The following is a 57,671-nucleotide window of genomic DNA, read 5'->3' as shown; positions in this document are numbered from 1 at the left end:
CCTTGAAGCCCTGATTAAACAGTTCAAAACCTGATCTACAGAAAGGTGTGTTTTAATCAGCCTGTATGCCGGTTTAAAATCGGTACACAGGCTTTTTTATTGCTGAGAGGAGAACAGCTCAGCTCACACTCAATATATAACGCGCAAGGGAGGCTGATACCGGTATGAAAGGGCGCAATATGCAACGCTGGCGAGACCCTGCAAAAGATCCTCGGCGCGAAAAGAAAACGAACTTGATCACCCCGGAAGGCTATGAAGTCCTGCAGAATGAACGCAATTATCTCTGGAAAGTCCGTCATCCCGAGTTAGCCCAGAAAGCACAGGAAGCCGCCGCTCAGGGTGATCGTAGTGAGAATGCCGATTACACTTACAACAAGCAACTACTGAATAAAACTCTGGGCCGTATCCGTCACCTCGATAAGCGCCTGGATGCGTTAACGGTTGTGGATAAAAAACCTGATGACCTGGAACGCATCTTCTTCTCTGCCCGGATAGAGCTTGAAGATAATGAAGGCGAACTGATGCAGATCCGTATTGTCGGGCCGGACGAAGCCGATCTTAAAGAAGGCAAAATCAATATCGACTCGCCTATGGCTCGCTCTCTCCTGGGAAAAACATTAGATGACGAAATTCAGGTACAGGCACCCGGCGGCGAACAGGTTTATTACGTGCTATCCGTGGATTACGACTGACCCGTATCCGTCGCATGCTGGGTATTATGCCCACGCAAAAAAAAACCGCTCCGAATCTTCATTCGGAGCGGTTCTTTAGTTCAGAGTGGATTATCAAAAGCCAGCCCTGAGTAACCCCAACTCTGCTTTACTTAAACGCACAGCCAGTTTTAATGCCGATCATATTGAATATTTTTGCAGCCGGACAAAAACCAGTAAATGCAGACTGAATCAGATTGGCGCCGATAAAAACAGTTAACCAGACAAAATTAGCATGTACATACTGCGTCAGAACAACACTAAGCAGCACCATAGAGCCAGCAAAAACAAACACCAGACGATCAATATTCATAACACTCTCCGAGACTCATGCAGGCCAAAGAAACTGACCAATTAAGAGAGATAATATTAGAAAAACATTAACTAAAGAAATACCGCTTAATTCTAAATAGAATTTATATATAACTATTAAGAATAAGAGGCTGGTCGCGCCTATTTCTGCTATCAATAAGGGCGCTCTGCAATAATCACAGCGCGCTTAGGGGCAGGATAACCTTCTGCTGTTTTTGTCGGATCATTCGGGTCGAGAAAATCCTGCAGCGATTGATAAGTCATCCACTCGGTACTACGCTGCTCTTCCAGTGTGGTAACAGAGACATCAACGACACGCACATTAATAAAGCCGCACTTCTCCAGCCAAAGCACAAGAGCCTCAGGGCTAGGCAGATACCAGACGTTATTCATCATGGCATAGCGATCTTCCGGCATCAGCACGGTTTGTGCATCACCATCGACGACCAGCGTTTCCAGCACCAATTCACCGCCGGGACGCAAGGCTTCTTTCAGCTGAAAAAGATGATCAATCGGTGAACGACGATGATAGAGCACCCCCATGGAAAAGACTGTATCAAAGTAATCCAGATTCGCGGGGACATCCTCAATCCCAACCGGAAGATGGAAAACCCGATTACCATCTGCCAGTCCCATCAGGCGGCGCACCAGCTGAAACTGCATATGAAATCGGGGTGATGGGTCAATACCAACCACAAAGCGGGCACCCGCCCCTGCCATACGCCAACAGTGATAACCGCTACCACACCCCACATCCAACACGCTACGGTTATGTAAAGGAGCTATAAACTCAGCTAAACGGTCCCATTTCCAATCGGAGTGCCACTCGGTATCGATATAGGAGCCGTGCAGATCAAATGGGCCTTTACGCCACGGCATCAGTTTTTTCAGCAGGTTACGGTACTTAGCCTGCATCGGCTGTGGTAACTCAGGCTGAGTGCTGACTTTAACAACACTTTGCTCCAGCTGGATCTCAACCTGGTAGCCTTGTTCTCCCAAAGCTTCTGCCGTATCAAATTTATCCACAACCCTTTGCCAACCCGGCAGGTCGGAATAACGCTTAACATCCAGTGCGTCTTCCAGCTGCTCAGGTACTTTTGCCAGCCATCGGGTCAGGCCTTCTTCAGCAAATTTTTGATACAGAGGTGCATAATCCTGCATATTGAAGCTCGCTTAAATCGGGTTGGAATAAATTTCGGGAGTGAACAGGCCCGGCTTCTGTTATCGGGCTTTTATCGCCAGTAAGGAAGCAAAGTTCAGATATTGAAACCAAACCGTGCTTTGAGCAAAGCCGGCTTCTTTGAAGCGCTGATGATGGGTATCAAAGCTCTCAGCCTGGAGGAAATTCTCCAAGGCGGCCCGTTTCTGACTGATCTCCAGCTCGCTGTAGCCGTTAGCCCGTTTAAAATCCAAATGCAGGTCGAATAGGGTATCCTGCTGCTCGGCGGATTCGAAGCGCACTTTTTCAGACAGAACAATCACACCACCGGGTGCTAAGCCTTGATTGATTCGTTTTAACAGCGGCAGGCGCTGCTCCATCGGCAGAAACTGAAAGGTAAAGTTCAGGATCACAACAGAAGCATTGTCGATAGGTGCCTCGCAGATATCAGCACACTCTAGGTGTACACTATCACGCTGAGCTTCAGACACTTCCTGAGACAGAACCTCTCGGCAGCGTTCGATCATCGCATCAGAGTTATCCAGACCAACAATCTCAAGGCCCGGCTCCTGAATCTGGTGCAGCACCGATAACATACTGGCTCCCAGCGAACAGCCCAAATCATAGATACGGGTTCCTGGCTGCCAGTAACGACGGGCAATAACACCCGTCATACCGATCATATTACTGTAGCCCGGTACTGACCGTTTAATCATATCCGGAAACACCTGAACGACCTTGTCATCAAATGAGAAGGTAGCCACTTTATCCAGCGGATTGGCGAAAATCGCGTCTTTTTGCTCTTTTTTCACAGAAGGGTCTCTCTTGACTGACACGGAGTCTACTTTCTCTTGTGGGTCGGGCTTTAGCCCGTCAAGCCAACCAGCAACACCAAACCTATGACGCCCTAAAGGGTGACCTACACTGACCGGTTAAATCTTCGCCGACCATATGCAGAATTTACCGGTCTCGGCGATACGTTCACAGTGACCGAACGAAGCTTCAATAATATCCGGGTATTTCAGAAATCGGTTAGCGACAATACGCAGTTCACCACTGCGCTTCAGGTGTTTCTTCGCCTGGCGAATAAAACGATCAGCCAGCTCATAATCCGTTTTCTGGCCGGTATGAAACGGTGGGTTAGAGATAATCAGGTCAAAGCGATCTGTGATATCACTCCACATATCGGAAGCGTAAACCTGCCCCTGCATATCATTGGCGGTAAGACCGCGACGGGTCGCTTCCAGTGCCATAGCATTGACATCACAAAAGGTCACTTCCAGCTCCGGGTGCAGCTTTAACAGGCTCAAACCAATAACACCGGTTCCACAACCCATATCCAACACTCTACGGTTACGCACCTTTGATGGTTTAATACGCGGCATATTCTGCAGCATAAGCGCCGTGCCTTCATCTAAACGACCATGGCTGAATACGCCCGGCAGACTGATAAGCTTCAGGTCTGCCAGCTCCACCGGAAACTCTTTCTTTTCCGGTAGCTGCCAATGCAGTTCCCAGGGTTCAGCATCAAACGTCTCTGACTCTGGCAGCGAAAGCTCCTTATTGAGCTGCAGCTTCAGTAATGCACTTTTTTTCGCTTTGTCCGCCTTGCTTAAGTTCCAGGCACCCTCTGACCACTGGTCATCTGCCGCTGCTTTAAGCAATTTATCCGCAGACTTAATGCCACCATTGTTTTCACCCACCAGCCAGAAGCAGCCTCCGGCTTTTAGCAAAGGTAAAAACTGAGTAATCAGATAACGGGCCTGCTCTTTCGCTTTTGGCATAAACAGAAGAATGTGATCATAGGCAGTCAGCAAGCCACTATCGCTATCCTGTCCCAAATAAGCCTGAAATAACGGCATAAAACGCGATTCATACTGGCGATGTTGATCTAGCGACTGATAACTGCGCCAGTCATCGGTCAGCAGATGCAGGGCTTCAATCTGAGGCGTCAACAAGGGTTGAATCAGGTTCGTATAACCATCACCTACAGGTAAGTGCGCCATCAGAAGATCCCCTTTCAAGAAGGATTGATTACGCAATACCAGCTCTGCAGCAGGGGACAAAACACTCATAATTATTTACCAGAGTAAGAGAGGATCGAGGTATTTTCAGGCAATATTGCGCCTTGTCAGCAGCGGTACTTTGGCATCAGGGTTTCTTAGCCAGAACATGAATATAGCGCCCCATCCGCCAATAGGGTTCCTGGTGACAATAACGCCACTCAAGCTCTAACAGCTTTTCCAGATCTTCATCCGAAGGCGTTTTATCCCGAAGGTAGTCGGTAAAAACCCGAACACCTGCAACAGAAACAATCTCCAACCCTAGGTCTTTTAAGCCATCAACCACTAACATTGGCTTTTGCGGGCTAATGGGCGTTAAACGCAAACGTTGCCCCGTGCCATCAAGAGTGTCTCTAAGTGCTTTATCGTAGTTACCCTTCACAATATTACTGAAACGCAGGCCATCTTCATTAAAAAACATCAGGGATAACCAACCACCAGATTGCATCTGGCTCACAATAACAGGCAAGGCGTCCAGCGGTTGATGCAACCATTCCAGCACCGCATGGCACAACACCAGCTGAGCCGGTGGCACCTGATCACTCAGCTCCTGCAAACGGTAGGGGTGGCAGACTACAGGCTTATCATAGGTCGCTGATTGTTCCTGAAACAACTGATCAGCCTCAGCCCGCATATCATCGGCAGGCTCAGTAAAGATAACCTGATGGCCTTGTTTAGCAAACCAGTCAGCCATCTGCCCCAGGCCTCCGCCAATGTCCAGCACCAGCGCAGAGTCAACTGCAGCCACAAAGGGGATCTTCTGCAGATCACGGGCTAAGATTTCCTGACGCAACCAACCTTTGTTGGTGCCGTAGACGTTATTACGAAACTTCTCAGCCAAACCATTAAATATCTTATCGGTCTGGATTTTTGCACGCGGTGCAGCCAAAGCAGTGACCTCAAAAAGGACTTGCCGGAACAGCCGGCGGCAGGAATTAATAAAACAGCGGATAGTAAAGGATTTTTGCCGAGGTTTAAAGACCAATGCCAGACCTGAAAAGATCCTATAGGCTATATGCAGAGCATCGATAAGGCTCAGGCATGACTTGTGTATTAAAACAATATTGGCCGCTCAGGGAACGGCCAACGAGCTATCAATCAAAAGTCAGTTACTTATGACTCTTCAGATCCAGGCCCTTAACAATATATAAACGGTTACCGTCAACGGTTCCAGCATCCAGCATCTTCTGCTCTAGCTGACCACCAGTTGACCAGGTTGCAAAATCGTCATCATTTAACACACCCAAGCGTTCACCATCAATCAACCACAAGCCTTCCATCTTATCGTGAGGGTACTGAGCATCTGAGACCATATCCACTACCAAGGTTTTTTCAACCGGCAAAATACCAATCTCTGCCAATCCCTGCCAACCATGATCCAGCACGACCTGCTCAACAGTCTGCCCGTTCACAAGCAGGCCTAAACCCTCATCCTGAGAAAGCTTTCCTGTCTCACCCAAAGATTCCAGATCAGTACCAGAAGCTAAATCAACACGATAAACCGTTTTTTGTGCACCAGGAGAAGCTGCACCTGAACCTTTTGGCCCGCCAAACAGAAAGGCACCATCGCGCTCCAGCACTAAAAATTCAGTATCACTAATGGCAACAATTTCAGAGTTGGAGTTTTGACTCTTTTCCTGTTTATACAAATACTGTCCAATCGCGCCAGTATCCAAATTTATAGTTACAATGCGCGTTACATCTAAATTTTTCACCACTTTTGATGGGTTATAGATCGTTGACTGCATAATACCTACCAACGTCTTTTCATCTGGTGTAATCGCCAAACCTTCCATGCCACGGTTGGCGCGCCGGTTGACATACTCCCCAGGAAGCTTAGTTTTGACACGCTCATCGTTAGCAAAGGCATTAATCCGGTCTATCTCAATACCTTCGGCATTGTAATGAACAATATGAGGGCCATATTCATCGCTCACCCAAAAAGTCCCATCCGTCAATGCCACTAAACCTTCGCCATCCAGGCCATAGTCATCTAGTTTAATGGGGTTAGTCACTTCATCATAAGGCAGTCCAGGTGCCACCAGGACAGGAGAACCATCAGCGTTATATGGCGTCTCACCTGTTCCACCCAGTGAAGATGAGTTTGGCAAACCACTAATTAAGTGCCCATTACGATCCTTCAGAAGGATCGTTTTACGTAGTTCAACGGATCCATCACCCATTACTTCGAACAAACCAATTCTCGGAGTGTAATCAGGTGTAGGGAACTTCTTACCTTTACCATAGCCACCAGAAAAAGATGCATTCGGGCCCCTGTCAGTCAGTGCATAAAACTGCGCTGCCTTTTGCGGATGCGCTGTCATAGCTGAGCCATAACCACCATTACGTACTTCAAAAGCCTTCTGAGTTTTATTATCGATTAAATCATCTCTCAGCACGGTATAAGGTAGCAAAACACCTTCGGAAGAAACGGCATCCAGTACATGTGTTATGGTGGAGTTCTTATTGTCACCGGAATCATTGCTGCTATCATCACAACCGGCTAAACCAACAGATAATGCAACCACAGCAGTAGCAAAAAAAATCTCTAATTTCATCAAGCTCACCTTTATCTTCATTTTAAGCATACTGATAAAACCTCACTTGAGATAGATATCATCCAACAGCAACCAGATATCTCTAATTTCAGCTAAATAAAACCTAAAGGGGGCAACTCCATTCACTCCAATCAAGTCCCGTTTCTCTTCAATATACCCAATGCAAGTGTTCACAAATGCCATTACATCGCATAGCAACGAATAACAGCTATATTAAGTCTGTCAGATGACAGTGATATAACCTTAATGTGACAAAAATAATTACCTGATAATGCACTTGGCTCTTCAGTATTAAGAGGCAGAGTCACGAGATTGGTCTTTAGGTTTAGCGGAAAAAGAAAGGTGAAGCCAAGCAGACAAGCGAAAAAAAGAATAGAGTTTTACGGATAAGCAGGGAGAGAATATTTCCAGACATAAAAAAACCAGCCCGAAGGCTGGTTCTTTTTGTTCGGTATCTTAGCTAATCAATAGATTAGAATACCAGAACAGCACCCAGAGCTGTGCTCTTAGCATCGCTCAGGTCATCGTTATCGCCAGAAACAACTTCAGCGTAAACGTACATAGAATCTGCCAGGCTGTAGTTAGCACCTGCAGTTACACGGTTACCGTCGATGTCGCCAGTGTCAAACATAGATGCGATTGCGTAAACGCTACCCATGCCGTAGTTGAAAGCACCAGAAGCAGATACGATTGCATCTACGTCATCCTGAGTTTCAAAAGAAGCACCAGCAGACAGAGCACCCATGTCCAGAGTTGCAGCAACACCTGCAGCAGACTGGTAAGTATCAAAAGCAGCAGCAACAGAAACGCCTTCAGCAACAGCTACTTTAACACCAACCTGAACAGCATTGTCCAGATCGCTATCTACGTTTTTACCATTCAGGTTTACAGAAGCACGCGCCTCAACAGCACCGAACTCACCAGAGTACTGAACTTGTTGGATTTCGCGGTTAGCGCCATCTATGAAAGCAGAGAATTCGCCACCAACATACTCTTCACCAAAGATAGCGTCACCGATCAGATCGTCAGCAACAGTATCCATAGAACCTACACGAACTGTACCGAAGTTACCTTTAACACCCAGGTAAGCTTGGTCACCAGTGAAAGGAGAGTTGTCGCCTTTAGTACCAGCGGCATTCACGTCCATTTCAATTTTGTAGATACCGGTCAGACCGTTGTTCAGCGCTTCTTCACCTTTAATACCGATGGTAGAACCGTTGTCAGCAGCGGTGTTGTCATTTTCAACATCTACAACAACCTGAATGTTGCCGTATACAGTAGGAGCCGCTTGTGCAGCTACAGAGAAGCTCATAGCACCAGCAATAGCGGTAGCAATCAGAGTCTTTTTCATTTGATAATTTCCTTTCTCTACTCAATCGCTCTGCATAAATGCAGAAGTTTTATCGGTGTGCTGACTGGATATTCATACAATCCAGCCAATCAATAACCGTTATTGTTTCAATCGCAGGAGCTACTTTAAACATCCTGCGGCCGCATGGCAATAGTCAAATCCGTCCTTTTTTCAATGAATTTATACGGTTTTGATCTGTGTCCGTCAAAGATTTAATAATGTAGCTGCTTGGAGAACCAGAGCACCTTAAAGAATGTTTTTGACATATTCATGACATGAGAAGAGGTGTAATTAATCAATCTTTGTTACTTAACCGGCAGCAACGAAGCGACCACTGACATAGATACCCACTTTTATTTTGTAACAACTTCACTGAATAATTCAGATTTCTCTATATGCATACTCAATGATAAGCTGAATACTTCTTCTGCCACGAAACTCATTGATATCAAGCTGATAGGCAAGATTGACCTGATCACCTTCTTTAAAATCAATGACTTGCCCACCCGCCAGCGCCTTGAACCAGATCCCTTTGACAGATATTTTTTTAATCGGATCACTTAACAATAGCTGTAAATGGCTTTGGTCAGCACCTACAACTCTCAGCCCCTCAACCAAAAAAGTACTACTGAAACAGGGTACTTCAAACTCCCTACCAAAAGGTTGAAGCTGCTGCAGAGTTGCCCATTCTTTTTCTGTAATTGCTTCAATCTGTAAAACTGAGTCTATTTTCACTACAGGTTGTAACGTCAGATTATTCAGCTCAGCTTTCACAGCAGCATTAAAGGCCTCGGAAAACTCTTTGAGCTTTCTTTTATTCAGTGTCAGTCCAGCGGCCCCCCGGTGACCACCAAATTTCACCAGAAGCTCTTCGTCGCTTTCATGGATCTGCTGCAGGATATCTCTGATATGAATACCATCGACACTGCGGGCAGATCCGGATAAGTGATCAGGATTCAACGCAGGGCACATGACAATACTGGGTTTACCTGTTTTTTGAGTAATACGAGATGCCACAATTCCCTGAACCCCTGCATGTCCATTTTCCAGGAAAACCGACAACCCCTGATAGTTTTGTGTCAACTGACCTTCAACCATACGATAAGCATCCTGCGTCATCTCTTGCTCAATCGCTTTACGGTCTTCATTATCCTGATCAAGAATCGCCAGATAATGTTCCGCCTGATGGTCCGTTGGGGACAGCATATAGTGTAATGCAGCATAGGGATCATCTAACCGCCCCCGGGCGTTAATACGAGGCCCAAGCTGAAAACCCAGTGTACCTGCATCAAAAAACTCAGTGTCTTTACGTAATAATTTTCGGATAGCACGCCAACAGGGCAATTCAAAGCGGTTAATCAGACTCAGGCCAGTATGGACGACAGCCCGATTCACAGCACTTTCACCAAGAGAAACACAGTCTGCAACGGTACCCAGTGCCACATAACTGAGTAAGAAACCCAGCTTAGGTGTCTCCTTTCTTAATTTGCCCTGCTTAATTAACTGATCCCGCACCTGCGCCATAACCAGCCAACTCACCATACACCCTGCAATGGTAGCATCAGGGTAGTCACAATCATGTTGTGTCGGGTTCACCACGGCATAAGCCGATACCGGAGCGCCTTCCTCTGGCAGAGCGTGATGATCCGTGACAATCACATCAATACCCGCCTGCTTCAGCAAAACAAGCCGGGCCTCATCACTGGAACCACAGTCAGCAGTAATGATCACATCCGGTAAAACATCCTGCTCCAGAATCCGGGAAATCAGGCCAGCGCTAACGCCATAACCATCATTAATTCGATGACCAATCAGGCTATGGATATTATTAGGAGGGACGGCAAATAGCTCTGTCAGTGCGCGATACAGAACAACATGGGAGGTGATGCCATCCACATCATAATCGGTTAACACGCCAATACGCTCACCACGGCTTATAGCCTGAGCGATCCGTACCGCAGCCTTCTCACAATCTTTCAGCAAAGCCGGGGGAGGAATATGCTTCAGTGCGGGTGTAACAATACCATCAAGGTTAAAGGTATCACCCTCAATCCTACCGGCAATAATTGTGGCTAATAAAGGATCCAGCCCCATCTTTTCTGCCTGATCTAAAACGGAGGGGTTGAGGGTTCGGTGCTGAAAGACAGGGCGGCTCATGTTTATTCCACACAATGATAAAACAGAAGGCAAAAAAACAGGGAGCCTCAGCTCCCCTGTTTACTTGTACTGCTACAGTCAGCATTAATCTATCTGAGATTGCGCTAACTTAACGCTTGTTATCTACCACAAATGCCTGAATTGCTTCAGCATCGGCGGGCAGTACTGAGAAGCGCTCTTCCCGCTCCATAAGATCCGCCATATGCGCAGGTAAAGGCGCACCTTTAAAGCCCGCTTTTACAATAGCATCTTCAAACTTAGCCGGGTGTGCTGTAGCTAGAGTGATCATCGGCACAGACTTATCACGGTTACAGGTTTCTGCCGCGCGGTAGCCAGTGGCGGTGTGCGGATCAAGTAATTCACCGGTACGCTCAAAGGCCTCTTTGATCACCTCGATGGTGGTTTCGTCGTCCACGCTCAAGCTGTCAAACAGCTTACGGGCTTTGTCCCAGCGGGCCTGTTCAATCTGAACGGGTTCGTTGTTAAAGCGTTTCAGCAGATCTTCCACGGCAGCGCCATCATTGTCGTACAGATCAAACAGCAGCCGCTCAAAGTTGCTGGATACCACAATATCCATACTTGGCGACAAAGTGTGCAGCAGCGGCTGTTTGCTGAAGTCGTTCTTGCTGATTACGCGGTGCAGAATATCATTCGCATTAGTTGCAACAACAAACTGATTCACCGGCAAGCCCATCTTGTAAGCAATATAACCGGCAAACACATCACCAAAGTTAGCAGACGGTACACTGAAAGACACTTTACGGTGTGGCGCGCCTACCGCAACAGCAGAAACAAAGTAATACACCACCTGCGCCATAATTCGCGCCCAGTTGATGGAGTTCACCGCAACCAGACGGGTGTTACCACCCAAGAAACTCTGATTGTTGAAGCTCTCTTTCACGATAGCCTGACAGTCATCAAAGTTACCTTCAACAGCGATATTAAATACGTTATCCGCCAATACCGTGGTCATCTGACGGCGCTGAACTTCAGATACACGGTTGTATGGGTGCAGAATAAAGATATCCACATGATCACAAGGCTTACAACCTTCGATAGCAGCAGAACCGGTATCACCAGAGGTTGCCCCCATAATCACAGCGTGCTCGTTACGTTTACCCAGGAAGTGATCCAGCAAACGGCCCAGCATCTGTAACGCGACATCTTTAAAAGCTAGTGTCGGGCCATGAAACAGTTCCAGCAGGTAATGGTTGCTATCCAACTGTTTAAGCGGCGTAACAGCGTCATGTTTGAAGGTGCCGTAGGTATCTTCAATCATACCTTTCAGTGTATCTGTGGGAATTTCATCACCGATAAAAGCGTGCATCACCTTATAGGCGATATCGGTATAGGGCAGTCCTGCCCAGGAAGCGATCTCTTCAGCTGAAAACTGAGGAATAGTTTCCGGCACATACAGGCCACCATCACTGGCCAAACCGGTCAGAACAACATCTTCAAAGTTAAGGGCGGGCGCTTGGCCTCGGGTACTGATATAACGCACGGTGAGATTCTCGTATTCAGGTTTATAACGGCCCGATAGGGTACGGGACGATTACAATCCGGCACTAGGGTAAAGTGCCGGACTTTTTAATCAATTAACTATCCAGGTCTTCAACACGGATACGCACCACTTCACCACAGATATCCACCAAAGATTCGATCTCACGGATCGCCTCATTCATCTGCAGTTCCTGGCACTGATGTGTCATAAAGATGATAGGCACCATCTCGCTCTCTTTGTCTTCTTTCTGAATAATAGCTTCAATACTGATGCCTTTATCACTCAGGATGGTAGCAACCCGAGCGAGTACACCCGGCCTGTCAACCGCTTGCAGACGCACATAATAAGCAGTAGACACATCGTCCATGGATAGAATTGGCGCATTCTGGTCCAGGTTATCCTGAGTAAAGCCCAATGGTGGTACGCGATCCGAGTAATCCGTGTTCATACCGCGCGCCACATCCACAATATCGGCAATCACAGAGGATGCTGTTGGTTCTGCACCGGCACCAGGACCGTAATACATGGTAGGGCCTACGGCATCGCCCTGTACCATTACTGCATTTAACACGCCGTGTACATTAGCAATCAGGCGATCTTTAGGAATCAGAGTTGGGTGAACCCGCAACTCAACACCCTCTTTGGAGCGTCGTGCAATACCCAGGTGCTTAATCACATAACCCAGCTCATCGGCCTGTTCGATATCCAGAGGTGTGATCCTGCTGATACCTTCGGTGTAAGCTTTGTCAAACTGTAATGGAATACCAAAAGCTACAGAACCAAGAATCGTCAATTTGTGCGCAGCATCGATACCTTCAACATCAAATGTTGGATCCGCTTCGGCATACCCCAACGCCTGGGCCTCTGCCAGAACGTCAGCAAAATCACGGCCATAATCACGCATTTGGGTCATGATGTAGTTGCCCGTGCCATTAATAATGCCAGCCAGCCAGTTAATCTTGTTAGCAGCCAGGCCTTCACGAATCCCTTTAATCACCGGAATGCCACCGGCAACTGCCGATTCAAAGGCAACAATCACGCCTTTAGCTTTTGCAGCTTCAAAAATATCGTTACCGTGTACTGCAATCAGTGCTTTATTCGCTGTTACTACATGCTTGCCATTTTCAATGGCTGTCATTACCAGTTCACGGGCAACGTCATAACCACCGATCAACTCAACAACCACATCGATTTCTGGGTTGTTAGCCACATCAAAAATATCGCGGGTGACATCAATGCCTGTAGTATCGCAGTCAGGGTTATCGCGACGGGCACCAATCTGCTCAACAATAATAGGGCGACCAGTACGACGGGCAATCTCTTCAGCATTGCGGATCAAAACATTAACTGTGCCGCTACCCACAGTACCTAAGCCACATACACCCACTTTTACCGGTTTCAATACAATACCCTCTTACCTATTCCTGCATAAACGATTGGTATGCCTGTTTCAGCATATTCTTTTCTGGCAAATACTGTCAGATCTTTACAGAACCTGTCGTTAAATCACTCGCCATTTGAATTCCCATCTTATCGTTTTTTCAGCCTGATAAAAACCAAGTCAGTCTATAGAACGCAAATATTAGCTCTGTTGATCAACAATAATTGACAGATAAAAACCCATAGACAAAAACGCCCCGAAATAAGTATCAGGGCGTCCCTTTTAATAAAAACCGGAAAATCTATAATGCCAAGCCTAAAGCAGTGGCGAGGCGCTCAGCGGGCATATAACCCGGCAGAAGGCGGCCGTCATCCAGAAAAATAGCAGGGGTTCCCTGAACACCTAACTTCTGGCCAAGACGATACTGGTCAGCAATTGGATTCTCACACTGCTTCTCTTCAACAGATTCGCCTTGTTTAGCCTGAGTCATAGCATCTTGCTGGTTCTCTGCACACCAGACCGACACCATCGAGTAATAAGAACCAGAGCCTATTCCTGCCCGTGGGAAGCCAAGGTAGCGTACGGTGATACCCAAGTCGTTCAGCTCTGTCACCTCTTTGTGTAACTTGCGACAGTAGACACAATCAATATCCGTGAAGACCGTTATCTGCCCTTTCTGCTCGCCTTTAGCCGGAAAAACGACCATCTGGCTGGCATCAAGATTCTTGATTTCTGAAGCGCGGGCCGCCATACGACGCTCTTCAGTTATATTCTTGAACCCTTGGGGCGCAATCTGATACAGATCCCCTGTAAAGATATAACCACCATCTGCAGTACTATAAAGAATTTCACCCGTTTTTAGCTCAACTTCATAGATAGACTCAACCAGAGAAGGGCGAATATCATCAACCGGAATACTCGGACCCGCAGACTCAAGCTTTTGCAAAATAACCTCTTCCGGTGTTGCAGCCTGAGCAGACACCGGCAAAAAAAACACAACCAGTGCAAAACAGGTCGCAATGACAGATTGGCTGCTATCCAGCAGACGCGGCAATATTTTCATAATTGGATATCCTGAACCTAAAAATCGCAGCTTCATTATCCGGCCAGTAGAGCCAACAAGCTACACAGTGTTTTCTGTGACCAAATTGCCTCAGAAATGTTCCATAAGGCGCACCATCAAAACTCAGAGCTGGAAGCTCGTCAACCTGAAAAATATCTGATAGCTCAAGCATTATAAGCTTAAAGCATGCCCGCTACGCTCTGGGGTGGTGCTCCTGGTACAATTCTTTCAGCCTCTGATTCGCCACATGGGTATAGATCTGAGTCGTTGTCACACTGGAGTGACCCAATAACAGCTGGAGAGACCTGAGGTCAGCCCCATGATTTAGCAGATGCGTCGCAAAAGCGTGCCTTAGCTGGTGTGGTGACAGTGTTTCCGGCAGGCCCGCTTCCAAAGCATACTTATGGATGCGATACCAGAAAGCTTGCCGTGTCATAGCACCACCTTTCCGGCTGGGGAAAAGTGCTGTTTCGCTCTCTTTAAAGCCAGGCAAAGCTGGGCGGATATTTTTCAGGTAGTAGCATAATTCATCCTGAGCAGCCTCTCCCAAAGGAATCATCCGCTCTTTCTGCCCCTTACCGGTTACCCTAACAACTCCTTGCTGCATACTAATCTGGCCAGCGGTCAGTCCCACCAACTCGGATACCCGAAGCCCTGTGGCATAAAGCAGCTCAAGCATACAGCCATCCCGGGCCTGAATCGGGTCAGAGCGATCTGGCTGATCCAGTAATGACTCCACCTGCTCTTCAGAGAGCACTGCAGGTAATTTTCTGTCAGTTCGAATTTTTGGTAGTAAACTGACCGGGTTTTGCTTAATCAGCTCCTCATCCATCAGCCAGTAATAGAACCCTTTCAACGCACTGATAATACGAGCAACTGATCGTTTATCGAGATTTATCGCAAAACAGGCTTCACGAAAAGCCAATAGCTGTTCAACATCCAACTCCAGCAACACATCCTGATCACAAGCCGCATTCTTACTGCTTTCTGATTTCAGAAAAGCCTCAGGCTGAACCAACCAAAACACCAGATATTTCAAATCACGTTGATAGGCAAGCAGCGTATTCCGGCTAAGACCTTTCTCAAGTATCAGATAACTCAGATATCCCTGAATAAGCACGTCAGACGTCAGTTTGGTCATCATAGCTTCACCACCAGCCAGTCCTCAGACTTCTGTATTGCAAACGACAGACATAAAAAAACGGGCAACCCCGAAAGGTTACCCGTTTTTTCAGCAAGTCGAACTGATCTTAACGAATCAGGACAGCTTTTCTTTAATACGTGCAGCTTTACCGCTCAGTTCACGCAAGTAGTACAGCTTCGCCTGACGAACGTCACCACGACGCTTAACAGAGATGCTATCTACCAGAGGGCTGTAAACCTGGAAAGTACGCTCAACACCAACACCATGGGAGATCTTACGTACGGTGAACGCAGAGTTCAGACCACGGTTACGCTTACCCAGAACAACACCTTCAAACGCCTGCAGACGCTCACGGTTACCTTCTTTAACTTTTACCTGAACAACAACGGTGTCACCTGGTGCAAATGCAGGGACTTCTTTGCTCATTTGTTCGGCTTCAAGAGCCTGAATTACTGTATTTTTGCTGCTCATTAGCTCGCTCCTAGATTTAAGCCGCTCGACTTGCGCATTAGCGCGAACCGTCATGATTGCGGATGAATTCTTCCAACAATGCCTGGCGCTCATCGTCCAGGTCGACCTTTTCCAGCAACTCCGGCCGCCTTAACCAAGTTCGGCCCAGAGATTGCTGAAGACGCCACCGACGAATGGCTTCATGATTCCCGCTTAACAGCACATCCGGCACGACAAGATCATCAACCTGTTCAGGTCTTGTATAGTGCGGACAGTCCAGTAAGCCATCGGAGAATGAATCTTCTTCAGCAGAAGCCTCATGCCCGAGAACGCCGGGAACCATACGTGATACTGAATCGATGAGGGTCAAAGCAGCGAGTTCACCACCGCTCAGAACATAATCACCGATTGACCACTCTTCATCTATTAATGTCTCCACCACGCGCTCGTCGATGCCTTCATAACGACCTGCAACAATCACCATGCGGTCGCGCTGAGACAGCTCACGTACACCTTCCTGATCGAGGGGACGTCCTTGGGGAGACATATAGATCACCTTAGCATCCGGCCCGGCTTTTTCTTTAGCGGCTAAAATAGCATCGCGCAAAGGCTGAACTTTCATCAGCATGCCAGGACCGCCACCATAGGGGCGATCATCTACTGTGCGGTGTTTATCTGTTGCGAAATCACGAGGATTCCAGAATTCAAGCGACAGCAGCTCTTTCTTAACTGCCCGCCCGGTGACACCATATTCGGTGACCGCATCAAACATCCCCGGAAACAGGGATACAACGCCTAACCACACAGTTTAATCTCTTTAATAAAAGTCAGTTCCATTACGAAAACCGACTAGAAGTCAGGATCCCAGTCAACAAGCATAGTGCCGTCACTGAGATTGACCTCTTTAACTACCTGATCCACCAGATAAGGAATCAGACGCTCAGCGTCATCAACACTTTCCGGTGTCGCTTTTACCACCAATACATCATTTGCACCGGTTTCCAGCAGGTAGTCCACCGAACCCAAATTAACATTTTCGGTTGTGAATACTGTCAGCCCTTCTAACTGGTGCCAATAGTAATCACCCTCTTCCAGCTTCGGTAGCGTGTCTTTCGACATGCGAACCTCACAACCACACAACTCCTCAGCCCCATTACGATCCGTAATGACTTTAAGGCGGGCAACCAGACCCTTGCCATGCTTTTTGCCCTTTGCAACATCAAACTCGCCTAAAGGCTTATCATCTTTCCACAAAGACCATTTTTTATGCTGAAAAATACCGTCCATAGGGTCGGTAAAAGAATAAACCTTAACCCAGCCCTGAATACCAAAAGGACTTGTAATTCTACCTAGGACTACAAAATCTTCTGGATCTGACATAAGCCTGACTTATTCTCTCAATTCATCAGATTAGCCAACTGTAATAGTGGGCTGATTCGATGTTTAAAACGATAACCGTTCTTAAGCCTTAAACGAAAAATTGTCAGGCTATAACTGGCTTCAACACCAGTTAGAAGCGGTCATACTGGTTTATTACTGCGTTTTTAAAAGCAGTAATTACTTAGCAGCATCTTTCAGCAGCTGAGTAACACGGTCGGATACAGTTGCACCCTGGCCTTTCCAGTATTCTACACGGTCAAAATCAACACGCAGACGCTCTTCCTGACCTTTAGCCAGTGGATTGAAGAAACCTATACGCTCAAGGAAACGACCATTACGGGCGCTACGTGAGTTAGTCACAGTCAAGTGATAGAACGGGCGCTTCTTAGAGCCGCCACGAGCAAGACGAATGGTTACCATTGCCTTTTTATCCTATGTTCGGAGTTCTCAAAATTTCGCTACAGACTTTCATTTACGGCCTTTCAGCCCGAAAGGCGGCATATTCTAAGGGAAAACACCGGCTTTTGGAACCACAAAAGCACAATATTCCGCCACAACCACAATTTAGATTGGGCTGAGCAGAAACGTCAGTCTGAAAATGTGCGCGCTATTGTAGGCGTACACAGCCTAAACGCAAGCCTGAAGCACCTTTTTCTGCAATTTATCGGTAGATTTGACGATCAGAACTGCAGAAATACAAGAGGCCAAGTCTAGCAACCTATTGTTTTAAAAGCACTATACTGACATTTATCAGTGGAAGTGCAAAACTGAAAAAAGAAAGAAAAGGCCTGACAAAACAGCGCCTTTTCTTAGAAAGGGTCTATCCCCTCACTCCAGCCAAACAAGCTTAGAAGCGAGGAGGCATACCGCCGCCGCCCATTCCCGGAGGAAGCATTCCGCCAAGGCCACGCATCATTTTAGACATGCCGCCTTTATTTCCCATTTTTTTCATCATTTTCTGCATCTGCTTATGCTGCTTCAACAGGCGGTTCAGATCCTGAATCTGAAGACCGGAACCTGCGCAGATACGGCGCTTCCGGGAACCAGAGATCATATCAGGCTTACGACGCTCATAAGGTGTCATGGAGTTAATCAGGGCCTCCAGCTTGCCCATCTCTTTCTCAGCCGCACCATTCTTAGCAACTTCAGCAATCTGCCCCATGCCCGGCAGCTTATCCATCAGGCCGGCCATTCCTCCCATATTTTTCATCTGTTGAATCTGGTCACGGAAGTCTTCCAGGTCAAAACCTTTACCCTTCTTAACTTTCTTAGCCAGCTTCTCAGCTTTTTCCTTATCGATCTTCTGCTCTGCTTCTTCAATCAGAGACAGGATGTCACCCATACCCAGAATACGGGAGGCGACACGATCCGGATGGAACGGCTCAAGGGCGTCAACCTTCTCCCCCATCCCCATAAACTTAATCGGCTTGCCGGTAATATGACGCACAGACAGTGCAGCACCACCACGTGCATCACCGTCAGCTTTAGTCAGAATCACACCCGTCAGCGGCAATGCATCGCCAAATGCTTTAGCAGTATTAGCCGCATCCTGACCTGTCATAGCATCAACTACAAACAGTGTCTCAACAGGATTAATACCCGCATGCAGCTCTTTAATTTCGCCCATCATGTCATCGTCAACATGCAGACGACCTGCAGTATCTACGATCACAACATCAAAAAACTGGATCTTCGCATGAGCGATAGCTGCATTAGCAATATCTATAGGCTTCTGATCAGTGGAGCTGGGAAAGAACTCTGCTTCCACCTCACCAGCCAATGTTTCCAGCTGTTTAATTGCCGCTGGACGATAAATATCAGCTGAAACCACCAGAACTTTTTTCTTTTCTCGCTCTTTCAGGTAACGAGCCAGCTTTGCCACGGAAGTCGTTTTACCCGCCCCCTGCAAACCAGCCATCAGAATTACCGCAGGAGGGGTAGCCGCCAGGTTCAGCGTTTCATTCGCCTCCCCCATGATCTGCTCCAGCTCCTGCTGAACGATTTTAACGAACTGCTGGCCAGGGCTCAGACTCTTGCTTACCTCCTGACCAACTGCCCGCTCTTTAACTTTTTCAATAAAAGCTTTAACAACAGGCAGCGCCACATCTGCTTCGAGCAACGCTTTACGTACTTCCCGCAGAGTGTCTTTAATATTATCTTCTGTCAGGCGTGCCTGACCGGTAATCGAACGCAGACTTTTCGATAGGCGTTCGGTTAAATTCTCAAACATCTATAACTTCCTCGCTGCTAAGACAGCAGAAAAACATTCAAACATGAGCACTTATGGCACAAAAATAAACAAAGAGTCGTGCCAGGCAATTAAAATCCGGTTAATGTCCACATTATAACCAGCCGAGGCACCTATCATCTATGGGCAAATAAGCTTTAAGCAAGATTCACGGCTAACCGACCATTAAAACAGCTACCTAATGAAGGGTAGTAATGATGCAGGGTCGCCCGCAATCAGTTACTATTGGCTCTCATTTATCAGGCATGACCTGATTCTGATTTCAGGCAGTCCGTTAAGGGTTTCCAACCCCCCAACCTGCTGTATTTATACGGGATAACTGACAGATTATGGATGCTATCGCACTAGCTCTGATCGCCATCGTTTTCTACTGTGCCGCAGCCACCTATCAGCTGCTTGCCTTGCAACGCAAAGCACCAAACCGCCCATCCATGATCCGTCTACTGGGGGCCGCGGCTGTTCTGAATCACGGACTCAGTGTCTGGCTGGCCATTTTTCAGTCAGATGGGGTACACCTCGGTCTTACTGAGATGAGCCTGCTGGCTACCTTCACCATAAGTCTGATGTTACTGATCAGTAGCTTTAAGAAACCGGTTCTGAACCTCAGTATCGGGATCTTCCCCATGTCGATGCTTGCCTTGATTTTTGCTATCTGGGGACCAGTTTCAGCACCGAGCAATCACTTGTCTCCCGGCTTGACGCTACATATCCTGACCTCCCTGGTTGCATATAGCCTGATTGTTATTGCAGCTTGTCAGGCGCTCCTCGTTTCAATCCAGAACTACCAGCTAAAGCATAAGCAGACCCGCGGTATCATTCAGGTGTTACCTCCTCTTCAAACCATGGAGCGCTTGCTGTTTGAATTGATCTTTAGCGGCGTTATTATTCTGACTATCGCTATTGGTAGTGGCTTTATCTTTATTGAGAACCTGTTTGCCCAACATTTGGCCCACAAAACCGTTCTTAGCCTGATGGCATGGCTCGTTTTTGCCGTTTTGTTGGCTGGACATCGGTGGCTGGGTTGGCGCGGCATGACCGCGGTTCGCTGGACTTTGGGCGGAGCAACACTCTTGGTTTTGGGGTATTTCGGCACTAAAGTTGCCCTTGAAATCCTGCTGAACTAACCCAAAATTACAATAACTAATCTTCTGCTTTTCAGCCTGCTCACCTTGACGTCAGCCGGCCGAAAATTTAAAAGTAGAATCTGCGGGTTTTATTCGCAGTAAAAATAATAAAAGCGTCACCTATTGGCGCTGTCCAGCGGCGAATTAACGGAACACTGGCCTGAGGAGGTCACATCGCTGTCATGCAGCGGCTGTTAAATCGTCAGTTTTTCATTTTTGCAGGATACCTGATCTCTTGAACGACACCCCCCTTGGCATTTTATTTGGACTTTTAGCCTTTCTGATTGTCTGTTCCGGCTTTTTCTCCAGCTCCGAAACCGGCATGATGTCACTTAACCGCTATCGGTTGAGCCACAAAGCAAAAAATCGCGACAAAGGAGCGTTGCGGGTAAGCCGTCTGCTGGAGCGCCCTGATCGCCTGATTGGCGTTATTCTGATCGGCAACAACTTCGTCAATATTCTTGCATCTGCCATTGCTACCGTTATTGCTGTCCGCCTGTATGGTGACGCGGGCATTGCTATTGCCACAGCGCTACTGACCTTAGTTATTCTGATCTTTGCTGAGGTTACTCCTAAGACGTTAGCCGCTATGCACCCCGAAAAAATCGCTTACCCTGCATCCCTGCTGCTGACCCCCCTTCTTAAAGTCATGTACCCTCTGGTATTTCTGGTAAATGCCATTACCAACGGCCTTCTTAAGGTGATGGGAGTTAATCAGAATGACAGCAGTAATGATCAGTTAACGCCAGAAGAGCTTCGCACAGTAGTACTTGAAGCAGGCGCAATGATACCCCGCCGACACAAAACCATGCTGCTGAGTATCTTGGATCTGGAGTCGATGACCGTTGATGATATTATGATCCCCCGTCATGATATTCAGGGTATCAATCTCGATGATCCGGTAGAGTCTATTATTGAGCAGCTGCAGAACTGCCAGCACACTCGCCTGATTCTGTATAAAGGTGACATTAATAACGTGTTGGGTATTCTGCATATGCGTAACGCATCACGCTTTATGGCCCGACAGATGCCAACTAAAGAAGATCTTCTGGCAGAAGCCCGTGAGCCCTACTTTATTCCGGAAACAACGCCACTGCAGACACAGCTGCTGAACTTCCAGCGCCTGAAGCGTCGTATCGGTATTGTGGTGGACGAATATGGCGATGTACTCGGCATTGTCACACTGGAAGATATCTTGGAAGAGATTGTGGGTGACTTTACCTCACCGATGAGCGGCCATAATGATGAGATCAAACCAGATGGTAATGGCAACTTTGAAGTGGAAGGCGCTGCCAGTATCCGGGATATCAACAAGACACTGGATTGGGCTCTGCCTGTTGACGGCCCTAAGACACTGAATGGGCTGATTATAGAGCATCTGGAAGCGATTCCTGAAGCACCAGTATGTATGAGCTTTGGCCCTTATCGCTTAGAAACACTGGAAATAGGTGGCAACTTTGTGCAGAAAGTCCGCTGCAAAGAGACCCCAAAAGATAAAAAGAAAAAGAACCATTCCTAGTTCTTAATTCGCCTTAAGCCTTTCATCTGCCCAGCCGCCAAAAAGCGGCTGATTGCGTTATAAACTTCCTGACAAACATCCGGCACCAGCGACTCCAGATTCAGAAAAGCGTGCAGCATTTGCTCGTAACAAACACCTTCGACGTCAGCCCCTGCATTGGCCAGCTTTTCGAAGAAAAGTCCGGCCTCATCCCTCAGTGGATCGTAGCCCGCACTCATCAGTAAGGTTCTAGGGAAATGTGATGGCACCGGCATTGCTAACGGCGAGACCGAAAGCGGATCCGCCTTGCCCTGCAGGTACTGATCAAAATACCAACGTATCCGCTCTTCAGTCAGGAAGTACCCTTCAGAAAACTGCTGAATCGAACCTGCCTGCATACGATAATCAAGACTTGGATACAGTAAAACCAGGGCTTCTGGATAACCGGGCAGCGTTTTCGGTTGCTGCAAACAAAGGGTCGCGGCCATAGCAGCGCCGCCAGAGTCCCCCATCATCATTACCCTGATATCTGATGGTAGTTGAAAGGTCTCAAGTACCTGCGGTAAAAGCCTCATCAGTTCGGCAACACTTTGAATACCCGCTGGCCAAGGGTTTTCAGGGGCCAGAGGATAGTCCATGGCTAACACTGCCTGACCACTCTCCTGAGCCAGCCTTCGGCAGATAGGGTCGTAAACGTCAACACTGCCCGCCATATGTCCGCCGCCATGGATGAAGAGCATCAGCGCTTCCGGTGACTCAACCGACTGATAAAGGCGCAACGGCAACTCTGGCACGTTATGCTCCGAAACACAGCTAAGCGTTAATACCAAATTTTCGACACGCAGCAAGCCCGGGCCTTTTGGCACAAAGCGTGTGGTAATTCCTGCCAACGCCTGACGGGCACGCTCCGGCGTTGCTGTTTTTTGCTCTGGCGGAAGGCTCGCCACTAGCTGATTAAACTGTATCCGCCAATGCTCCAACGTAGAGTGAAGTGGCTTCAATGCCTCAGCTGAAAATGCTGACAATGGTGTGCTAACAACATCCTGCGCAATTTCTTTTGACTGAGATAGCTTCATAGCTCACCCCTTCAAATAGTGAATTAAGCATGGTCAGGATAACTGAATTCCAGTACCTGAATATTTCCCATTTCACGCCCCAGCGAAAAACTCGCTCCCAGCTTCTGTGCTAATTTAATAGACGGCTTATTCTCGCTATGTATCAAGCTGATCAGTGGCTCCTGAGGAAAATGCGTTCTCTGGTATGCCAGAGCTGCCTGAGCCGCCTCAAAGGCAAAACCCTTACGCCAATGCTCTTTGGCGATCATCCAGCCCAACTCCATGCCAGGCCAACCCTCCGGTTGATACAAGCCAACACGACCCACCACCCGGCCAGAGCTTTTTTCTTCAACCGCCCATAGGCCAAAACCTTTCAGCCACCAATGTCCCATCAGATACGCCATGCTCTGCCAGGCCTGCTCAGTATTCAGCGACACGCCCTGACCGACATAACGCACAACATCCGTATCACTCACCATGCCGTGATACGCAGAAAAGTCTGGCTGCCGGAAGGCTCTTAAAATAAGGCGTTCCGTTTCAAGCACAGGCATCTCTTCTTGGATAGCCACTTCAGAGGCCGACACTCCTGGAATTTTATTAGCAGTCATCTGACTATCCTCTTCAATTTTCCTTTACAATCAAACTAACGCATTCAGATTAATGAGAAAATCCATGCCCCTAAACACACTTCGTCATCGCTATTTTCAACTGCTTGATGGAGAACAGGCGTTCAGTATCACCGGAAAGCTCATCAATGGCTTTATTATCATTCTTATCGTTCTGAACGTTACCGGTGTTATTCTGGAGACCATACCTGAGATTGGGAAACAGTACTCACCTTACTTCCAGATTCTTGAGGTTTTCTCAGTCCTAGTATTCACTATAGAATATCTGATTCGAGTCTGGATCAGTGCTGAAAACCCCAAATACGGACCCGGTATCAAGGGGAAATTACGTTACATCTTCTCTCCAATCGCACTAATTGACCTGCTTGTTATTCTGCCTTTTTATCTATCGCTTTTTATCAATATAGATCTACGATATCTCCGGCTGCTACGGCTACTGCGACTCCTGAAGCTCTCTCATTATATCCGCAGCATGGATATTTTTATTAAGGTTGTAGCTTCAGAACTGGCATCTCTGGCATCTGCTGTTTTTGCTGTTTTAGTGTTGGTCGTACTTGCTGCTTGTGTAATGTTTGCATTAGAGCACAAGGCGCAGCCAGAGGCCTTCAAGAGTGTACTGGATGCCATTTGGTGGGCGGTTGTCACCATGACGACGGTGGGTTACGGCGATATCACGCCGGTTACAGCCGGTGGCAAAGTTCTTGCTATTCTGATTATGCTGCTGGGTGTCGGCACAGTTGCCCTGCCTGCAGGTATGCTGGCAGCACGGTTCTCTGAAGAGCTGCAGGACCGGAAATCCGCAATGACAGCGGAGGTCATTAACGCTCTGGAAGATGGCGAACTGAGCAGGAACGATAAAAGCATGCTCGCCCGCCTGAGTAAAAAGTACGGGATTTCTGAAGAAGACCTCAACCAGATCATTCACAATAAAAAGCTGGAACTTGGACATCAATTACACTGCCCAAAGTGCGGAGCTCATATTATCGATAAGATATGATTAACTGGCAGAACCAGGTATTGCCAGGGAGTCGGGCTTAACCGTTAATACTGAGCACTTGACGGAGCTCAGTAAACTTTCAGCAGTGTTGCCAATTACAACACCTTTTATTCCTGTTCTCGCTACTGTACCCATGATCAGAAGGTCTACATTCAGTAAGTTAACCATACCTGCTAATTTCTCAGCCGCAACGCCCTGAACAACATGCCCGGTGGGAGATATATACTGATAAACATCACCGCCAAATTTCTTTTTTAACTCAGCTTCTAAGTCAGTCAGAGCAGCAGATTTATGCCTAAACTCTTCATTCTCCATAGCACGCCGGAACTGATCAGGTTCATCAGACCAAACACTCAGAACATCGGCTTTAACAGACTCGTACACTGTCACAAAGTGCAGCGCAGCCAAGTCCTGACTGGCAAAATAAACACCTAGTTCTGCTAACATCTGATTAAATATGGTGTTATTGCCGCACTCAGTATGATCAAAGTCCAGTGCGACCATAATAGATTTCAAAGGCATAGGTGTATCAGGCTTCAGAAGCCAGACAGGGCAGGGGCATTTTCGTAACAGCTGTGTATCATCATCGCCAAGTAGCTGATCAAGCCAATCTTTATCTTCAGCTTCTTTTATTACAAGATCAAAACTCTGGCTGCTAACCAACTCAATAGCATCACTGACCAACTTCCCTCGGGAGATATTGATAGGTAGCTGCTCTAAAGCATCGCCCTGAGCTTCTTTAAAAGAGATCTCACACAGCTGTTTTCGTATCTGCGCAACCTGCTCTGTTTCAGAAACATCAGCTCCTTTTTCTTTTCCAACAGGAACAGAAACCATTAAAGTCAGAGATAAGCTAGCCTGCTCTGCAATTTTTAATACTCTGCATACTGTTTTCTCTGAATAGCCGGTCTGCAGCAGGCATAAAATATTTTTAAATTGTTTCATGACATCCTTAACCTGTTTTTAAAGTTTTGCAACGCTTTACAGAGCGAGCATTTATTTCAAAATCCGGAGCAATATATCTATTCAATCTGCTCCAGCAGTGTTTCCATAATGTCATTCATCGTAATAATGCCTATCAGTTCATTATTTGACAGTACAAGTAAACGCTTAACGTCAGACTTTGTCATTAACGTAGCAACATGCTTAACAGCCAGGTCTTCTCCAACCGTGATTACAGGCTTAACACATACATCGTATACATTCAGAAGATCAATATCGCCTTCTTCAGCAAATACAGTCTTAAGTATATTTGAGTATGTAATAATCCCCCAGGCATCATGAGGTGAGTTACGTTCAACAACAAGTGATTTAATTCTATGCTGTTTCATCAACGCCAAGGCATCACGCAGCCTAGCAAAAGGGCTAATGCTTACAACATTTGTCACCATAACATCTTTTACGATTTGCATTACATTACTCCTGAAATCCTTGAAAACCTTATATCAGCTATTTTATTAATACACCTTGCTTTATTAAATTTTCTCTTTTAAGTGGGATTCAAATCTCTCAAACTGAGAATGATCAATCCCCCCCAGATGCTCCAAAGGTGTTGTGAATACAAGACCTTTTGAACCTTCATCCGGAGTAATAACCAATTTCTGCAACGCCTTCATAATGTTCAGGGACAGGCGCTTCTCAAGCACCATAATAAGAACACTCTGACTGCCATCATAACTGAGACCAAAAAAGGTTTTTTTGACCTCATTACTTATACCGCGTCCATTCAGAACCGTAATACCGCCCGCACCAAGGTCACGGGCTGTATCAATAGCTTTTTGCTCCAAGTCCTGAGGAATAATCGCGACGAGCACAGAAAATTTCATAGGTTCACCTTGTGATATTTTGCGATTACATCTGAAACAATCGCGTAAATCATGACTGAAATAATAGGGAATATAGATGCAAAAGCGATAAGTCCAAAACCATCGATCAGCACATTGCGACCCTCAATATTTGATGCCAGCCCAATCCCTAGGGCTGTCACCAAAGGTACCGTCACCTCAGAGGTTGTGACCCCCCCGAGATCATACGCTAAAGAAACAATGAATTTAGGAGCTAACAGGGTCAGGAAGACAACCAGAATATAGCCTGTCATTACATAATAATGCATGGAACCACCACTAATGATTCTATGCACGCCTATCGTTATTCCGATAGCGACCCCCAAAGCTACAAGGTAGCGAATTGTATTACCATTAATCTGCCCAGCCGCCGCTTCTTCCGCTTGTTTTCCGATAGCTAACAATGCAGGTTCAGCCATCGTTGTCGCAAAACCTATCATAAAAGCGAATAAATAAATAAAAAATACGCGATCTAAATGAATAAGTTGCTCCGCCATATTATTTCCTATCGGAAACAATCCCATTTTCAGACCGATAACAAATGCATACAAACCGACAATAACCAGGGAAAAACCAAAAACTATTCTGGCTGGATTAGATAAAGGCCGGCGTAGAACAAGGTACTGGAAAAAAAGGATGGTCAGAATAATAGGCAAGACATCACGTAACATTGATGCAAGATCGAAAAAAATCTTAAGCAAAAAATGAGGAGGCGCAGAGTGCTCAGAAGTAACTGCTTCAGAAGCGATACTCAAAGTATCCGCTGATGATGAGTAAACAACAATGCCATACAACTGAACACTGATCATTGGCACCATTACAGCCAAAGCTACCAAACCAAAGCCGTCCCGAAGAGGGTTGCGCCCACGAATAGATGCAGCTAAGCCTATCCCCATAGCCGCAATAAGAGGAACCGTAACAATGTTTGTTGTCACACCTCCGGAATCATATGCTAGGCCGACAATCTCTTCAGGAGCAAAGTAAGTTGCAACAACAACCAGGATATATCCAGGAACAATAATCCAGTGCAGAGGAATGCCTGCAATAATCCGAAAAACACCTAACCCAGTTACAAAGCCCACCGATGTAGCAACCAGTACCCGCAGTGTAAAGGCATCAATTCTTCCCTCGCTGATATCCTGAGCCTGCTGGGCTACTGCAATCAACGCCGGTTCAGCAATAACAGCAGAAAAACCTATAGCAAAGCCGAAACAGACCAGAAGGGGGGCTGAGCCACGCTCTGCAAATTGATTTGAAAGGCTCTTACCTACCGGAAAAATACTTAACTCTAGTCCTTGTAAAAATAATGCTACTCCAAAGGCCACAATTAACAACCCAATCAGCATTCCCATCGCATCATTCGGCATCTGCTGAAGAATCAGAAACTGAAAAAAAACGACAACAGCAACAATAGGAAAGAGATTACGCAATGCATGTATAAACGAGATTTGAAAGTCTTTGAAGTATTGTTCCATTCAGCAGCCCCTTGCCTGCCAAACCTTTTCTCCGGAAAGAAGGTTTGGATAAAATAATTTTATTTACCTCAGCACGGGCTATCGAACATATACGAAAAATAAAGTTCCGTTTAAAACACCAATTATATAACTGATTGTTTTATCCTTTGATCCATGTCAAAACCAGTCTTTATGGAGCGCATTCTTTTGCACAAGATCTGCTATATCGGGCTTTCTCAGTGGAACCATAAACACTGGACGCAGGGACCTTTGATAGGTGGCACTCAACGACCTGCTCTCAGTCGTTACAGCAGTTACTTTTCCTCTGTGGAAGGCAATACCAGCTTTTACGGTCTACCGGATGCACAGACAGTGCAAGACTGGTATCAGCAAACACCGGAGCATTTTCGGTTCTGCTTTAAACTGCCACGCAGTATTACCCATGACCGCTTGCTGCAGGTATCCGAAGAAGAGCTGACGGCGACCCTTAATCGCTTTACCCTGCTTAAAGAAAAACTGGGTATGATCTTTCTGCAACTACCGGAAACTTTCGGGCCAGAACGGCTACCGCTGCTTGAATCATTTATCCGCAGTCTTCCCAGTAGCATAAATTTCAGTTTAGAAGTGCGTCACCGAGGCTTTTTCAATAAAGATGGGGTGGAACGCCAACTAAACGCTCTTTTGATGGAATACAGCATCAACCGTGTTCAGTTTGATACCCGGGCTTTGTTTAAGAACCCGGCAGATGATGAAGATACCCTGGAAGCATTAAAAGCCAAGCCCAACCTCCCTCTGCATGTGATTGCCACCGGAAAAAACCCTATGGTGCGTTTTATCACGGCGAAAGACTGGCAAAGTTGTGAATTTAACCATAAAGTGAAAAAAATAAACCATAAGGTGAAAAATTAACCATAAGGTGACATAGGCCAGCTTCAACACTATGATCTAACACGACTATTAGATATTACGCGTTAATACTTGAATCGCCTCCGATACAGACAATTGATCCGATACCAAACTTAGATCGTCCTGCCCTGATCGGCCAACCCTTGAAAGTGGTAACCCTTTGAATGGAGCATCATTGTTTATATAGAGAAAATTGTCGCCTTGGATCATATTGCAATTTGCACAGGTATTTGCCCAATATGAGCCACCGTACCGCTTCGAGTACCTGTATTGAATTGTTTTTGGCATCGGGCTTGGTGGCTTAACTTCACAGAAGGGAACGCCCCGCCACCAAAACACTGGGATCTCATGCCCACATCTGAAGCAAGTCTCAATGTCAGCTAAATAATTTGCTTTAGCTGGATTTTTTATTGGGGAATAAAGAGACCTGTCGATGCCATACTTATCTGCAACTTGACGCACATGCTTTAAATGATTCTTACAGTCCGGGCAGTAGGATTTCTTTAGATTTGACTGTAGAGGAATCCAATTCTCTGGATTGTTAAGTACATCCTCTGCTTTCAGCTCTACCCAATAGACTTGGAGATTACGTGCTTTTATAGCGTCTACAGCATGAGTATTTAAAATCTCTATAGCCAATCCGATTGAGCCATTCCGATACCCAACTACATCACAAATGTAATCACCAACCTTCACCTCTAATCCAGCTGATGAAAATGTATTTATTGGTAGCTTAGACGAAAACAATACACCGCAATTTTGGCAATGATTTTCAAGGTTGATCTCCTGGCGACCATCAGCATTATTTTCAATAATAGACCTAATCAGTTCTTTGGCTGTTATATGTAATACTGACTCGAAACTGCAATTTGATGACGCTGGGTGTGCAAAGTGTTTTGCCCGAACATCTCCATCGCGGTAAATAAGTCTTTCACCGCAGCATGGGCAAAAGTAGACCGAGCCTTTTTCTGCTGAATATGCAGAAGTGAATTCGCCAGACGTATTCACTCCATACGGTATTTTTAAATTGCCCATGGTTGCTCCAGCGTATAGATTTGATCTCTAATTTTGATATCAGCTGCATAATAGTATGTTAAAGGCAGCTTGAAAGCTTGCCGAATAGGCAGTTGGTAATTACACTCTGGACTTTACCGTCCCTGTTACAGGACTTCTGCCGAATAGGCAGTAAAAAGCCCGAGACTTTCTCGGGCTTTCTCACATCAGCACAATCCATTAAAACTTCTCAACTTATGGGTTAAATCGGATTTTAGCTTTTGGTTTAAAAAACGATGTACCCCATTGATTTTACGTAACCCAGTTTTTCACTTTATGGTTTAGTCCACAACCATCAAAGCAGGCATCGTGATCTGCCGCATAGGCAGTTGGTAAATTTTAGAATTAATTATCCTAATTTTGAGCATAGTAATAGGATGCTCTTCAACGGCGTAAGGAGGAAATGGTGAGCAACCCAATTTCAGATTCAAAAGCAGGCAATTCAGACGAACCAGTTCCTCATAGCTCAGAAGCAATTTACCTAAATGAACGGGAGTGGGATCGCTTGATGGAGCTTATTCAGGCTAAGCCAGCGGAACCAACAGAAACACTACGAAAGATCATACAATCGAAACATCCAAATATTGCTATCGATCTTTAGATCGTCAGGGCACTCAAAATGATGGCTTAACTCAGATGTGCTGTTAAAGTGCAGCTCTGCCGAATAGGCAGTTGGTAATAAGCCCAACCTACCTCTACATGTGAGCGCTACATTATCTGCCGAATAGGCAGTTGACGAATGAAAACCCGAGAATTTCTTGGACTGTTCACATCAGAACGGTTATTAAAATTTTTTCAACTTATGGGTTAAATTGTATTTCATCTTATGGTTTAAAAAGTGACGTAACCCATTGATTTTTCGTTATCCGATTTTTCACTTTATGGTTTGGTCCACACAAAGCACCCTGCATTATCTGGAACCATGGGTTGTCAAAATTGCTCAATGGATACAGGAGGGCCGTACACCTTATATGTTTCTGCACACACCCAGTAATACTCATGCGCCCGAAGTAGCCGCCTACTTTGCCGAGCAACTGAATAAGCCTGTACCGGACAGTGCTCTGTTTACCCCATGGCCGGAAACTCAGGAAGCGTTGCAAGATTCCTTATTCTAACAGCCTGTTTTAAAAGATTTTTTAAAGACCGGTTTTAAATATTTCTCTTCAAAACCGGCCTTTAAACATCGGCGGAAAAAGGGGCAAGGTAAGATGTATCCGAGCAGAAAAGCACCCGGCAGCCATATGATCAGATACTTCTATTTGCCTGAGTAAATATCTTCTTCAATAGGTGGTCTGCCGATAGAAGCCCAGGTCCGAAAACGGCTGTTATCAGGAACATCAGACCCCATAACTGATGATCGTAGAACCCTTGGCTCCACAGAACAGGATAGGAAACCACAGCCATAATATTAAAGACAAAGAGTGCAGAGGCCACACCACGACTCATCAACCCCAGAATTAAAAGCGGAGGCAGAATCAACTCTGCTGCCGTTCCAAGATAAGCCGCCAGCTCCCAGGGTAGTAGAGGAACTTGGTACTCTTCTTCAAACAGATACAGAGTACTATCCCAGCTTTGGATTTTAACTAATCCAGATTGCAAAAAAGCTTTGGCTGCCCATAGTCTAACGAACAACAACAGCAGTGGACTGGCGAGCTTCTCGAATCCGCTAAAAAAACGGTCATACCATAAGGCAAGTGATGTCATTCTTCGATTCCTCTACTCTGTGGTTTTTTTCAGAACGTCAAATCTGGTGATTAGCCCCGTACGGATAGCATCCTGTAGAAGGAGATCAGCAGCATCGTACTCAAACTGGCTAAATAGGCTGCCCGCCTGACAATGCTCCAGCAGACAAAATGCGCCGTCGTCTAGCTCCTGATAGAGCACTTCTGCTAAACCAGAGGTTGCAATATAGCCCTTCTGGGGCTGATCCAGTTGAAATCCCGCCAAGGGGTTATCTTCATCAGATGCAACTGAATCACATTTCTCAGCATCCCCTTTCTCAATCTCGGCCTGCCGTTCAAGCCAGTTTTTTAGGCGGCGAAACAGTTCAATAATCGCCCACGAGGATTGAAAAAGCGTGATATTGGGGTTAACCGCAAAGTGAATCCGCTCATAATCATCTTCGCTGACCTCAGACAATCCCTGATAGGGAAAGGGCTCTGTCGTGGGAATACGATTAATACGCACGGAATAAGCCCACTCGAAGCGCGCTAAGTCAGCGAGATAAGGCATCTCCTTCAGCTGCTCCAGATCAAGCATAAAGTCCGGCAGAGCCTCGCCAAACTGGGCCACAGCAGCGTTTGACATCGGCACGGTACGGATAAATGCTTTGGCTAGCTGGGCAAAAAATTCGTCACCAACCATCACCTGAAGCACCGGGAAAGTCACTTCCAAAGCCTCTGTCAGACTTAGAACAAAGTTATTCCGGTAGATTTGCAACAGTTGGTCCGCATCAAAATGCGTCTCCTGAATGCCTTGATAGAGCTTAGAGTGATCCACAGACGATGCAGGTGATATCAGCGCCTGAGCAAACGCCTGCTGTAAATGGTAAAGCTCAGGGGCCATTACCAACTCAGAAGCGGGGCCGGAAGAAGAGTTAAAATCCGTCATGACTAACACCATACTCATAGCCAGATTTTGATGTTAAAGCCGAATCTGCACCAAGCTGCTGAATACTCTCGGCTTTACCAACCTCATCCAGCAAAACGGACATTTCCGGTATATCTGTATCCCATTCCACCAGAGCGGGAGCCTGGCAGCCCAGCTTATGCCTAACCTGTGCAAACAATTGCCATACCTCGTCGCTAACACGGTTCCCATGGGTATCAATCAGAATACGGCCCTGCTCATAGTCATTGACTGAAAAGCCAGCCAGGTGCAGCTCACCCACCGCATCAAGGTCAATATTGTTCAAATAATCGAGGCTGTCGAAGCCGTGGTTCACAGCGTTAACATAGATATTATTCAGATCGAGAAGAAGTCCACAGCCTGTTTGCCCAACAATCTGGTTTAAAAAATCCCATTCCGTAAAAACAGACGCTTTAAAATTCAGATAGGCAGTAGGATTCTCAATCAAGATCTGACGCCCAAGTGCCTGTTGAGCCACGTTTACCTGGCGGCAAAATTGTTCAAGGCTTTCACGGGTATAAGGAATCGGTAAAAGGTCGTTAAAGTATCGGCCTGATACCGCACTCCAGCTCAAATGCTCAGATAGCAGTGTCGGTTGAAACTCATCGACTAAGGATTTCAAGGCTAAAAGGTGCTTAGAATCTAAGGCATCCCCTGAGCCAAGAGATAGCCCGACACCGTGGAGGCTTAATGGGTAATGTTCTGCGACCTGACGTAAAATATGACGCTGGACACCTTGCTCATCCAGATAGTTTTCACTGTGAACTTCCAACCAGGAAACATTCGGCAGCTCTGACAGCAGGTCATTATAGTGCGGTGCCCGCAGCCCCATACCAATACTCGCCGTAGGCACAGAAAAGCCCTTCATAGCATCCATGGTGAGCACTCCATCTCTTATTTTTCAAAGTGAATAAAAATGTTTCTTAGAAAGTGAATAGCGAATTTCTGGAGAACAAATGAAAGAGGCTCAGGAACCCGTTAGCGCAGTGAACTGCTAACCACAGAGGGCTCCTGATATAGGCCAGTTACACCAATCAGGCTTAACCTTTAGACGTCAGACTACCACCGGCAAGTTTAGAGCACATACCCTTAGGTACCGCAATAAATGCATCGCCTTGGAAATCTGTTTTAGACGTACCAGCACAAGAACTGTTTTTGGTTGCGCAGTCATTATGACCCGCTTTTGCAACGCCATAACATTTCTCTTTACCTGCCGCCAGCGCAGGTGTTGCCGTTACTGCACTCAGGGCAATAATACCGGACATTACAGAAGCCATTGCCAGTTTAGATTTAGTCATCGTTGTTACCTCGGGTTGTATACACTAAAAAATGTTTTATTAATCGTATTTTTATCTTGATTTTTTAAGTTCGTTTTAACGTACTCAATAATACTTACGCAGCATCAGTTCAGGTGGATGCAAAAAATTTTGCACAATTATTTCAACCGATAGAGCAGAGCCCTGCCCATGACGGATTCTTTCAGTATGGCCCATAATCAGTCAGGGCAACGAGCTTTTGGAAGAAAACATATTATTTAGATGCATATGATCTGCTTGTGTGATTGACTGCATCTGTCAAAGTTTTTTTTTCGTATGGTGTACATTGAATAAAGCACTTAGTAATGAGTCTTTGTGCACTTGGCAAAACTGAGGCTTAGCTTTAATCAGACAAAAATAATGCCTTCAGATACTTCACTATCACACTATGCCCACTGTGATCTTAATTTAATGTTTAAAGGATGCCCTATGTTCACTCAGCTTCGGTTAGCCCAGCAGCTTGCTATCGGTTTTGGTGTGCTGATTTTGTTCAGCGTCGTCTTAACCCTGTTTTCTTATAAAGGCCTGAGTGAAAGCTCGCATGGGGTTCAACAGTATCGTGGTTTTGTAGCCGACACCAATATCGCCAGCCACCTGCAAAGCAGCATGCTGATGCAAGGTGCCGATGTACAAAGCTACCTGATACATCAGGAACAGGGCACACTGGAGCATTACCAGAAACAGGAAAAAGAGGTTTCCGAGCTTATTCTGACGGCAAAATCTCAGTTTAAAGATTCTAAAAGGCTGAAACTGATTAAAGATATCGAAGTCCAGATCGCACATTTCCAGCAAGCTTTTGATCAGGTTAAAGTCCAGATTGGTCTTATTGATAGCATCACAGAACAACAACTATACCCAGCGGGTTTTGAAATCCGTAAGACGATGACAACCCTGATCGAGAATGCTTACCTGAGTGGTATTGGTGATACTATTTTTTATGCTGCCAGCGTGCAGGAGCACCTGCTATTGGGGCGTCTCTACGCTAACCGTTATCTGATCTCACGTAAAAAAGAGCATTATGACCGGGCAGTGAAAGAACTTGATGAGATTATGCCTAACGCATTGACGCTATTAAAAAATGCGCTAGGTGGCGAAGAAGATGAGCTATTGGCCCACTTTGAAACCCATCATCAAGCTTTTTTAGCGGCCTTTGAAAAGGTTTATAACTCTGCCAGCCAAGTGACTCAAATTACCCAAGAAACCATTATCCCGCTATCAGCAGACATCACAGTAAAAACCGATCAAATTAAGCAAGATATATTAAAAGACCAAGAACAGGTCGGCCCAAAACTACAGCAGGATATTGAAAACCTGACAGACCTAATTCTGTTTGTCTCAGCAATTGTTGTGATCGCAGGTATTGTATTTACAATCGTCATGTTGAGAGTAATCAAGCAGCCTATTGGCGGCGAACCAAGAGATATCGCGGCGATCACCCGTCAGATTGCCTCTGGCGACCTGAAAGTTAAGCACCAAGAAAACAGCACCGGCATTCTTCAATCTGTTAGCCATATGGCAGAGCAGCTCAGAACCATCATTGCATCAATCACCCATACCGGTAACCAGTTACAGGATACGGCACAATCAGCATCTGCGGTTGCTCAGCAGACCCATGCTGTTGTCAACGAACAGCAAAGCCGTATTGAACAGATCGCAGCGGCTGCTACAGAAATGGCGGCCAGTATTCATGATGTCGTTAACCACTCAGAATCTTCAGCTCAGGCCGCATCAACAGGCATGGATTACGCCGCCCAGGGCAAAGAAACGGTACAAAGAACTCTGGAAGCCATTAATGATCTTGCTGAAAACGTTGAAAAATCTGTCGAAATCATACAATCCCTTGAAGCCAGCAGTACTAATATCGGTTCCGTGACAGAGGTTATTCAGACAATCTCTGAGCAAACCAACCTACTGGCTTTGAATGCTGCAATCGAAGCAGCCAGAGCTGGTGAATCAGGCCGAGGGTTTGCTGTTGTTGCCGATGAAGTCAGGAACCTGGCTCAACGGAGCCAGGACTCGGCTCAGACCATTCAGGATATGATTAACCAGCTGCAGTCTGATATCAATCATGCTGTTGAGGCTATGCTCACCAGTCGTGATAAGGCGCTAAACACAGTAGAGCAGTCTGAGAAAACCGGAGCAGCCTTGGATACGATTGTTGAAAGTATCCGGCAAATCAATGAAATGAATACTCAGGTTGTGACCGCCGTTAGCCAACAGTCTTCTGTTGCTGAGGAGATCAGTCTCAATATTACAGCGGTTACTCAATTGTCCGATCAAACCGTTGAAGGGGCGCTACAAACAGCTGATGCCAGCAGTGAGCTCTCGAAGATATCTAAAGAACTGGCCAAAACTGTTGATCACTTCAAGCTCTGATTAGGCAGATGGGAATAAATTGATCGCAGAACACCTGCGATCAATACCCAAAATGCAAAAAAGGCAGCCGAGGCTTTCTGAAAAACCAAGTTAACATCAATCAACTGATGTCATACACGGCTTTATTTAGTTAGTCGCCGGACGCATCGGAGCAGCTACAGAAATCTTTGTTTTAGAGAATAACGAACTTGGCAATGATCCCTTACCACTCACTTAAGACCCTCGAAGCCGCATAAAATGGGGCTTCAGCAATTCTAAATTTTTTAGCCTGTAAAACCTTGACTAGCCCTCTGATAATAGTCTGAAACAAACTCACAATATTCAGAGACACTCAATATATGCAAACAAGCACACTTACGGTTGTTATAGCTACTTTCACATTCTTTCTTGGCATGACCATCGGAATGGTCAGCGACATCTCATTTTCTGCCGATACATTTAATGATGTTATAGGCGGCACAGGATCGTTAACAACAGCACTAATAGCCGCTTGGGCAGCAATTACGTGGAAGAAACAAACATCCTATATACCAAAGGTTAATGCCATCACTGGCTACAAAAAGACTTTTGAGCTTTGGGATCGCGCAATGATTATGGCTATCACAACGTCTGCGTGGGATTTACCAATTAAAAACGATCCTGTACACGGCTATGTACTTCCACCTATTAATAATGCGCAGGATGAACAAAATCTTATTAAGCTTGAAAACCAAATCAAGTCTATCGAACTCGCGTGGGAGAATTTCCAAAACAGCGAAATAGAATTAGAGATAATTGATAGCCTTCTTGGCGAGAACGTCCAAAAGCTACACCCTGAAATTTACCAGTTACACCGCGATTATCTTGATACGCTAAAAGTTAAAACTGATGGGCTGAGAAACAAAAATGAACCGCCTCAGCATAGACTGAAAAGAGGTTTTGAAATAGATATAGCAGATAGCCCAAATAAAAGAGGCACCTCAGGCTGGGATAAATCAATCAAACAATACAAAGACAAAATCCTGCAGATCGCAGCATCCTAAACGCAAAAAAGGCAGCCGAGGCTGCCTTTTTTGTGTCGAGTGGGTCAGGTATTAACCAGCCCACACTCGTGCATTACGGAACATACGCATCCAGGCGCCATCCTCACTCCAGTCATCCGGAGCCCAGGAATTGGTTACCGTGCGGTAAACTCGCTCCGGGTGCGGCATCATGATGGTGACACGACCGTCGATAGAGGTCACGCCGGTAACACCCGCCGGAGAACCGTTCGGGTTCGCCGGATAGGTTTCTGTCACTTTGCCGTAGTTATCCACATAGCGTAGCGCCAAGTTACCGCTTTCCAACAGTGCATCCAAGTGAGCTTCACTGGTGAATTCAGCATGGCCTTCACCATGAGCCACAGCAATCGGCATACGGGAACCCGCCATACCCTGCAGGAAGACAGACGGGCTATCCTGTACTTCAACCATGCAAACACGGGCCTCAAACTGCTCAGACTGGTTGCGCACAAAGTGTGGCCAGTGCTCGGCACCCGGAATCAGTTCGTGCAGGTTAGACAGCATCTGACAGCCGTTACATACTCCCAGCGCGAAGGTATCTTCGCGATGGAAGAAGTTTTTGAACTGCTCACGGGCGGTAGCGTTGAACAGAATACTCTTCGCCCAGCCTTCACCGGCACCCAGAACATCACCATAGGAGAAGCCGCCACAGGCGACTAACCCACGGAACTGATCCAGAGTGACACGACCTTCCAGAATGTCACTCATGTGTACATCAACGGCTGCGAAACCGGCTCGGTCGAAGGCAGCTGCCATTTCGATCTGACCGTTAACCCCCTGCTCACGCACGATAGCCACTTTCGGACGGTTGCCGGAAGCAATCAGAGGAGCAGCAACGTCTTCATTCACGTTGTAAGTCAGCTCAGCGTGCAGACCCGGATTGGTAGAGTCCAGCAGGCCTTCAAACTCTTCCAGTGCGCAATCTGCGTTGTCACGCAGCGCCTGAATACGGTAACTGGTTTCGCTCCACTTACGCTGATAGTTTACACGGGCATTTTCCAGAACCGCTTCGCCGTCATAAGTGAAACGTACCCAGTCTTCGTCGTTCAGCTCGCCGATAACCGCTACGCAGTCACCCAGACCCGCTGCTTGGAACTGAGCCAGCACTTCCTCGGAATCATCACGGGAGATCTGAACCACAGCGCCCAGTTCTTCGTTAAACAATGCAGCCAGTACATCCTGATCATTATTACTGTCTGCAATCAGATCCAGCTTGATATTCAGACCCGTATGACCGGCAAAAGACATCTCAGCCAGCGTTGCGAACAGGCCTCCGTCAGAACGGTCATGGTAAGCCAGTAGCTTGCCATCCTGATTCAGACCCTGAATCACCGCGAACATCGCTTTCAGGTCTTCTGCATCATCCAGATCCGGTGCTTCGTTACCCACCTGATTGAACACCTGCGCTAGTGCAGAACCACCCAGACGGTTCTGACCACGACCCAGATCGATCAGCAGCAGATCAGTATCACCTTTGTCGGTACGCAGTTCTGGCGTCAGGGTCTTACGGGCATCACCCACAGGTGCAAAGCCGGTAATCACCAGAGACAGCGGAGACGTTACCGCCTTCTCTTCACCGTTATCGTCCCAAACGGTACGCATGGACATAGAGTCCTTGCCTACCGGGATCGCGATATCCAGCTCAGGAGCCAACTCCATACCCACCGCTTTTACGGTGTCGAACAGCGCCTGATTTTCGCCATTGTGGCTTGCCGCAGACATCCAGTTAGCCGACAGTTTGATGTCGCCCATCTTGTTGATCTGAGCTGCAGCCAGGTTAGTAATGGTTTCACCAACCGCCATACGACCAGAAGCCGCAGGGTTGATCAGCGCCAGCGGAGTACGCTCGCCCATAGCCATCGCTTCACCAGTGGTGGCATCCTGAGTGGTGGTGGTTACCGCAACATCGGCAACCGGCACCTGCCAAGGGCCTACCATCTGGTCACGGGCAACCATACCGGTAATAGAGCGATCACCAATGGTGATCAGGAAGTTTTTGCTGGCAACCGTCGGCAACTGCAGAACGCGCTTAGCGGCCTCTTTCAGCTCAACGCCTTCCAGCTTAAGCTCAGGCAGCTCAGGATTTACGCGGTTAAATTCACGGTGCATCTTAGGTGGCTTACCGAACAGCACACTCATCGGCAGGTCAACCGGCTCATTGCTGAACACGGTGTCCTGAACCGTCAGGTGCATCTCTTCAGTGGCTTCACCGACAACCGCAAATGGGCAGCGCTCACGGGCACAGATCGCCTCAAACGCTTCCAGATTCTCAGGGGAAACCGCCATCACATAGCGTTCCTGAGACTCGTTACACCAAATTTCTAGCGGGCTCATACCCGGCTCATCGTTCAGTACTTTGCGCAGATCAAACTGACCACCACGCTCGCCATCTTTAACCAGCTCAGGCAGGGCGTTAGATAAGCCGCCTGCGCCAACATCATGGATAAAGCTGATTGGGTTCTTGTCTCCCAGCTGCCAGCATTGGTCGATCACTTCCTGACAGCGGCGCTCCATCTCCGGGTTCTCACGCTGTACAGAAGCGAAATCCAGATCCTCAGAGCTGGCACCAGTCGCCATAGAAGACGCCGCGCCGCCTCCCAGACCGATCAGCATGGCAGGGCCACCCAGAACGATCAGCTTAGCACCGACAATAATGTCGCCTTTCTCAACGTGGTCAGCACGGATATTACCCATACCGCCCGCCAGCATAATCGGCTTGTGGTAACCCCACATCTCTGTACCGTTTACACCAACAGCTTCCTGCTCAAAAGTACGGAAGTAACCGTTCAGGTTGGGGCGACCAAATTCATTGTTAAATGCCGCACCACCCAATGGGCCTTCGATCATAATATCCAGCGCAGAAACGATACGCGCAGGTTTACCATAATGACCTTCCCAGGGCTGATTGAATTCAGGGATACTCAAATTGGAAACCGTAAAGCCCGTCAAACCTGCTTTTGGCTTAGAGCCACGGCCCGTTGCACCTTCATCACGAATCTCACCACCGGAACCAGTAGCCGCACCAGGGAAAGGTGCAATCGCGGTAGGGTGGTTGTGAGTTTCTACCTTCATCAACAGGTGAACCGGCTCTTTATTTTTGCCGTATTCTTTCGTGTCAGGATTCGGGAAGAAGCGGTTGGCCTCGTGGCCAACAATCACAGATGCGTTATCTTTGTATGCAGACAGCACACCTTCAGGGCTTTGCTCGAAGGTATTTTTGATCATGCCGAACAGGGATTTTTCCTGCACTTCACCATCAATGCTCCAATCAGCATTGAAGATTTTATGGCGGCAATGCTCAGAGTTAGCCTGAGCAAACATCATCAGCTCGATATCATTCGGATTACGGCCAAGATCGATGAAACTTTGCACCAAATAGTCGATCTCATCGTCTGCCAGAGCCAAACCCAGTGATTGGTTAGCCTCTTCCAGAGCTGGACGGCCACGCCCCAGAATATCCACAGAGGTCAGCGGACGGGGTTCTTCATGGCTAAATAAGCTTGTAGCCTGATCCAGATCAGTCAGCACCGCCTGAGTCATACGATCATGCAACAGGCCTTTAACGATCGCCAGATCCGTTTCTGATAAATTTTCTGCCTGGATATAGTAGGCAATACCGCGTTCAATACGGCTGATCAATGCCAGACCGCAGTTATGGGCAATATCAGTCGCCTTGGAAGACCATGGTGAAATGGTTCCCGGGCGGGGCACAACCAGAAACAGCGTGCCGGAAGGCTCCAGCTCTTCTGCTTGCGGGCCGTAACGCAGAATACGGTCAAGAACCGTTTGCTGCTCGGCAGTCAGATCTGCGGTCAGCTCTGCAAAATGCATGAACTCGGCGTGTACATTCAGAACTGCGGGTACTGACTCCTGAAGAGCAGACAGTAGCTTGCGGGTTCGGAAGGCAGATAGGGCGGGCGCTCCACGCAATTTAAGCATGACGAAAAGAAGCCTCTTTAAAAAAATCGGAAACCGGAACTTGTTCTACTATTTAAACAGGCAACAAAAGATATAATTAAGCGGCACCGTTAAAAAATAGCAGAAAAAATGAGGGTGCCAATAATACTGCAAACCCTGTGTTTAAAGCTAATCTGAAGATGACTTTCTTGGTATATCACTTAGCAGAGTGTCATTTTAAGCAAAAAAAATGCGACAATAGACTTCTGTTTATTTTTCCAGCAGCGAAACAGCCCGTTATTGCAACGGTTATTGGGTTCGCTCTTTATTACAGCAACATCTGGTGAGTACTGTGTTTAAGCAGCCTTTTTTACAATTTACAAAGTTCACGATGGCCGCAGCAACGCTGCTGGCAGCAGTGTCTTTGTCCGGCTGTAACCAACCCACCGTCCTGGAAGAAGTTAAACAAAATGGCACGCTGAAAATTCTGACCCGGAATACCCCAACGACCTACTATGAAGGGTCCGATGGTCCCACTGGTTTCGAGTATGAACTGGCAAGCCTGTTTGCTGATCATCTCGGAGTAAAGCTCGAAATTGATAGTAACCATGACATTAAGGGTATTTATCAGTCTCTGGAAGAGGGTGACGCTCACCTGGCTGCGGCAGGGCTTGAGGTCAATCTGGATCGCATTGGCGACTTCTACTACAGTCAGGGCTATATGGATGTGCAGCCCGTTGTGATCTATAACCGGAAAGAGTCCAGGCCCAAAACAGTAGAAGACCTTGTCGGTAAGCAAACTGCCGTCATTGCCGGCACAAACAACGCTCTTCTGCTCCGAAGTCTGCAACAGAAACAGCCAAAACTTAGCTGGAAAGAAACCAGTGACCTGGAGGCCACGGATCTTATCCGTATGGTACACGAGCAGGAACTGGACTTTGCTGTCATCAACTCGAACGAGCTGGGAATCAACAAAGCTTATTACTCCAGAGTAAAAGAAGCCTTTGTATTGAACGAGACCCATAAGCTCGCATGGGCGATGCCAAAGCGCAGAGATAATACCCTATACAATGCCGCCCGGGACTTCTTCTCCCAAATAGAGAGTGATGGCACTCTCTCTCAAATTCGTGACCGCTATTATGGGCATAAAGAAGAACTGAACTATGTTGGCGTGCAGCTATTCCTGCGTCATATCCGGGGACGCCTGCCCAAGTATGAAAAACACTTCAGGCAAGCGGCTGAAAAGTACAACCTAGACTGGCGCTTGCTGGCCGCCACAGGCTATCAGGAATCCCATTGGCTCCCTCGGGCTAAGTCACCAACGGGGGTTCGGGGTCTGATGATGCTAACCCTCAATACCGCCAGTGATATGGGGGTAACAAACAGACTGGACGCAAAACAAAGTATTTATGGCGGGGCCCGCTATCTTTCCAAACTGATTCGCCGTATGCCGGAACAAATTCTGGAACCCGACCGTACCTGGATGGCACTGGCATCTTACAATGTCGGTTATGGTCACCTGGAAGATGCCCGGAAAATTACCGAGCATATGAAAAAAGACCCAAACAAATGGATCGATGTAAGGGAACATCTGCCACTTCTGCAGAAACGTAACTGGTATCGCTTCACCAAACATGGCTTTGCCCGAGGCGAAGAGCCGGTACATTACGTTCAAAACATCCGTCAGTACTACGATATTCTGACTTGGTACGACAGCCGTCTGCAGCAGGTAGCTCAAAACCAAGCCACAGAAGAAAGTGTCCAGAAAGCCGTTAACTTCAGTATCGTACCTCCGGTACTCTAGCCCCAGTCAAACAGCACATCCTAATATCTGCGACACTTCGCCACTGAGGCGTAGTGCCGCGCGACACTATGTCAAATTCAGTCACATCAGCACCTTTATTATGATGGTCTCCCTTACATGGAGGAAGAGAGCATAATGAATAAACTGATGATATGCGGCACCCTGGCCAGCATCGCAACACTAACCGGTTGTTTAGGCAGCGATGATGATAACAACGCAATACAAAGAGATGTTGTCATTCAATTTGCAGGGGAGGTCAACGGCCAACCTTTTAGCTGTGCAGATACTTATGCAGGACTGGGAACCAGCAGCGCCTCAGCAGTATTGACTGACTACCGCCTGTACCTAAACGGTGTCAATTTAATTGATGCTGAGGGTAACAGGCATCCCGTCACGTTGAAAAATGACGGTGCATGGCAAACTGACGAAGTTGCCCTACTGGACTTTGAAACCGGAGATGGCAGCTGTACATCAGGTACACCAGCAACCAATATGGTCGTCAGCGGTACAGTTGATGAGGGCGATTACACCGGCCTTGAGTTCAACGTTGGTGTTCCGGGTCAAACCAATCATCAGGATTCAACATCGGCTCCCTCTCCGCTCAATATTTCAGGTCTTTTTTGGCGCTGGCAAAGTGGTTATAAACACGCCCGCATGGATCTTAAGCTTGATACACCCTACAACTACACTGACAAGGATGGCGCCACACAAAGCACCCAATCCTGGTTCCTCCATTTAGGCAGCACAGACTGTTCCGGTGATCCAACTCTCGGCGAAACCGTAACCTGTGCCAACCCTAACCGCCCAACAATCACCTTAAACGACTTTAATATCGAAGCGAATAAAGTGATCGTTGACTATGGCAAGCTGATGGCTACAACGAATCTTTCCACCAGTACGCCTTACCCATTTGGCTGTATGTCCGGTGCCACCGATCCAGACTGTGTCGAGATCTTTAAGAACATAGGTCTTACAGGTGATCAGACCCTATTCGGTAAAGGATCTCTTTAATGAGAGCGGCACTATCTTCTGCCTTGAACACTAAGATGGCCGCCCTGAACGCAAAGCTGGCCATTCCAGCTTTGCGTTCAAAAACCATCAAAACAGGATGGTTAGCACCGGTCCTATGCTCGCTCGCAGCATTGACTGGTTGCGGAGATTCTGACTGGCAGCACCAGGAGTTTTCTGCAGGCACCAGCACGTTTGATTTCCGGATTCCAGCCAACACTCCAGCACCTTTTGTGCCTGAAGATAACCCCATGACTCCCGAAAAAGTAGAGTTGGGGCGTCATCTGTTTTTTGATATCCGCTTGTCCGGCAATCAGACCCAATCCTGTGGTAGCTGTCATTTACAGGAGCTCGGCTTTGCTGATGGCATCGCATTACCCACAGGATCTACCGGAGAACAGCTTGACCGTAACTCTCAGGGGTTACTCAATGTTGCCTATAATTCCACCTTTACCTGGGGAAACCACTCGCTAACCAGCTTGACTGATCAGCACTCTGTACCTCTTTTTGCAGAGTTTCCGGTTGAGCTGGGTGTTAACGATAGCAATAAAGAAGAAATTCTATTGCGACTTTCTCAGGATACATCTTACCAACAACTCTTTGCCGCAGCGTATCCTGATAGCAACCTAGACAACGGCTCAGAGATTAACTTCCAGCAAATCAGCCAATCACTCGCGTCTTTTATTCGCTCAATGGTCTCCTTCGATGCCCCCTATGATCACTATGAACAGGGCGATAGCAACGCACTGACCGACTCCCAGAAGCGCGGTATGGACCTGTTCTTCAGCGAACGGACCGAGTGCTTCCACTGTCATGGTGGTTTCAATTTTTCCCAATCCACCCGTCACAGCAAGACCGTATTTTTTGAAGCACCTTTTTTTAATAACGGTCTTTATAATCTTGATGGTGCAGGTAGCTATCCGGTGGGTAACCAAGGCTTGTTTGAGCTCACAGGCAAAGAAGAAGACAAAGGCAAGTTCAGGCCCGTTTCTCTCCGTAATATCGAGGTAACCGCTCCTTATATGCATGATGGCTCCATCGAAACACTGGAAGAGGTGATTGAGCACTACGCAGCCGGTGGCCGGGCACCAACAACTATTAACGGTCAGGCCACGGGCGATGGCCGTAAAAACCCTAATAAAAGCGGTTTTGTCGGTGGCTTTGAGCTAACGACGCAAGAGAAACAAGACCTGATCAACTTCCTGAAATCCCTCACCGATGACAGTTTTAACAAGGATGAACGTTTTGCTAATCCGCACTCATAAAGCAGCAAACCCAGTGCCCTCCGCTGCAAAGTGGGCCATCACATCAACATTGGCATGCCTGCTGATAGCCCCATCTTCCGACGTGCTTGCCCATGGCTCTGAAATGGATATTCCTGATACAGGAATACGCATTAGTTTAGATGTGGAACAACATATCCTGTCAGGGGTTTCGGAACAAAACTATCAGCTTACAACACCGATCCTGCAACAGGCGGAACCTGCTGAGGAAGGAATAGGTGCCGCTGAGATAACACTGGCATTAACCACTGAGCTTGCCGATCACTGGCTGGCTTACGGTGCGATCAGTAATCACAGTCATGGAGGTGAGTCCTCACTGGATATTGATCAGGGCTTTATTCACGGCACGGCTCAAGATTCAGTATTACAGGGGTTTACATTACGTATAGGCCGATTTTACTCATCAGCAGCGCTTTACAACGACCAGGGGCACGCGGGATTACTCTTTCCTACGGCTCCGCTGATCTATCAGAGTCTGATGGGGGGAGAACTGAAAGATGATGGACTGAGTGTCAGCTACAGCATAACCCCGAATACCAAAATTACTTTTGAAACCTTCGCTGGCGATAACAGTCTTTCTGGCCAACAGGCTGGCAATAAATTCAGCCAAACACATACTTTGTCTCTGGATCAAAGTGCTGAGATGGAAAACTGGGGACACCTGGATACCAAGGTTGGCTTCCTGGCCAGCAAGCAGAACTATCAGAGTGAAAACTCGGGACATAGCCATAGTAGCGATAGCGACCTTGTCTATCAGCTATCAGGGGATATTGAGCAGTGGATGCTGTCGGCATTATGGCAAAAAGAGCGCTGGCAGGTTAGCGGAGAGTATTTTATTCGGGACCTGAACACCGATGCTCAGACCGACAGTCAGATTCTGCAGATTAAAGATAAAAGCTCTGGCTTTTACGGCTTAGTTGCTTATCAGGTCTCTCCTGAGTGGATACTGGCAACCCGCTATGACCGATTAACAACAGATATTGATACCTATGGTCATCAGGAGCTGATAACCAGCTTTGGTTTACCTGTCTCAAAAACCCCTGAAAATCTGACACTACTGGTTAACTGGCAACCATCTGATAACCAGCAATGGTCACTGTACCTGTCTCAGCCAAAAGACCTATGGCAAGGTTCTTCATCAAATGACTTATACGGTGGCCTCAGTTATCAACTCAGTTTTGGCGGTGAGACGCTTTAGTATCCAAGCCGGTCAAGCTTGATCGGCTGGTTCTTATTTTGACTTCCGGCGCTCTGAAAAGAAGCGCTTCATCACCTGCTTACTTTTCCCTGCCAACAAACCACCGGTAACCTTTACTTTATGGTTATACCAAGGCTGAGCAAATAAATTACAGATGCTCTCATTAACACCTGTTCTGGGTTCAGCCGTACCATAATACACATGCCGTATCCGGCTGTGGATAATCGCGCCAGCACACATAGTGCAAGGCTCTAACGTCACATAAAGATCACAATCAATCAGTCGGTAGTTATCCATCTGCCGGGCAGCATCCCGTAACGCCATAATCTCTGCATGGGCCGTTGGATCACAGCCTGAAACCGGTTGATTCCAGCCTTGCCCTACAATTTCACCACCAAATACCACAACAGCCCCCACCGGAACCTCTCCCTCACTGGCAGCTTTTTGCGCCAGCTCCAGCGCTCTGTGCATAAAGTACTCAGGTTTGTGGCTCATCGCTTATATCCTAAAGAAGGTTATTCCTGCCGCGCTTATGATAATCTCTTTTCCTATTATCATCACAGCAACACTTCAAACCATTATCACAAATACAGCCGTCATATGAGATGTCGGCTAGCCGGGACTGTAAACTGAGTTTATTCAGAACCGGAAGAGACTGCCGGAGGTGCTTAATTAATGTTTTTCACAACGCTGCCTGATATCAGAGCGATCGGTTCAATGCTGACGCTGAGCCTATTAATCCTCATGCCCTACACACAGGCAGAGGCCGCTCCTATCCGCTTTCTGGTAGGCTACCCAACAGAAGCCTCAGCCCCCTACTATTTGGATTCAGGCACTGAAATCCCAGCCAATAACCCAGGCTACAGCGTTGAGATAATGCAGGAAGTCGGAAAGCGGATAAAAGAGGTTCGTTTTCAGCTGGTTCGCTGCGAATTCAATCAGTGCCTGGAACAGATAAAAACAGGCAAACTCGACGGCCTGTTTAACGTCCCTTACCGGGAGCATTGGCTCTTCACTGGGAAATACCCTTTTACCAAAGCGAAAGTTGACCCGCTACAAAAGCTCTATGGGGAGGAATATGCCCTATATCGTGTCAAAGATGATCGTAAAATAACAACTGATGGTGACCGTATTTACGGACTCAAAAACCGGGGAGTAGCCGTTAAAAACCACAGCCCTGTCATTCCTCTTTTGGAAACACACAATTACCCGGTGCAGAGTTACGCAACAACCACAGAAGCTCTGCAAGCTCTGCTACGCAGAGAAGTACCGGCCAGCGTTCTTGTTGTCAGCCATGTGGATGCCCTGGCCCGAATGCACCCGGAGCTTTCCGATCTGATCAGTCGGGCAGAATACGGCCTTCATGAAGAAGATTACTACCTGATGCTTAGCCGCCAGTTCTATGCAAAAAAACCCTGGCTGGCAGAAAAAATCTGGACAGAGCAAACCAAAGTTCAGCAGGAGCTGGGTGAAAAACTGGCAAATAAATACATTCGGTAACCTGAGATAAACTGCCAAAAAGCACCTTTCCTGGAGCTTTTTGGCAACAAGACCGATAACACCCTTTCTCTGACCGTCATCTGCACAGGTTCATAGTAAAGACAGCGCTTGCTTAATCCCATTGTATGACTAGGTTTATAGAGGTGAAACGTTCCTTATCGATCAGGAGGATCTCTATGAGCGATATCAGCAGCACTCAAAGTAAGCAAAGCCTACACTCGAAAAACGATAGTAATTTATGGTCAGATATCATCTGGCAAGCGACCCAACTGCGTCATCAGCTACACCAGCAGCCAGAACTGACCTGGCAGGAAAAAAAGACCGCTCAAACCATCAGAAATTATCTCGACCAACTGGGTATAAAGTGGCGGCAATATGAAGGTGTTGGCACGCTGGCGACGCTGGCACCCAATGCCAACGGCCCCCATACTGCCCTCCGCGGAGATATCGATGCCCTTCCTATTCATGAAGAAGCTCAGGTCAGCTTTGCCTCCCAAACCTCAGGTTGCATGCACGCCTGCGGGCATGACGGGCATACCGCCGCACTCTGGGCAACAGCCGCCTGGCTAAAAGCCCATGAGGATCAGCTTCCGGGGCCAGTCACCTTGATTTTCCAACCGGCAGAAGAAGGTGGGCATGGTGCAAAAGCCCTGATTGATGCCGGTGCTCTCGAAGGGATTGATCGGATTTACGGTTGGCATAACTGGCCTGCTATTCCCTATGGACAGGCCATTTGCCCTGATGGAACCGTGATGGCAGGTAACGGCACCTTCCATATCCGTGTAAAAGGCAAAGGAGGTCATGCCAGTCAACCAGAACTCTGCAGAGACCCCATACTCGCTGGTTCTGCTATGGTGGTAAACCTGCAACAAATTATTAGCCGTAGAATCGCGCCTCAGGCTGCCGCCGTCGTCAGTGTTTGCTCCTTCAAAGCGGAAAGCGCCGCAACCGTCATCCCGGAAAGTGCCCTAATTGAAGGCAGCATACGCCTCTCATCTCCGGAACAGCGACAACCGATAAACGCTTTAATCGAGCAGATCTGCCAAGACACTGCACGCACCTACGGTGTTGAAGCAGAGGTGGAAATCAAGCCACGATATGAAGCCACCGTGAACGATACCCAGGCCGCGGAGGCCTTTCGAGTCGCCCTTAAGGAACAGCTCGGTGATCATTGGCAAAGCAATACACCGGTTCCTATTATGGCGTCAGAGGACTTCAGCTACTACCTGCAGCAAATTCCCGGTGCATTTGCGCTGATCGGCATGGCGGAGCAGGAGAATTACACAGCCCCCTGTCATAGCCCACACTATCAGTTTAATGATCGGCTACTACCACAAGTAGTCTCTGTTTTTGCCCGATTAGTGGGCGCACCTCAGCCCAAAACAGAGCATATTTAATGATTAATTTCATTAGCTTGCAGGATCGCTCTATCTCTCCTACGTTGAAAGCAGATCTTTTAAAAACCCGCGTTTGACTGCCACTCCAAAACTTTTGTTTTGCAGAGTGTAAGCGGAACAAACTGAGGTTTTTTTCAGCCTGAATTCTGATTCAGGCAGGGTCTGTTCATCATTTTGGTCAGTTCCTCCAGAGCCTATCTGGCGAACTGGCTGCATTTAAAAATACCGAGCTGCCGCAAGGGCAGTATCTGCACGCTGGGCGATACCTCTGTATTCGCTCAGTTTGGGAGGGGTTATGGAAATTTTTGAGCAATGGGAATCTGAAATCCGGGGCTACTCCCGGGCCTATCCAACTGTATTTGCATCGGCGTCTAATGCTCGACAGACCGATGAGGCAGGCAAAAGCTATATCGACTTCTTCGCAGGCGCAGGTGTTCTGAACTTTGGTCACAACAACCCGCACATGAAACAGGCAATCATCGACTTTATTCAGGCCGATGGTGTAGCCCATAGTCTTGATATGAGCACAACGGTTAAGCGAAGCTTTATCAGCGCATTTGCCGAAACTATTCTTAAACCCCGCAACATGAATTACAAAATGCAGTTTATGGGCCCCACCGGCACCAACGCTGTGGAAGCTGCTCTAAAACTGGCCCGCAGAGTGACAGGCCGGGAGAACATTGTCGCCTTCAGTCAGGGCTTCCATGGTATGACACTGGGCTCCCTGGCCTGCACGGCCAATCAATACTTCCGTAATGCTGCAGGTGTGCCTTTGGGCCATGTTCAGCATGCTCCCTTTGAGAGCAATGTTGGCGGTGGACTTGAGGGCTTGGCCACTCTCAGGGCCGGTTATGAAAACACTAGTAGCGGCCTGGAGCCACCGGCGGCCTTTATTGTTGAAACCATACAAGCCGAAGGCGGAGTTAACGTTGCCAGCGAATCTTGGCTGATGGCACTGCAAAATCTGGCAAAAGACCTTGGCGCACTCCTGATCATCGATGAGATTCAGGTGGGATGTGGTCGCACCGGCAGCTATTTCAGCTTCGATAAAATGGGGCTTGATCCGGATATTATTTGCCTGGCAAAAGGGATTGGTGGATTTGGCACGCCACTGGCGATGAACCTGGTAAAACCTGAACACGATGCTCACTGGCAACCAGGGGAGCATACTGGCACTTTCCGCGGACAAGGCTTCTCTTTTGTGGCTGGCCGCGAAGCGCTTCGCTATTTCGAGGATGACGCTCTAATGGCACTAACACTGGAAAGAGGGGCCATGATTTCAGATCGAATGGCCGCTCTGGCCGCCCAGTACCCTAACGTCACGGCCCGCGGTAAAGGCATGATCCAGGCACTGGACATCCAGAATGGCGCAAGCTCAAAAGCGATCGCCCGTGAATGTTTTGACAAGGGTTTACTGGTAGGCCCTTGCGGCATTGATGGCCAGGTCATCAAACTGATCCCCCCTTTAACAATTCCCGACAATGATCTGGAAGAAGGGTTACAGATACTCGAACGCGCAGTAAAAACGGTTATGGAGGCACGCCAATGAAGCAACGGGATGATATGACCTTTCCATTCGCGGAGTATGAGCGACGTCTGAACGACCTACGCCAACGAATGAAAGAGCGTCTTCTGGATGCGGTGATCATCACCGATCCCGAAAACCTGATGTACCTGACAGACTATCAAACCACCGGATACTCCTATTTCCAGGCACTGGTAGTCCCCCAGGATGATGAGCCCTTTATGATTACTCGCATGATGGAGGCCTCCAACATCCATGCCCGTACTTGGGTCGAGAAAACCCGTCCTTACCCGGATACTGGCGATGCGATTCAGATGCTGATTGAGTCCCTGAGAGAGTTTGGCTTATCGGATAAAATACTGGGGTACGAGCGCAACAGCTATTTCTTCCCGGCATACCATCAGGACTACCTGCATACTGCCTTCACTGATGGCCGCCTAATGGACTGCTTTGGCATTGTGGAAGAAGGGCGTGCCTGCAAGTCAGAAGTAGAATTAGAGATTATGCGGATCGCTGCAAAAGCCACCGCCGCAGGGATGCGGGCAGGCTTTGATGCCGTATACCCAGGTGTGACAGAAAACGAGATAGGGGCGGCTATTAGTGAAGCGATGTTCCGTGCCGGAGGGGAGCCGCCAGCAGTCATGCCCTACGTCACTTCAGGCCCCCGATCCATGATCGGCCACGCAACCTGGGAAGGGCGCAAAGTTCAGCCCGGCGAACATGTATTTCTGGAGGTTGCAGGCTGCTATCGGCGCTACCACACCGCGATGATGCGTACCGTGGTCTGCGGAGAGCTGGGTGATTCCATGTACAAAGCCCAGGAAACCATGAAGCATGCTCTTAAGCAGGTTCGTGCCGAACTTCGCCCCGGCATGACCGTCTCCGATGCAGACAACCTGGTACGCACGATCATCACAGAAAATGATGTAGGTGCCCGTCTGATCACTCGTTCCGGCTATTCCATCGGCATCGCATTTCCACCCAGTTGGGATGAGGGCTATATCATCAGCCTGAAGCAAGGCGACAGCACCATACTAAAACCTGGCATGACCTTCCATATTATCCCATGGATGTGGGGTGTCGATGGCGATAAAACCTGCGGTATCTCAGACACCATCTATATTACCGATACAGGTTGTGCTTCTTTCTTCGAGGGCATGGAGGAGGATTTTATCATTAAACCTGAAACAGAGGTCAAGGATGTCATCCCGAGCACCTTTCCCACCGAAAATGCTCAGGCAACGGTACAGGCCCTGAAAAAAAACAAGCACACAAAACCGGGAAAAGCAGCAGGTAAAGAGAAACACGACACTAAATCCAAAGCCACCAAGAAAACGTCCTGAGCGCTGCTAAACGCCTGACCGATGACAAGGAGCCTGATATGTTATCCGTAATCAATCCGACAACCGGACAGACATTATATGAAAAGCCATCCCTGGACAAAGCGGGAATGGAGCAACGCATAGAGGCCTCTTATGAAGCCTGGCAGAGTTGGCGTAAATTCAGCTTTGCAGACAGAGCTGCAGTACTGACCAAAGTTGCCCGTATCATGCGCGAAAGTGTTGATATGCTGGCGATGCCCATGACAGAAGAGATGGGTAAGCCTATTAAAGAAGCGAGAGCTGAAGTCATCAAAGCAGCCTGGTGCGCTGAACATTACGCCGAGCACGCCGAAGAGTACCTCAGCCCTAAAACACTGCCATCCGATGCGAGCCACAGTTATGTGCAGCATCTTCCCATAGGTCCGGTTTTAGGAGTCCTGCCCTGGAATGCCCCTTTCTGGTTGGCATTTCGCTTTTGCGCCCCGACACTGATGGCCGGTAATACCTGCCTGATGAAGCATGATCCCCATGTACCAGGCTGCGCCGAGGCAATTGCCGGCCTGTTTAAACAAGCGGGTATTCCTGACAACATTATGCAAAACCTTCCATTACAAACACCTGAGGTAGAAGCAGCAATCCGTCACCCCCGGGTTCAGGCTGTATCCTTCACAGGATCCGGCAAAGCGGGAGGCATCGTCGCATCAGTCGCTGCCTCAGAAATCAAACCCTCCGTTCTTGAATTAGGAGGCTCTGACCCCGCCATTGTACTGGCGGATGCTGATCTGGAAGCCGCAGCCGATGCTATTACTCTGTCGCGGATTATCAATGCCGGTCAGTCCTGCATTGCGGCCAAACGCATCATTGTAGAAGACGCCGTACACGATAGCTTTGTGGCTAAGCTAAAGCTACGCCTAGAAAAGCTGAAGATGGGCGATCCAAAAGATGAAAGTACAGATATAGGCCCCATCGCCCGACAAGACCTGAGAGACAATCTTGACCGACAAGTGCGGCAAACTCTTGACGCTGGAGGGCGCTGCCTCCTTGGTGGTGAGATTCCTGAGCGGGATGGTTTTTTCTATCCCGTTACTCTGCTGGTGGATGTCAACAATGAGATGTTGGCCTGTCGCGAAGAAACGTTTGGACCTATCGCCGTCGTTATCAAAGTCTCTGATGCCGATGAAGCAATCAATATCGCTAACGATACCGAGTATGGCCTGGCAGCGTCTATATGGACTAATGCCGAAAGAGGCGAAGCAATGGCCCGTGAAATCATGGCCGGTCAGGTTGTCGTTAACGGCATCGTAAAAACCGACCCCAGGTTGCCAAGTGGTGGTATAAAGCACTCAGGCTTTGGCCGGGAACTAGGCCCCCATGGCATCATGGAGTTTGTAAATACTCAGCAAGTCTGGGTTGGCCCTAAAACCGAGTAACGCCCATTACCAGCATATTTTTACAAATATGCTTATCCCGGAGCCACAGACCAAGCAAAAAAATGTCCCGAAAGGATTTAGCATTAAATCCTTCCCTTAACCCCGGCGGCTATTCTGCCGGGGCTTTTTCAGCAATATAAAAGCGGAAATACCTTTGCAGCCCTTTTGGTGAAATGCACCTAGTAACAAGAAAAACACATTATACAATGGCCCTTATGCAGCACATGCTGTAAGCTTCACCACCGCTTTACGCGGTCCCCTGTATGCACCTTGTGCGCCTGCTTTTTTATCTATTTATTAAGAGATCACCGGTTATGAGCTTTGCCGACCTGGGCCTTAGCGCCCCTATTCTTGCCGCCGTCAGCGAGCAGGGTTATGAAACTCCATCCCCGATTCAGGCACAGGCGATTCCGGCAGTAATCGCAGGCAAAGATGTGATGGCTGCGGCTCAAACAGGCACAGGTAAAACAGCAGGATTCACCCTGCCGCTGCTGGAGCGTCTGAGCAAAGGTCAGCTCACCAAGAGCAATCAGGTGCGGGCACTGATTCTGACACCGACCAGAGAACTTGCCGCACAGGTCGGAGAAAGTGTATCTCTCTACAGCAAAGGCCTACCTCTGCGCAGCAGTGTAGTATTTGGAGGGGTAAAAATTAACCCACAGATCGCACGGCTGAAACACGGTTGCGACATTCTGGTTGCAACACCGGGCCGCCTGCTCGACCTCTATCAGCAGGGGGCGGTGCGCTTTAACCACCTTGAAATACTGGTACTGGACGAAGCTGACCGTATGCTGGATATGGGCTTTATCCATGATATCCGCAAAATCCTGGCAGTCCTCCCTGCAAAGCGTCAGAACCTGATGTTTTCAGCGACGTTTTCCGACGAGATTCGCAAACTGGCAAAAGGTATCGTTCACCAACCGGTTGAAGTATCAGTTGCGCCTGCAAACTCCACTGCACAAACAGTTAAGCAGTGGATCAGCCCAGTAGATAAAAACCGCAAATCAGCCCTGCTTTCCCATCTGATAAAAAGCGAGAACTGGCATCAGGTATTGGTTTTCACCCGCACCAAGCATGGCGCGAACAAGCTGACCAAGGTACTGGAAAAGAATGGCATCAGCGCTGCTGCAATTCACGGGAATAAAAGTCAGGGTGCGAGAACCAAAGCACTGGCTGCTTTTAAAAGCGGTGAAATTAGTACGCTGGTTGCGACAGACATCGCAGCACGAGGACTGGATATTGATCAATTGCCTCAAGTCGTCAATTTTGAACTGCCAAACGTGCCCGAAGACTACGTACACCGAATTGGCCGCACAGGCAGAGCAGGAGCTTCCGGGCAAGCAGTATCCTTAGTCAGTGCCGATGAATCTAAACAGCTGAATGATATCGAGCGCCTTATTCAGAATAAACTCGAACGCCACACCGTTGCAGGCTTTGAACCCACAAATGATCTAGGGTCTTCATCCCCATCCAGTTCTCATAAACCAAGGCGCTCACGCCCTCAGGGTGAACATAAAGATGGTCAGCGTTCCGGTGAAAATTCCCGTGGTCATAAACCTGCCAGTAAAAACCGCCGTCATACCGGTCAAGCTTCAGGTGAGAGCCGAGCAGACAGCCGGTCATCCGGCACTCAGGATGCGCGTCCAAATCCACGTAATAATGCGCCTGCAAAAAAAACATCAGCTCAGGGCAAGCCCGCTTCACGCGGCAAGCTAAGTGCTAACAATTCAGGCTCTGGCAATACATCTGGTCAGTCTGAGAACAAACCCAAGCGTAGCTTCTCTGCCAACAAACAAACCTCACCTTGGGGCAACCGTTGATACGATAGGTTACAGCCCAATACATCAAGGGCGATAAGCTCTGATAAAAATGCTCCTGACGGGGCATTTTTTTCGCCTGGGCTTAAAAAAGCACTAACCTTTAAGTAGCCACAGACGTCACATCTAATGGCCGACCCAGGAAAAAAGTGATCGTTCTTTACCATTATGGCGTAAGCTTTGAACATGCATTCAAATGAGGTGACCCATATGTCTAGTCTAGGTATACGTCCGATGCAGCTTCTGCTTATGAGCGTCAGCTTAATATTTTTCTCTCTACCCTCCCATGCGTCCAGCGGCAAAGACGTTATTTATAGGGTTCAGGGGCAGGCTTACGAGGGCTACTACCATCCTGCCATCGAATACTCAGACAATGCCCCTTTGGTTTTGATTGTCCATGACTGGGACGGCCTGACAAGCTATGAGAAACAACGGGCAAAAATGCTATCAGATAAAGGCTATAACGTTTTTGCAGCTGACCTTTTCGGCAAAGGTGTTCGTCCAACAGAGGTAAAAGATAAGCAGCACCTCACCGGAGAACTTTATAAAGACCGGGCAAAAATGCGTACTTTAATGGAATCCGCTCTACAGGCTGCGAAACATCAGGGAGCTGATTTGAATAATGCCGTTGCGGTGGGTTACTGTTTTGGTGGGACAGCTATTCTGGAACTGGCTCGCTCCGGTGCAGACATGAAAGGTTTTGTATCCTTTCACGGGGGCCTGAAAACACCAGAAGACCAGGATTACTCAAAGACTAAAGGAAAAATTCTAGTGATTCACGGTAGTGCTGATCGTATAGTTCCCATCACTGAGTTCGCTCAGCTGACCCGTGAACTTGAGGATGCAAATATTGACCATGAGATGACCACTTACAGCGGCGCACGTCATGCCTTCAGCGTATTTGGGTCTGATCGCTACCATAAAACCGCTGACAAACACTCATGGAAGCGGTTCTCTGACTTCCTGACAGAAGTTAGCCCTCAATAGCTTTAGCAGTATCAATCAATACCCGTAAAAGAAAACCCGCTGAATCCGGGGCGAGAAGAGAAACAGATTCAGCGGGCTTATGACACTTTCAACAAATAAAAACCTAGATCTATTTGAGCAAACGCCGGATCAGGGCCATGACCTCTTGCTGCTCATGATCAGTCAGTGCGCCGTCTTTAACCCAACGCACCCGATTTTCCGTGTCCACCACAATAACGGCAGAGCTTTTCTCCTTCAGCCCCCAGACTGAAAGCGCAACGCCCTCTTTATCCAACACCATCATTGACCAGGGAAACTCCTTTTTGCTGCTCTCCAGTTTACCTTTTACAATGCCGCCTGTTCCCCAGATTGCATCATCGGTATTGACCACGGTTACCGTCTGATAACGGTCTTTAGGTAGGTTTTCAGCTTTAATACGATCAATTAACGGAGCATTCAAAGCCTTGGCTGAAGAGCGACCTGCTATATGCTGAATCACATATACCTTGCCAGTTAGCTGCTGGCTTTGCCAAGCACGGTAGTCAATCTTATCGGCGTTAAGCACCAGCTCACCGCCATCCTTTACACTCACTGCTGGTAACGATGTCTCAGCGACAACCGCAGCATAGCTCTGCCAGGACATACCCAGGATCAGCATCAGAAATGCGTTTTTAAACACGGTGAATAAAGACCTTCCCCGTGAACTATTTTGTGTATTCCTCAGATAATGGAATCGAAATGCCATAGAAATCTCCTTTCATTTTTATTTTTATCCCGGGTGCGTTAACGGCCAGGACTGATCTTTAGGACAGTTCAGACTAAACCAATTCTACTCAATTTAAAACAGTCGTTTGTTTTAACAGTCGCGAAGCAGAAAAGAGAAAAGAGAAAAGAGAAAAGAGAAAAGAGAAAAGAGAAAAGAGAAAAGAGAAAAGAGAAAAGAGAAGGGTAAATTTCAGGCATAAAAAAAGCCAGTCACTAGGACTGGCTTCTTTCAAACAAAGTTATCTGTAAAATTACAGAGCAACGATGTTCTCTGCCTGAGGGCCTTTAGCGCCATCAGTAACAGTAAATTCAACTTGCTGACCTTCAGTCAGAGTTTTGAATCCAGAGCTTGCAATTGCGCTGAA

At 47.6% G+C, this 57,671-nt stretch carries 53 protein-coding genes (1 of these 53 running past the window's edge); 21 read left to right on the top strand and 32 right to left on the bottom strand.

Annotated elements, in window-relative coordinates; translation table 11 throughout:
- Both ACN0R8_RS09845 and greB read left to right on the top strand, forming a co-directional pair.
- Window positions 1–34, top strand: partial view of a methyl-accepting chemotaxis protein gene (locus tag ACN0R8_RS09845; protein WP_417596911.1) — the 3' end only. It extends 1,601 nt beyond the left edge of the window; only the last 34 of its 1,635 coding nucleotides appear in the window; its start codon lies beyond the left edge, outside the window; the stop codon is at window positions 32–34.
- Between the two features lie 145 nt (window positions 35–179).
- A complete protein-coding gene (gene greB / locus ACN0R8_RS09840; protein ID WP_417596910.1) occupies window positions 180–692 on the top strand; it encodes a transcription elongation factor GreB in 513 nt (170 codons plus the stop codon).
- 127 nt (window positions 693–819) lie between these two features.
- Here greB and ACN0R8_RS09835 read toward each other — a convergent pair whose 3' ends face one another.
- The 17 genes from ACN0R8_RS09835 to ffh all read right to left on the bottom strand — a co-directional run bounded on the left by ACN0R8_RS09835 (window position 820) and on the right by ffh (window position 19,459).
- A complete protein-coding gene (locus ACN0R8_RS09835) occupies window positions 820–1,023 on the bottom strand; it encodes a DUF2892 domain-containing protein (RefSeq protein WP_417596909.1) in 204 nt (67 codons plus the stop codon).
- Window positions 1,024–1,175: 152 nt separating this feature from the next.
- Window positions 1,176–2,183 carry a tRNA 5-methoxyuridine(34)/uridine 5-oxyacetic acid(34) synthase CmoB gene (gene cmoB, locus ACN0R8_RS09830; protein WP_417596908.1) on the bottom strand — a complete coding sequence of 336 codons (1,008 nt, stop codon included), beginning with the start codon at window positions 2,181–2,183 and terminating at the stop codon, window positions 1,176–1,178.
- Window positions 2,184–2,243: 60 nt separating this feature from the next.
- The gene (gene cmoA, locus ACN0R8_RS09825; protein ID WP_417596906.1) at window positions 2,244–2,993 is read right to left on the bottom strand and encodes a carboxy-S-adenosyl-L-methionine synthase CmoA; all 750 of its coding nucleotides are present in this window, start codon (window positions 2,991–2,993) and stop codon (window positions 2,244–2,246) included.
- Window positions 2,994–3,113: 120 nt separating this feature from the next.
- Window positions 3,114–4,256 (bottom strand): methyltransferase, encoded by a 1,143-nt coding sequence (locus ACN0R8_RS09820; RefSeq protein ID WP_417596905.1) that lies wholly within the window; start codon window positions 4,254–4,256, stop codon window positions 3,114–3,116.
- A gap of 76 nt (window positions 4,257–4,332) precedes the next feature.
- Entirely contained in the window at window positions 4,333–5,133 is an 801-nt protein-coding gene (locus tag ACN0R8_RS09815; RefSeq protein ID WP_417596904.1) for a methyltransferase domain-containing protein, read from the bottom strand.
- Window positions 5,134–5,353: 220 nt separating this feature from the next.
- Complete coding sequence (locus ACN0R8_RS09810) at window positions 5,354–6,802, bottom strand: esterase-like activity of phytase family protein (protein ID WP_417596902.1); 1,449 nt, start codon at window positions 6,800–6,802, stop codon at window positions 5,354–5,356.
- A 472-nt stretch (window positions 6,803–7,274) separates the two neighbouring features.
- Complete coding sequence (locus ACN0R8_RS09805; protein WP_417596901.1) at window positions 7,275–8,153, bottom strand: porin; 879 nt, start codon at window positions 8,151–8,153, stop codon at window positions 7,275–7,277.
- A 381-nt stretch (window positions 8,154–8,534) separates the two neighbouring features.
- Window positions 8,535–10,310 carry a single-stranded-DNA-specific exonuclease RecJ gene (gene recJ, locus ACN0R8_RS09800; RefSeq protein ID WP_417596900.1) on the bottom strand — a complete coding sequence of 592 codons (1,776 nt, stop codon included), beginning with the start codon at window positions 10,308–10,310 and terminating at the stop codon, window positions 8,535–8,537.
- 109 nt (window positions 10,311–10,419) lie between these two features.
- On the bottom strand, window positions 10,420–11,811 hold the full coding sequence (gene thrC, locus ACN0R8_RS09795) for a threonine synthase (RefSeq protein WP_417596898.1): 1,392 nt from the start codon (window positions 11,809–11,811) through the stop codon (window positions 10,420–10,422).
- A 94-nt stretch (window positions 11,812–11,905) separates the two neighbouring features.
- Window positions 11,906–13,213: a homoserine dehydrogenase gene (locus ACN0R8_RS09790; protein ID WP_077243219.1), complete on the bottom strand. Its 1,308-nt coding sequence runs from the start codon at window positions 13,211–13,213 to the stop codon at window positions 11,906–11,908.
- A 280-nt stretch (window positions 13,214–13,493) separates the two neighbouring features.
- Window positions 13,494–14,255, bottom strand: a complete 762-nt coding sequence (locus ACN0R8_RS09785) for a DsbC family protein (protein WP_417596897.1) — start codon at window positions 14,253–14,255, stop codon at window positions 13,494–13,496.
- 193 nt (window positions 14,256–14,448) lie between these two features.
- Window positions 14,449–15,399 (bottom strand): site-specific tyrosine recombinase XerD, encoded by a 951-nt coding sequence (xerD, locus tag ACN0R8_RS09780; RefSeq protein WP_417596896.1) that lies wholly within the window; start codon window positions 15,397–15,399, stop codon window positions 14,449–14,451.
- Between the two features lie 114 nt (window positions 15,400–15,513).
- Window positions 15,514–15,870: a 50S ribosomal protein L19 gene (gene rplS, locus ACN0R8_RS09775; protein WP_077243221.1), complete on the bottom strand. Its 357-nt coding sequence runs from the start codon at window positions 15,868–15,870 to the stop codon at window positions 15,514–15,516.
- Between the two features lie 37 nt (window positions 15,871–15,907).
- Window positions 15,908–16,654: a tRNA (guanosine(37)-N1)-methyltransferase TrmD gene (gene trmD / locus ACN0R8_RS09770; protein ID WP_077243222.1), complete on the bottom strand. Its 747-nt coding sequence runs from the start codon at window positions 16,652–16,654 to the stop codon at window positions 15,908–15,910.
- A gap of 44 nt (window positions 16,655–16,698) precedes the next feature.
- On the bottom strand, window positions 16,699–17,229 hold the full coding sequence (gene rimM, locus ACN0R8_RS09765) for a ribosome maturation factor RimM (protein ID WP_417596895.1): 531 nt from the start codon (window positions 17,227–17,229) through the stop codon (window positions 16,699–16,701).
- Between the two features lie 177 nt (window positions 17,230–17,406).
- Entirely contained in the window at window positions 17,407–17,649 is a 243-nt protein-coding gene (rpsP, locus tag ACN0R8_RS09760) for a 30S ribosomal protein S16 (RefSeq protein ID WP_417596894.1), read from the bottom strand.
- Between the two features lie 427 nt (window positions 17,650–18,076).
- Window positions 18,077–19,459, bottom strand: a complete 1,383-nt coding sequence (gene ffh, locus ACN0R8_RS09755) for a signal recognition particle protein (protein ID WP_417596893.1) — start codon at window positions 19,457–19,459, stop codon at window positions 18,077–18,079.
- Between the two features lie 347 nt (window positions 19,460–19,806).
- Between ffh and ACN0R8_RS09750 the strand changes: the two genes are divergently transcribed.
- Together ACN0R8_RS09750 and ACN0R8_RS09745 are read left to right on the top strand one after the other, a co-directional pair.
- Window positions 19,807–20,601: a cytochrome C assembly family protein gene (locus ACN0R8_RS09750; RefSeq protein ID WP_417596892.1), complete on the top strand. Its 795-nt coding sequence runs from the start codon at window positions 19,807–19,809 to the stop codon at window positions 20,599–20,601.
- 235 nt (window positions 20,602–20,836) lie between these two features.
- Window positions 20,837–22,120 (top strand): HlyC/CorC family transporter, encoded by a 1,284-nt coding sequence (locus tag ACN0R8_RS09745; protein ID WP_417596891.1) that lies wholly within the window; start codon window positions 20,837–20,839, stop codon window positions 22,118–22,120.
- Here ACN0R8_RS09745 and ACN0R8_RS09740 read toward each other — a convergent pair.
- Together ACN0R8_RS09740 and ACN0R8_RS09735 are read right to left on the bottom strand one after the other, a co-directional pair.
- Window positions 22,117–23,175 carry an alpha/beta hydrolase gene (locus tag ACN0R8_RS09740; protein WP_417596890.1) on the bottom strand — a complete coding sequence of 353 codons (1,059 nt, stop codon included), beginning with the start codon at window positions 23,173–23,175 and terminating at the stop codon, window positions 22,117–22,119. The two genes, ACN0R8_RS09745 and ACN0R8_RS09740, sit on opposite strands and share 4 nt — an antisense overlap.
- A 23-nt stretch (window positions 23,176–23,198) precedes the next feature.
- Complete coding sequence (locus ACN0R8_RS09735; protein WP_417596889.1) at window positions 23,199–23,762, bottom strand: GNAT family N-acetyltransferase; 564 nt, start codon at window positions 23,760–23,762, stop codon at window positions 23,199–23,201.
- A 64-nt stretch (window positions 23,763–23,826) separates the two neighbouring features.
- Here ACN0R8_RS09735 and ACN0R8_RS09730 point away from each other — a divergent pair, with 64 nt between their 5' ends.
- Complete coding sequence (locus ACN0R8_RS09730) at window positions 23,827–24,777, top strand: potassium channel family protein (protein ID WP_417596888.1); 951 nt, start codon at window positions 23,827–23,829, stop codon at window positions 24,775–24,777.
- Here the strand turns inward: ACN0R8_RS09730 and ACN0R8_RS09725 are convergent, their stop codons facing one another.
- The 4 genes from ACN0R8_RS09725 to ACN0R8_RS09710 form a co-directional block, all read right to left on the bottom strand.
- Complete coding sequence (locus ACN0R8_RS09725) at window positions 24,778–25,722, bottom strand: universal stress protein (RefSeq protein WP_417596887.1); 945 nt, start codon at window positions 25,720–25,722, stop codon at window positions 24,778–24,780.
- A 77-nt stretch (window positions 25,723–25,799) separates the two neighbouring features.
- Window positions 25,800–26,189, bottom strand: coding sequence for a CBS domain-containing protein (locus ACN0R8_RS09720; RefSeq protein WP_077243232.1), 390 nt, complete (start codon window positions 26,187–26,189; stop codon window positions 25,800–25,802).
- A 63-nt stretch (window positions 26,190–26,252) separates the two neighbouring features.
- Window positions 26,253–26,603 (bottom strand): transcriptional regulator, encoded by a 351-nt coding sequence (locus ACN0R8_RS09715; protein ID WP_417596886.1) that lies wholly within the window; start codon window positions 26,601–26,603, stop codon window positions 26,253–26,255.
- A complete protein-coding gene (locus ACN0R8_RS09710) occupies window positions 26,600–28,096 on the bottom strand; it encodes a DUF1538 domain-containing protein (RefSeq protein WP_417596885.1) in 1,497 nt (498 codons plus the stop codon). The genes ACN0R8_RS09715 and ACN0R8_RS09710 overlap by 4 nt, the downstream gene beginning before the upstream one ends.
- 186 nt (window positions 28,097–28,282) lie before the next feature.
- Between ACN0R8_RS09710 and ACN0R8_RS09705 the strand changes: the two genes are divergently transcribed.
- Window positions 28,283–28,984 carry a DUF72 domain-containing protein gene (locus tag ACN0R8_RS09705; RefSeq protein ID WP_417596884.1) on the top strand — a complete coding sequence of 234 codons (702 nt, stop codon included), beginning with the start codon at window positions 28,283–28,285 and terminating at the stop codon, window positions 28,982–28,984.
- Window positions 28,985–29,032: 48 nt separating this feature from the next.
- Here ACN0R8_RS09705 and ACN0R8_RS09700 read toward each other — a convergent pair whose 3' ends face one another.
- Window positions 29,033–30,016 carry a competence protein CoiA family protein gene (locus ACN0R8_RS09700; RefSeq protein WP_417596883.1) on the bottom strand — a complete coding sequence of 328 codons (984 nt, stop codon included), beginning with the start codon at window positions 30,014–30,016 and terminating at the stop codon, window positions 29,033–29,035.
- A gap of 424 nt (window positions 30,017–30,440) precedes the next feature.
- On the opposite strand from ACN0R8_RS09700, the gene ACN0R8_RS09695 reads away from it, so the two are divergent.
- Window positions 30,441–30,635, top strand: a complete 195-nt coding sequence (locus ACN0R8_RS09695) for a hypothetical protein (RefSeq protein WP_417596882.1) — start codon at window positions 30,441–30,443, stop codon at window positions 30,633–30,635.
- Window positions 30,636–30,915: 280 nt separating this feature from the next.
- Window positions 30,916–31,149 (top strand): DUF72 domain-containing protein, encoded by a 234-nt coding sequence (locus tag ACN0R8_RS09690; protein WP_417596881.1) that lies wholly within the window; start codon window positions 30,916–30,918, stop codon window positions 31,147–31,149.
- Window positions 31,150–31,279: 130 nt separating this feature from the next.
- Here ACN0R8_RS09690 and ACN0R8_RS09685 read toward each other — a convergent pair whose 3' ends face one another.
- From ACN0R8_RS09685 to ACN0R8_RS09670, 4 genes are all read right to left on the bottom strand, one after another.
- Window positions 31,280–31,738, bottom strand: a complete 459-nt coding sequence (locus tag ACN0R8_RS09685) for a DoxX family protein (protein WP_417596880.1) — start codon at window positions 31,736–31,738, stop codon at window positions 31,280–31,282.
- A gap of 12 nt (window positions 31,739–31,750) precedes the next feature.
- Window positions 31,751–32,644 (bottom strand): DNA-binding domain-containing protein, encoded by an 894-nt coding sequence (locus ACN0R8_RS09680; RefSeq protein WP_417596879.1) that lies wholly within the window; start codon window positions 32,642–32,644, stop codon window positions 31,751–31,753.
- Entirely contained in the window at window positions 32,631–33,539 is a 909-nt protein-coding gene (locus ACN0R8_RS09675) for a DUF692 domain-containing protein (RefSeq protein ID WP_417596878.1), read from the bottom strand. The genes ACN0R8_RS09680 and ACN0R8_RS09675 overlap by 14 nt, the downstream gene beginning before the upstream one ends.
- A gap of 163 nt (window positions 33,540–33,702) precedes the next feature.
- The gene (locus ACN0R8_RS09670) at window positions 33,703–33,960 is read right to left on the bottom strand and encodes a DUF2282 domain-containing protein (protein WP_417596877.1); all 258 of its coding nucleotides are present in this window, start codon (window positions 33,958–33,960) and stop codon (window positions 33,703–33,705) included.
- A 447-nt stretch (window positions 33,961–34,407) separates the two neighbouring features.
- Here ACN0R8_RS09670 and ACN0R8_RS09665 point away from each other — a divergent pair, with 447 nt between their 5' ends.
- Together ACN0R8_RS09665 and ACN0R8_RS09660 are read left to right on the top strand one after the other, a co-directional pair.
- Window positions 34,408–36,354, top strand: coding sequence for a methyl-accepting chemotaxis protein (locus ACN0R8_RS09665; protein ID WP_417596876.1), 1,947 nt, complete (start codon window positions 34,408–34,410; stop codon window positions 36,352–36,354).
- A gap of 338 nt (window positions 36,355–36,692) precedes the next feature.
- Window positions 36,693–37,376, top strand: a complete 684-nt coding sequence (locus tag ACN0R8_RS09660) for a hypothetical protein (RefSeq protein WP_417596875.1) — start codon at window positions 36,693–36,695, stop codon at window positions 37,374–37,376.
- A gap of 51 nt (window positions 37,377–37,427) precedes the next feature.
- Here the strand turns inward: ACN0R8_RS09660 and purL are convergent, their stop codons facing one another.
- Window positions 37,428–41,333, bottom strand: a complete 3,906-nt coding sequence (gene purL / locus ACN0R8_RS09655; protein ID WP_417596874.1) for a phosphoribosylformylglycinamidine synthase — start codon at window positions 41,331–41,333, stop codon at window positions 37,428–37,430.
- A gap of 349 nt (window positions 41,334–41,682) precedes the next feature.
- Here purL and mltF point away from each other — a divergent pair, with 349 nt between their 5' ends.
- The 4 genes from mltF to ACN0R8_RS09635 all read left to right on the top strand — a co-directional run bounded on the left by mltF (window position 41,683) and on the right by ACN0R8_RS09635 (window position 46,584).
- A complete protein-coding gene (mltF, locus tag ACN0R8_RS09650) occupies window positions 41,683–43,095 on the top strand; it encodes a membrane-bound lytic murein transglycosylase MltF (RefSeq protein ID WP_417596873.1) in 1,413 nt (470 codons plus the stop codon).
- Window positions 43,096–43,230: 135 nt separating this feature from the next.
- Window positions 43,231–44,106 carry an MbnP family copper-binding protein gene (locus tag ACN0R8_RS09645; protein ID WP_417596872.1) on the top strand — a complete coding sequence of 292 codons (876 nt, stop codon included), beginning with the start codon at window positions 43,231–43,233 and terminating at the stop codon, window positions 44,104–44,106.
- Complete coding sequence (locus ACN0R8_RS09640; protein WP_417596871.1) at window positions 44,106–45,368, top strand: MbnH family di-heme enzyme; 1,263 nt, start codon at window positions 44,106–44,108, stop codon at window positions 45,366–45,368. Before ACN0R8_RS09645 ends, ACN0R8_RS09640 begins: the two co-directional genes overlap by 1 nt.
- Window positions 45,349–46,584 carry a TonB-dependent receptor gene (locus ACN0R8_RS09635; RefSeq protein ID WP_417596870.1) on the top strand — a complete coding sequence of 412 codons (1,236 nt, stop codon included), beginning with the start codon at window positions 45,349–45,351 and terminating at the stop codon, window positions 46,582–46,584. The genes ACN0R8_RS09640 and ACN0R8_RS09635 overlap by 20 nt, the downstream gene beginning before the upstream one ends.
- 33 nt (window positions 46,585–46,617) lie before the next feature.
- Here ACN0R8_RS09635 and tadA read toward each other — a convergent pair whose 3' ends face one another.
- Entirely contained in the window at window positions 46,618–47,079 is a 462-nt protein-coding gene (gene tadA, locus ACN0R8_RS09630; protein ID WP_417596869.1) for a tRNA adenosine(34) deaminase TadA, read from the bottom strand.
- A 180-nt stretch (window positions 47,080–47,259) separates the two neighbouring features.
- Between tadA and ACN0R8_RS09625 the strand changes: the two genes are divergently transcribed.
- The 7 genes from ACN0R8_RS09625 to ACN0R8_RS09595 all read left to right on the top strand — a co-directional run bounded on the left by ACN0R8_RS09625 (window position 47,260) and on the right by ACN0R8_RS09595 (window position 56,562).
- Window positions 47,260–48,084 carry a substrate-binding periplasmic protein gene (locus tag ACN0R8_RS09625; protein ID WP_417596868.1) on the top strand — a complete coding sequence of 275 codons (825 nt, stop codon included), beginning with the start codon at window positions 47,260–47,262 and terminating at the stop codon, window positions 48,082–48,084.
- A 176-nt stretch (window positions 48,085–48,260) separates the two neighbouring features.
- Window positions 48,261–49,481 (top strand): N(2)-acetyl-L-2,4-diaminobutanoate deacetylase DoeB2, encoded by a 1,221-nt coding sequence (doeB2, locus tag ACN0R8_RS09620; RefSeq protein ID WP_417596867.1) that lies wholly within the window; start codon window positions 48,261–48,263, stop codon window positions 49,479–49,481.
- 295 nt (window positions 49,482–49,776) lie between these two features.
- Entirely contained in the window at window positions 49,777–51,030 is a 1,254-nt protein-coding gene (locus ACN0R8_RS09615) for an aspartate aminotransferase family protein (RefSeq protein WP_417596866.1), read from the top strand.
- The gene (gene doeA, locus ACN0R8_RS09610; RefSeq protein ID WP_417596865.1) at window positions 51,027–52,349 is read left to right on the top strand and encodes an ectoine hydrolase; all 1,323 of its coding nucleotides are present in this window, start codon (window positions 51,027–51,029) and stop codon (window positions 52,347–52,349) included. The genes ACN0R8_RS09615 and doeA overlap by 4 nt, the downstream gene beginning before the upstream one ends.
- 38 nt (window positions 52,350–52,387) lie before the next feature.
- The gene (locus tag ACN0R8_RS09605; RefSeq protein ID WP_417596864.1) at window positions 52,388–53,758 is read left to right on the top strand and encodes an NAD-dependent succinate-semialdehyde dehydrogenase; all 1,371 of its coding nucleotides are present in this window, start codon (window positions 52,388–52,390) and stop codon (window positions 53,756–53,758) included.
- Between the two features lie 314 nt (window positions 53,759–54,072).
- Window positions 54,073–55,578: a DEAD/DEAH box helicase gene (locus ACN0R8_RS09600; RefSeq protein ID WP_417596863.1), complete on the top strand. Its 1,506-nt coding sequence runs from the start codon at window positions 54,073–54,075 to the stop codon at window positions 55,576–55,578.
- Window positions 55,579–55,785: 207 nt separating this feature from the next.
- Window positions 55,786–56,562, top strand: a complete 777-nt coding sequence (locus ACN0R8_RS09595) for a dienelactone hydrolase family protein (protein ID WP_417596862.1) — start codon at window positions 55,786–55,788, stop codon at window positions 56,560–56,562.
- Window positions 56,563–56,671: 109 nt separating this feature from the next.
- On the opposite strand, the gene ACN0R8_RS09590 is transcribed toward ACN0R8_RS09595, so the two are convergent.
- Entirely contained in the window at window positions 56,672–57,286 is a 615-nt protein-coding gene (locus ACN0R8_RS09590; protein WP_417596861.1) for a YtfJ family protein, read from the bottom strand.
- Window positions 57,287–57,557: 271 nt separating this feature from the next.
- Window positions 57,558–57,671, bottom strand: a 114-nt coding sequence (locus ACN0R8_RS09585) for a cold shock domain-containing protein (RefSeq protein ID WP_417597272.1), incomplete at its 5' end; no start/stop codon positions are given.

The organism is Oceanospirillum sp. (genome assembly GCF_048265165.1).
GTDB lineage: Bacteria > Pseudomonadota > Gammaproteobacteria > Pseudomonadales > Halomonadaceae > Oceanospirillum.
Note: the sequence above shows the minus strand (reverse complement) of the source record. Positions and strands in the feature narration are given on the sequence as shown.

What these genes read in the sequence shown, in the direction of transcription:
- greB (WP_417596910.1), top strand. Translation starts at nt 180, where the DNA reads ATGCAACGCTGGCGAGACCCTGCAAAAGATCCTCGGCGCGAAAAGAAA.
- ACN0R8_RS09835 (WP_417596909.1), bottom strand. Translation starts at nt 1,023, where the DNA reads ATGAATATTGATCGTCTGGTGTTTGTTTTTGCTGGCTCTATGGTGCTG.
- cmoB (WP_417596908.1), bottom strand. Translation starts at nt 2,183, where the DNA reads ATGCAGGATTATGCACCTCTGTATCAAAAATTTGCTGAAGAAGGCCTG.
- ACN0R8_RS09820 (WP_417596905.1), bottom strand. Translation starts at nt 4,256, where the DNA reads ATGAGTGTTTTGTCCCCTGCTGCAGAGCTGGTATTGCGTAATCAATCC.
- ACN0R8_RS09810 (WP_417596902.1), bottom strand. Translation starts at nt 6,802, where the DNA reads ATGAAATTAGAGATTTTTTTTGCTACTGCTGTGGTTGCATTATCTGTT.
- ACN0R8_RS09805 (WP_417596901.1), bottom strand. Translation starts at nt 8,153, where the DNA reads ATGAAAAAGACTCTGATTGCTACCGCTATTGCTGGTGCTATGAGCTTC.
- recJ (WP_417596900.1), bottom strand. Translation starts at nt 10,310, where the DNA reads ATGAGCCGCCCTGTCTTTCAGCACCGAACCCTCAACCCCTCCGTTTTA.
- ACN0R8_RS09785 (WP_417596897.1), bottom strand. Translation starts at nt 14,255, where the DNA reads ATGAAAATATTGCCGCGTCTGCTGGATAGCAGCCAATCTGTCATTGCG.
- xerD (WP_417596896.1), bottom strand. Translation starts at nt 15,399, where the DNA reads ATGATGACCAAACTGACGTCTGACGTGCTTATTCAGGGATATCTGAGT.
- rplS (WP_077243221.1), bottom strand. Translation starts at nt 15,870, where the DNA reads ATGAGCAGCAAAAATACAGTAATTCAGGCTCTTGAAGCCGAACAAATG.
- rimM (WP_417596895.1), bottom strand. Translation starts at nt 17,229, where the DNA reads ATGTCAGATCCAGAAGATTTTGTAGTCCTAGGTAGAATTACAAGTCCT.
- rpsP (WP_417596894.1), bottom strand. Translation starts at nt 17,649, where the DNA reads ATGGTAACCATTCGTCTTGCTCGTGGCGGCTCTAAGAAGCGCCCGTTC.
- ffh (WP_417596893.1), bottom strand. Translation starts at nt 19,459, where the DNA reads ATGTTTGAGAATTTAACCGAACGCCTATCGAAAAGTCTGCGTTCGATT.
- ACN0R8_RS09750 (WP_417596892.1), top strand. Translation starts at nt 19,807, where the DNA reads ATGGATGCTATCGCACTAGCTCTGATCGCCATCGTTTTCTACTGTGCC.
- ACN0R8_RS09740 (WP_417596890.1), bottom strand. Translation starts at nt 23,175, where the DNA reads ATGAAGCTATCTCAGTCAAAAGAAATTGCGCAGGATGTTGTTAGCACA.
- ACN0R8_RS09735 (WP_417596889.1), bottom strand. Translation starts at nt 23,762, where the DNA reads ATGACTGCTAATAAAATTCCAGGAGTGTCGGCCTCTGAAGTGGCTATC.
- ACN0R8_RS09730 (WP_417596888.1), top strand. Translation starts at nt 23,827, where the DNA reads ATGCCCCTAAACACACTTCGTCATCGCTATTTTCAACTGCTTGATGGA.
- ACN0R8_RS09725 (WP_417596887.1), bottom strand. Translation starts at nt 25,722, where the DNA reads ATGAAACAATTTAAAAATATTTTATGCCTGCTGCAGACCGGCTATTCA.
- ACN0R8_RS09720 (WP_077243232.1), bottom strand. Translation starts at nt 26,189, where the DNA reads ATGCAAATCGTAAAAGATGTTATGGTGACAAATGTTGTAAGCATTAGC.
- ACN0R8_RS09715 (WP_417596886.1), bottom strand. Translation starts at nt 26,603, where the DNA reads ATGAAATTTTCTGTGCTCGTCGCGATTATTCCTCAGGACTTGGAGCAA.
- ACN0R8_RS09710 (WP_417596885.1), bottom strand. Translation starts at nt 28,096, where the DNA reads ATGGAACAATACTTCAAAGACTTTCAAATCTCGTTTATACATGCATTG.
- ACN0R8_RS09700 (WP_417596883.1), bottom strand. Translation starts at nt 30,016, where the DNA reads ATGGGCAATTTAAAAATACCGTATGGAGTGAATACGTCTGGCGAATTC.
- ACN0R8_RS09690 (WP_417596881.1), top strand. Translation starts at nt 30,916, where the DNA reads ATGGTTTGGTCCACACAAAGCACCCTGCATTATCTGGAACCATGGGTT.
- ACN0R8_RS09685 (WP_417596880.1), bottom strand. Translation starts at nt 31,738, where the DNA reads ATGACATCACTTGCCTTATGGTATGACCGTTTTTTTAGCGGATTCGAG.
- ACN0R8_RS09680 (WP_417596879.1), bottom strand. Translation starts at nt 32,644, where the DNA reads ATGACGGATTTTAACTCTTCTTCCGGCCCCGCTTCTGAGTTGGTAATG.
- ACN0R8_RS09675 (WP_417596878.1), bottom strand. Translation starts at nt 33,539, where the DNA reads ATGGATGCTATGAAGGGCTTTTCTGTGCCTACGGCGAGTATTGGTATG.
- ACN0R8_RS09670 (WP_417596877.1), bottom strand. Translation starts at nt 33,960, where the DNA reads ATGACTAAATCTAAACTGGCAATGGCTTCTGTAATGTCCGGTATTATT.
- ACN0R8_RS09665 (WP_417596876.1), top strand. Translation starts at nt 34,408, where the DNA reads ATGTTCACTCAGCTTCGGTTAGCCCAGCAGCTTGCTATCGGTTTTGGT.
- ACN0R8_RS09660 (WP_417596875.1), top strand. Translation starts at nt 36,693, where the DNA reads ATGCAAACAAGCACACTTACGGTTGTTATAGCTACTTTCACATTCTTT.
- purL (WP_417596874.1), bottom strand. Translation starts at nt 41,333, where the DNA reads ATGCTTAAATTGCGTGGAGCGCCCGCCCTATCTGCCTTCCGAACCCGC.
- mltF (WP_417596873.1), top strand. Translation starts at nt 41,683, where the DNA reads ATGGCCGCAGCAACGCTGCTGGCAGCAGTGTCTTTGTCCGGCTGTAAC.
- ACN0R8_RS09645 (WP_417596872.1), top strand. Translation starts at nt 43,231, where the DNA reads ATGAATAAACTGATGATATGCGGCACCCTGGCCAGCATCGCAACACTA.
- ACN0R8_RS09640 (WP_417596871.1), top strand. Translation starts at nt 44,106, where the DNA reads ATGAGAGCGGCACTATCTTCTGCCTTGAACACTAAGATGGCCGCCCTG.
- tadA (WP_417596869.1), bottom strand. Translation starts at nt 47,079, where the DNA reads ATGAGCCACAAACCTGAGTACTTTATGCACAGAGCGCTGGAGCTGGCG.
- ACN0R8_RS09625 (WP_417596868.1), top strand. Translation starts at nt 47,260, where the DNA reads ATGTTTTTCACAACGCTGCCTGATATCAGAGCGATCGGTTCAATGCTG.
- doeB2 (WP_417596867.1), top strand. Translation starts at nt 48,261, where the DNA reads ATGAGCGATATCAGCAGCACTCAAAGTAAGCAAAGCCTACACTCGAAA.
- ACN0R8_RS09615 (WP_417596866.1), top strand. Translation starts at nt 49,777, where the DNA reads ATGGAAATTTTTGAGCAATGGGAATCTGAAATCCGGGGCTACTCCCGG.
- doeA (WP_417596865.1), top strand. Translation starts at nt 51,027, where the DNA reads ATGAAGCAACGGGATGATATGACCTTTCCATTCGCGGAGTATGAGCGA.
- ACN0R8_RS09605 (WP_417596864.1), top strand. Translation starts at nt 52,388, where the DNA reads ATGTTATCCGTAATCAATCCGACAACCGGACAGACATTATATGAAAAG.
- ACN0R8_RS09600 (WP_417596863.1), top strand. Translation starts at nt 54,073, where the DNA reads ATGAGCTTTGCCGACCTGGGCCTTAGCGCCCCTATTCTTGCCGCCGTC.
- ACN0R8_RS09595 (WP_417596862.1), top strand. Translation starts at nt 55,786, where the DNA reads ATGTCTAGTCTAGGTATACGTCCGATGCAGCTTCTGCTTATGAGCGTC.
- ACN0R8_RS09590 (WP_417596861.1), bottom strand. Translation starts at nt 57,286, where the DNA reads ATGGCATTTCGATTCCATTATCTGAGGAATACACAAAATAGTTCACGG.